The following is a 57,671-nucleotide window of genomic DNA, read 5'->3' on the forward strand; positions in this document are numbered from 1 at the left end:
GCTGATCTCCGCGAGTCCGGGCCACATCGTCGTCTCCGCGGTCGCCGGAGCGGCCGGGATCGGCAAGTCGGCGTTCGCCGTACACGTCGCCCACCAGATCGCGGACCGGTTTCCCGACGGGCAGCTCTACGTGAACCTGCACGGCTCCACCCCCAACGTCAAGCCGCTGAACCCCGCCGAGGTTCTCGCCCGTCTCCTACGCTCCCTCGGCGGCGACGACGCGGTCGTGCCGACCGAGGTGGACGAGGCGGCCGCGCGGTTTCGTTCGCTGACCGACGGCAAACACCTGCTCTTCCTGTTCGACAACGCCCGGGACGCCGCGCAGGTACGGCCGTTGCTGCCCGCCAGCCCCACCTGCTGCGTGCTGATCACCGCCCGGAGGATGCTGACCTCCCTGGACGCCGTCGCGCATCTCCGCCTCGACGTCATGGCCGAGGACGAGATGATCACCCTGCTGAGCCGCCTGATCGGCGACGAGCGCGTCGCCGCCGATCCTTGGGCGGCGCGCGCGATCGTACGGCTCTGCGGCGGCCTGCCGCTCGCGATCAGGATCGCCGCCGCCCGGCTGATCGCCCGGCCGGGCCTGTCGCTGCGGGTCCTCGCCGACCGTCTCGCGGTCGAGGATCACCGCCTGTCCGAGTTGCAGGCCGACGACCGGGCGGTCCGGGCCTGCTTCATGGTGAGTTACCGCAGCCTGGACGCCGAGCACTCCCGCATGTTCCGGCTGCTGGGCCTGCTCGGCGGATCCGACATCAGTGTCGCGGTCGCCGCGGCGCTGGCCAACCGCTCGGAGGAGCAGACCGCGAACCTCCTGGATCATCTCGCGGACGTCCAGCTCCTCGAGGTCCGCGACACCGACCGGTATCGCATGCACGACCTGCTCTGCCTGTTCGCCCGCGAACGAACCCGGCAGGAGGAGACCGAGGAGGAGCAGGTGCAGGCCGTACGGCGGGCGCTGCACAGCTCTCTCGTCATCGCCTGCGCCCTCGGCGACGTGCGCAACCGGCGGACCAAGCGGAACGCCAAGTTCGGGCACATGGCGCTCGGCCGCTTCAACATGGCGGCCGACGGCTTCACGACCGACCCCCGATGGCTCAACGCCAAGATGGCCGACCTGATCTCCACCGCGCGCCAGGTGCCCGGCGCGGCGGGGGACGGCACCGGTCTCTCGATCGTCCACGGCGCCGTCCCGCACCAACCGTCGTACGGGTGGGGCGGCCGGGGGCAGCGGGGCTCCTTCGGAGAGTCGCCGGTCCTGGCGGCGGGGCGTCCGGGTGATCGCGGAGGTGAGGTGGCCGCACCGGCCGACCCTGACATCACCGCTCGCCGCGTGGGGCCGCTCGACGAGCCGGCCCGCTCCTCCGCCGAGACGGCCGCCTTCTCGCGGGAGGCCGGGGATCCGGTGAGCACCGCCCTGAGCCTGGGACACCTGGCGGAGACGCACCGTCTCGCCGGTCGGCCGGACATGGCGACCCTCTGCTATCACGAGGCACTGGAGGCCGATCTCGCGGGCGGCACCGTCGGGACCTACCACATGGCGGAGCACTGGTGGGGGTTGGGCCGGGCGTATCAGGATCTGGGAGACAACGCGCAGGCCCGCGAGTGCTGGCGGACGAGCGCGGCCATCCTCCACGCTCTCCATCTGATCAACAGCGACGAGAAAAAGCGTGACCGAAACCAGCGACAGATCTGACGTGCTGGAAACAATCCTCGCGTCCCCTGTCGCGATCACGGGATTTGACGCGCTGGAAATAACCTTCTCCGGCATCCGCCGTAATCGGATTTAACGCGCCGGAAATAATCCTCATGCACACCCGCCGTAATCGCTGAATCCGGCACGCCCGAAATCATCGTCACATACAACCGCGATGGCCGCGGGATCTCCGAAAGACGAACCCTCAAGGTCGCGCGTCGCACCATACCGTATTCCGCTCATGGTTCGCCGAGTGATGGGCCAACCTATACAGACTTGTATGGTGCGAGGTATAGCCACATTTAACACTATTAGCGACATGTCTCTTGTCTTCTCACACCTCTAGAGAGAAGGCCGGCACCTTGCGCAGGAAGACCCAAGGGTTGACCGGTGACAGCGGCGGTAGTGCCGCAGGAGCCCAACGGGCACCCACCTCGCGACGATTGCCATCCTCGGACCGAACTCATCTGTGACGCCAGAAGCTGCAAAATCGCGGGAAAACGCCAGGAAAGGGCGGACGTGTCTGAGTTAATCGGCATCGATGAGTGTGAAAACCTTACCGTAAAGCAGGTCCAAAACCTGTACGGGAAGTACGTCAGCCGCAGTCAGGTCAACCTCATGACCTCTTTCGGTTTCGGTCGTGAACTTGCCGAACGAGCCGAGGGAGCCTGGATCTGGACCCGTGACGGCCGCCGGATCCTCGACGTCACCGGAGGGGTCGGCGTCCTCAACCACGGCCACAACCATCCGCGCATCCTGGCGGCCCGGCGCCGCTTCGCCGACCAGCAGCGCATGGAGGTCCACAAGGCGTTCTTCTCGCCCTACGTGGCCGCGCTGAGCCACAACGTGGCCTCACTGCTGCCGGGCGACCTGAACATCTCCTACTTCCCGAACTCGGGCGCCGAGGCCAACGAGGGCGCCATCAAGATGGCGTACAAGTATCACGGCGGGCGGCGCAACACCATCCTGCGGTCCGACATCAGCTTCCACGGCAAGACCCTCGGGGCCGGGAGCCTGACCGGATCGTCGGAGAACTCGTTCCGATTCCCCGGGCTTCCGGGAATCGTCGTCCACCCGTACGGCGACCTCGAGGCCGTGCGGGCGGCGGTCGACGCCGCGCGCACCCCCGAGGGGAAGTGCGACGTCTACGCGATCATGGTCGAGCCGTTCAGCGCCTCGAGCATGCGCAGCTGGTCGGAGGCGGACCTGCACGAGCTGCGACGGCTCTGCGACGAGCACGACATCATCATGATCTTCGACGAGGTGTACACCGGCTGGGGCAAGACCGGCAGCCTCTTCTACTTCATGCGGTATCCGGACCTGCTGCCCGACATCCTCGTCTACTCGAAGTCGCTGGGCGGCGGGAAGGCGTCGATCGCCGGGTACACGGCTCGAGAGCGAATCTTCCGCAAGGCGTACGACCGGCTCTCCGACGTCATCCTGCACAGCACGACCTACTACGGGTTCGGCGAGGAGACCGTCACCGCGATCGAGGCGATCAACGTGATCGTCGAGGAGGACTACCCCGCGCGGGCGCGGCAGATCGAGCGCATCCTGAAGCCCGGCCTGGAGAACATCCAGAAGCGCCATCCGGACGTGGTCGGCCAGGTGACCGGTACCGGGGCGCTGTGGGGGGTGTTCCTGACCGGCGGTCCCAAGGTGCTCGATCTGGCCGGCAAGCTGGTGCCCGGCTTCTCCAGCGACCCGCACTTCCGCACCAAGCTGATCACCCTCTCGGTGATCGCCGACCTCTACAGCGAGCACGACATCGTGTCGTACTACAGCCCGAACGTCGAGAACCCCCTCGTCGTCGCGCCGACCCTCGCCATCGAGCCCGACGACGTCGAGTACTTCCTGCGGAGCCTCGACAAGACCCTGGCCAAGGGCCTGCCGCGGCTGCTCGCCCGGTTCGTGCGGGAGAAGGTGGGGTCACGGTGGCCTATCGGGTCGTAGTGACCGGCAGCGCCGGAATGCTCGGCGGCAACCTGGTCCGGCGGCTCGTGCTCGCGGGCCACGAGGTGATCGGCGTGGACCTGCGCCCGCCGTCCGACCCGGACCCGGGATGGAGCCACCGGGTCGGCGACGTACGGGACGTCTCGCTGATGACCGAGGCGATGGCCGGCGCGGACGCGGTCGTGCACTGCGCCGGCGCGCTGCCGAGCTATCCGGCCGAACAGATCCACAGCCTCATCGTCGGAGGCACCCACAGCGTGCTGGAGGCCGCGCGCCAGGCCGGGGTGGAAAGGACGGTCCACATCTCCTCCACCGCCGTGTACGGGCTCCCGAAGCTGGTGCCCACCCCGGAGGAGCATCCGCGCGAGCCGGTCGACCCCTACACCAGGGCCAAGACCGAGGCGGAGGAGCTGGCCGACAAGTACCGGGCCGGCGGGATGTGCGTGCCGATCCTGCGCCCCAAGACCTTCCTCGGTCCCGGCCGGATGGGCCTGTTCGCGATGCTCTTCGAGTGGGCCGAGGAGGGCCGGAACTTCCCGGTCCTCGGCCGCGGGGACGTGCGCATCCAGATGCTCGCCATAGAGGACCTGGTGGACGCCGTGGCCGGCGTCCTGACGGCACCGGCGGAGGTCGCGAACGACACCTACAACCTCGCGGCCGAGGAGTTCGGCACCCTGCGGGAGGACTTCCAGGCGGTACTCGACACGGCCGGTCACGGCAAACGCGTCGTGTCACTGCCCGTCCGGCCGGCCCTGACCGGACTCCGGCTGCTGGAGCGGACCCGGCTGTCCCCGGTGTACGGGCGGCTGGTGCACAAACTGCTCGCCGACTCCTACGTCAGCATCGACAAGGCCAGGGACCGGCTCGGCTTCCACCCCCGGCTGTCCAACCGGGACGCGATTCTCCGCACGTACGCGTGGTGGCGGGAGAACCGCACCACCGGCTCACCGCGGGGGGCCGGCCAGACCAGCCGTGACGCGTGGCGGCAGGGCGCGCTGTCACTGGCGAAAGTCTTCTTCTGAAGTGACGGGGAAAGCATGTACGTCGTCGAATCGGCAGACATTCCAGAACTCCCGCGGCCCCGTGGACCGGCCCCGGATCAGACGACGGAGGCCCGGCCCCGCCTGGTCACGGACCTCTTCAGGCTGATACGGCCGTCGCACGCGGCCAAGGCGATTCTCCTTGTGCCGATCGCGCTCATCGACACCTCCCTGTGGAACCTCGCCACGGTGGGCCAGGTCCTCCTGGCCACGGTCGCGTTCATCCTGGCCTCCTCCGCCGTCTACGTCGGCAACGACATCGCCGACCGGCACCGTGACGTGCACCATCCCGTCAAGCGCCATCGCCCCGTCGCCGCCGGTCGCGTGGGGATCAGGGTCGCGTACGCCTACTGTGCCGCCCTGCTCGGACTGCTCAGTGCCGTCATCCTCCTCACCCCGGGACCGTACTGGCCCATAGTGGTGTACCTCTTGATCAACATCGCGTACAGCCGCTATCTCAAACACATCCCGCTGGTCGACGTGGGCACGGTGGCGGTCTGTTTCGTCCTCCGGGTCGTCCAGGGGTACGAGGTGGCCGGAGGGCAGGCGTCCGCCTGGTTGCTGGTCACGGTGTTCTCGATGTCCCTGCTGCTCCTCATCGGCAAGCGACGCCAGGAACTGAAGAACGGTGCAGCGCACCGGCCGGCACTCCACGGCTACTCGATGGAGCTGACCAACTGGCTGCTGCAGATCGCCTCCGTGCTCGCCCTCGTCTCCGGCCTCATCTACCTGCGCGAGGAGGGCCCGTTCGGCCCCCAGTACGGTCAGACGGCGATGCTGCTGTCCACGCCCTTCGCGCTCTTCGCCCTCTTCCGCTACCTGCAGATCCAACTGATGGATGAAGAGGGTGGTGACCCGGTCCGAATCCTGTTGCGGGACCGTGTCATGGTCGCCAACTCGATGTTGTGGGCCGCCACCCTGGGTGTGACGCTCGTGCTCGCCCACCATCCCGTCCCGTTGTGAGAGCGACACGGAAGGAAAGAATGGAAGTCCGCATACTGGGTCCGGTTGAGGTGACCGTCGACGGCCGGCGTGTTCCTCTGGGTCCACCGCAACGACGTGCGGTGCTGGCCGCCCTGGCGGTCGACGTCAATCATCCCGTGTCGCTTCCGACGTTGATCGACCGGGTCTGGAATCTTCCACCGGACCGGGCGACGGATTCCCTGTACGCCCACATCGCACGCCTGCGGCAGGCGCTGACGGGAACCGCGGCCTCCATCGAGCGCCGCGGGGGCGGTTACGTGCTGGAGGCCGACCCCGACCGGGTGGACGCCCACCGCTTCCACCGGCTGGCGAAACAGGCGCAGACCCATCCCGGCGACGACTCCACCCGGGCCGCGCTGCTGGCCGAGGCGCTGGAGCTGTGGCGCGGCTCGCCGCTGACCGACATCACGGGAGACTGGGCCTCCCGGATGCGCTACAGCATCGAGCAGCAGTTCGTCAGTGCCGTCGTCACCTGGGCGCAGGCACACCTGCGGCTGGGGCGGCCCGACGCGGTGGTCACCGAACTCACCCCCCTCGTTCCCCGTTACCCGCTCGTGGAGCCGCTCGCGAGCATGCTGATGCGCGCGCTCTGCGCCCTGGGACGCACCGCGGAGGCGGTGGCCCAGTACGCGCGCCTGCGCGGGTATCTGGCCGATCACCTGGGCATCGAGCCGGGACCTGAGCTGCGCGCGCTGCACCAGGAGATCCTGCGCGGCGATCACGACATGCCGACCTGGGCGGCCGAGGGAGTGGTCCTGGCCGGCGCCGACCACGCCGGTTCCGGCTGGGCGCCACTCGGGCAGCCGCCGAGCTGGACCCGCCCCACGGCCCACCTGCCCGACCGGGTGCTGTCCCGCAGGCCCTGACCCTTTCTCCGGATCATCCGCTCGTCGAGACGACCAGGCGTTGCCCGCTGTGGTCGGAGAGACCGTTCGACCGCACCAGTCCGTACCGGTGCACGGTGACGTCCGGCGTGGTGAACGCCCAGTCGATCCGCCACAGCGGCCATCGGTCGTCCCAGGAGGTGGGGTAGAGCGATTCGAGCACCGGGGTGGCGTCGACCAGCCGGTCCGGCAGCAGGCGCATGATGCCCATCGCCGGTGAGGCGTTGAAGTCCCCGGCCAGCACGGCCGGGTGCGGATTCCTCTCGACGTCGGCCGCGAGCGCGCGGAGGTTGGCCTGCCGCCGCTCGTGCTGGGTCCGGTTGAGACGGCGGGGATCCAAGCCCTGCGGGAACGCGTGGACAGGTGAGTTGATGTGCGTGTTGTAGAACGAGATCGTGTTTTCGCCGTTCCCGCCGTTCCCGCCGACGCGTATGTCCGTACGCAGCGTCTTCACCGCGGAGAAACCGGGCAGGCCCGGGTCGGGGGGTATGACTCGGTCGCGTTCCTCCGACAGCCACGGGCGCAGATCGATCCCCCGCTCCAGGACGATCGGGAACCGGGAGACCGTCACCAGCTCGCTCGCCACGGCGATGTGGTAGCCGGGAAACTCCCGGCGCAGTCTGGCCGTGTCGTCCACCCGGATCACCTTCGAGTCCCGGCCGAAGTAGATGTACTCCTGCAGGAGATACACGTCCGCCTTCTGGTCGTGCAGATACCGGTAGAAGTCGTCGATGTCGCGCGACGGCGTGCCGGTGGGCGGGGGCATCGTCTCCCCGCCCGTCCGCATGTCCCAGTACAACGTGTTCCAGGAGAACACCGTGATCGCGCCCGGCGGGGCGGGCGGGGGACGGTGCCACAGGGAGGCGGGGTTGAGCCCGCTCGCGCCTCCGCCGAGCACCAGGGAGGCGAGCGTCACCGCCGCGATCCACCCCCTGGCCGTGCGCGCCGGCAGGGCCACCGCGAGCAGCAGGACCGGGACGACCGCGAAGGCGGACGGCGGGACGAGCTCCGGAACCTGCCACCACCACACCCGGCCGGACAGCACGCGATGGACCGCCACGAACACCAGCCAGGCGACCGGCGCGGACAGCAGCGGCCAGGTCCACCAGCGTGACCGCCGGGCGGGCCCGGGCCCGGCGGTCGCGGTCACGACCCGCGTGTCGGTCATCGAGGGCGGCCGGATCCGGGACGTACGCGTGGGGCGGGCGGGCACGGACGAGCCGTCACGTCGCCGCCTCTCCGGCGGCCGAGGGCCGCACGAGCAGGTCAGAGTCGTAGAGCCGACGGAACCTGGCGGAGCAGAACCACTGCACGACCCCGGCCGCCACCCCCGCCGCGATGGTCACGTTCACCACGAAATGCACCGTACCGTAGTAGAGCAGGAAGAGCGGGCCGCGCCGCCGCAGCACGAACCGGTACATGCCGAGGTCGGCCAGGATCGACACAGCCAGGGCGAGGCCCGGCAGAACAGCGCCGACCGGGCCGAACACCGCCACCGCCGGGAGCGTGGCCACCGCCGCCAGCGCGGCGAGGCTGCCACCGGCCCGGTTCGAGGTCTCGAACCCGCGGGCGAAGCGCTTGCGCCGCGCGTACAGCGGCACCCGGGCGCGCCCCCGCTTGAACAGCTTGCGCAGCAGCTTGAACAGCTCGTCGTCGTGGTCGTGCCGGGAGCGCACCGCGGAGGTGAGCACCATGCCGTACCGCTGGGTGAGACGGTGACCGTAGTCGACCTCCTCGGTCTCGCGCAGCCGGGTGTTGAACTGCCCGACCTCGTCGAACACGTGGCGGGGTATCGCGACCATCGCCGGGAAGAGGAACGAGATGGGCCCCTCGGAGCTCGCCGTCCAGTAGTAGTACTGCAGCGCTCGGTACTCCTCGACGAGACTGTCGCGGATCAGCGGCTCCGGGTCGTGGATGCTGCACACCGCCCCGAGCCGCGCGTCGGCCGCGAGCATGCCCACCGCCACCTCGACGGCGTCGGGGTAGGCGGCCACGTCGGAGTCGACGAACACCAGGATCTCGCCACGGGCGTGGGTGACGCCGAGGTTGCGCGCGCCGGCCACCCCCATGTTGTGCTCGGTGTGGACGACCCGGACACCGAGCCGCTCCGCGACCGCGACGGAGTCGTCGGTGCTGCCGTCGTCCACCATGATCAGCTCGATCGGCTGGTAGGTCTGCTCCTGCAGGGCGCGCAGGCAGAGCTCCAGCGAGCCGGCGTAGTTGTAGTTGGGCACGATCACCGACACCAGGGGGCCGCTCATCGCTCACGCCCCCATCGCCGGCGCGGACGGCTCCGGCATGTCGTAGGTGTGCCGGAACCGGCTGGACAGCAGGCACTGCGCGGCACCGACGAAGACCGCCACCGCGACGGTGACGTTCACCAGGAAGTGGATCGCGGTGAAGTAGACGGTGAACGCCGCACCGGCATAACCCCAGACGAAGCGGTACATCCCCAGGTCGGACGCGATGGAGCCGGCCAGCAGCACGAACGGCACGAGCAGCCAGAGCGGGCCGAACAGAACCGGCAGCGCCAGGGTGACCACCGCGAACAGGGCGGCGAGCGAACCCCAGCCGCGGCTGCTGTTGGTCGGGCCGCCGTTGAAGTCCGGCCGGCGCAGGTACAGCGGAATGTGCAGGCGCGCGCGGTGGAAGAACTTCGACAGCACCACGCTCAGCTTGTCGTCGTGGTCGTGCGCGCCCCTGATCGCGGTGTCCAGCACGATCCGGTAGCGCTGGGTGATCCGGTGACCGTAGTCGGCGTTCTCGCTGTGGCGCAGCGCCGGGTTGAGCGGGCCGATCTCGTGGAAGACCCTGGTCCACATCGCGAAGATCGCCGAATAGATCGTGGTGATGTCGCCCGCGTCACCGGAGATCCAGTAGTGCAGCTGAAGGCTGCGGTACCGCTCCACGCGGCTGTCGGGGATCAACGGCTCCGGCTCGTACGTGCCGCACACCACCCCCAGCGTGGGATCGGACGTGAGCAGCGCCACCGCGTTCCCGACCGTGTCCGGGGTGAGCGCCACATCCGAGTCGAGGAAGAACAGCACCTCCCCGCGCGCGTGCTCGACGCCGAGGTTACGCGCCGCCGGCGCCCCGATGTTGGTGTCGGTGACCAGCACCCGCACCCCGTGCCGACGGGCTATCTCCACCGAGTCGTCGGTGCTCCGGTCGTCGACGACGATCACTTCGATGTGCGGGTAGTCCTGCCGCTCCAGCGCGCTCAGGCAGAGGTCCAGCGTACGGGCGTAGTTGTAGTTGGGAATGATGACCGAGACCAGTGGCCGCTGCTCATCCATGGTCGATGACCCCTTCGGGTTGGCGGGCGTCCGCCGGCCGGGAGGGGGCCTGCCCGGCGGACGCTCGCACGCATTCGTCTGTTCCGATGCTTGACATGGCTACTTGTCTCCCGCCTGCGCCGATTCCGCCACCGCCGCGGGCTCCGGCACCGTTGTGGACTCCGGCACCGACACCGGCTCCGAGGCCGGGGTACGCCGGATGACGACCTCGGCCACCGCCAGCGCCGCCGCTCCCAGCGCCACCTCGCTGACCGTGGAGACCAGCCGGCTCGCCACCGCCACCACCGCGGCCGCCGGCGCGGGCAGCACCACCGTCAGGGCGGCGGTCAGCACCGCCTCGCGAACGCCGATCCCGTCCGGTATCACGACCGTCAGCATCCCGACCGTCGTGGCCAGGGTGAACGCGCCCACGCACAATCCCAGGGACCCCAGCGGGTCGGCCCCCATCGCGACCGCGAGCAGCCACAGGTGCAGGCCGGTGACCAGCCATGACACCGCCTGCGCGACGACCGCCAGCCGTATCCCCCTGGCCGAGGCCGACCTGTCCGGGTCCGGCCGGCGCAGCACCCGCAGCAGCAGGTGCGCGCCGTGGTTGACCAGCTGCGGCCGTACCAGCACGACCACGATCAGCACCGCCGCCACCGCCACCAGCCATGCCACCTGGGTGCCGAGCATGTGCACACCCGCGAGCAGCCCGATCGTGAGCCCGGTCAGCAGCACCAGGCTCATGCTCAGCGCCGCCGTACCCATCAACCGCCCGAAGCTGACGCCGTTGGCCGTGGCCACCTTGGTCGCGGCGATCAGGCCGGGCACTTTCCCCGGCACGTACTTGCTCAGGAACGTCACGAAGAAGACGCGTGCCACCCGTGGTTCGCCGACCGGCGGCCCGAGCTCGAACAGCACCGCCCGCCACGCCAGATAGCCGAACCCCAGCCCGGCCATGCTGGTCAGCAGCGCACCGGCCAGCAGGAGGCCGATCCGCCCGCCGTCGCTCCGGGCGAGCATGACGGAGACCACGCTCCAGTCCTGCCCGGCCAGTGCCATGACCACCGCGCCCACCAGGACCAGCGCGAACGCCGCGATCAGGGCGCGCACGAGCGCGCGGGGCAGGCGCCACGGCGGGCGCCACGGCCGGCTCGCGGTCACTCCGGCGCGCCGGCCGAGGAGACCGGGGTCAGGCCGGTCTTGGCCGGGTGCCCCTGACGGCGAAGCAGCTCGAAGACGAGCCGCGGCAGCCCCGCGCCGGCCCCCAGGAAGAACGCCGTGTGGTAGCAGAACTGCATCGAGCCCATGAGCAGCGCGAAGCCCACACCCCGGTAACGGTGGGAGTATCGAAGGAAGTCACGGTTCACCGTCACGAACGCCGCCAGCAGCAGCGCGAGCACCACGAGCAGCCACGGCACGAAGAAGACGAACGGCAGCGTGAACAGGCTCAGCGCCGCCGAGACGGAGGAGATCCGCGGCGGCAGGCGGCGGGTGCGGGGATCCGGCCCGATCATGTCCAGCCGGAACCCGATCGTGTCGTCGTCGTACAGCCGCCGCGCCCTCAACATGATCACCGGCAGGGTGCTGGCCCTGACGAACCGCTCCCACATGCACTCCCAGAACCGGTCGACGTCGTCCGCCTTGGTGACCACGGTCGCGGTCACCACCAGCCGGTACTTGGACGGCACCCGGTTGCCGAACTCGAAGTCCTCGCCGTCGCGCAGCCGCTCGTCCAGCCCGCCCGCCTCGCGGAAGACCGTACGCGGGATCAGCGAGTTGGACAGGAACGTGGACACCGCCCGCTGGCGGTCGAAGTGCTCGGAGAAGACGCGGTATCTCTCCACCGGACCGTCGTCGTACAGCGGCTCCTTGTCGTAGATCCCCTGAACCATGCCGCAGTCGGGTGTTTCCCGGTAGGCCCGCACCGCGTTCTGCACGGCGTCCGGGGCCAGCGCCGTGTCGGAGTCCACGAAGAACAGCAGGGGCGAGCCGCTGGAGTCCACCCCGGTGTTGCGGGCCGCCGACGGCCCCTGGTTGGTCGGCAGCTCGACGATCGTGCACGGGAACTCCCGCGCGATGTCCAGCGAGCCATCCGTGCTGCGGTCGTCGACCACGATCACCTCGGCCGGGGGGTACGTCTGCGCGTACACCGCCTCCAGGCAGGCTCGGAGAGTCTTCTTCTTGTTGTAGTTCGGCACGATGACCGCGACATCCTCGGGTCGCGCGGTCGCCGGTTCCGTCATGTCAATTCCTTCCACGGCTCAGTGGCCAACCGATAGAACCGTTTGTTGAGGACGGTGGTCGGACAGTCCGGCGGCTCCGGGCATCTCGTAGCGGTGCACGACGACGTCCGGCGTGGTGAGCACCCAGTCGATCCGCCAGAGCTCGCCGACTCCGGAGAGGTAGCTGACCGGATAGAGGGACGGCAGCGCCTGGGTGTGATCGACCAGCTTCTCCGGCAGCAGCCGGAGCATCCCCATCGCCGGGGTGGTGTTCAGGTCACCGCCGAGCACCACCGAATGGTCGTTGGCCTCGACGTCCGCGCGAAGCGCCCGATAGCTCGCCTCCCGCCGGCTGTGGGCGTACTGGTTGGAACCGCGAGCCTCGCCGTCGTACAGCCGCCAGTCGAGCGGGGGCTGGTTGATCTGCGTGTTGTAGAAGGAGACGACCGCGCCGTTCACCTGGATGTCGGTGCGCAGTGTCTCGACCGTGTAGGAGGTCGGCCAGCTCCGCATCACCTCCGGCACCGCCTTCTGCTCCTCGGGCAGCCACCGGGTCATGTCGAGGCCGCGCTGCGCGACGATGGGCAGCCGGGAGAGCGTGATCAGCTCCCCGGACGTCGCGACCTCGTATCCCGGGAACTCGCGTCGCAGCTCCGCCGCCTTGTCGATGCGGAGTGCCATGTCGGCGGTCCACTTCGACGCCATCATGTCCCCCGCCGAGGTGTCGACGTACAGGTACTCGGAGAGCAGGTAGACGTCTGCGTCCATCTTGCGTAGATAGTCATAGAAGTTAGGCGAATAGCGGTTTCCGTCGGAGGTGCGCCAGTCCTGATCCCAGAACTCGGTGTTCCAGGTGGTCACCTTGATCGCCCCGGGCGGCGCGGGCGGCGGGGTGTGCCAGAGGGTCGCCACGTTGATCCCGCTCTGTCCCGCGCCGAGCACCAGGGTGAACACCAGCGTCGCGATGATCCGCCACCGGGCCGGGCGCGCGAGCGGCGCCACCACCAGCAGCAGCGCCGGCACCACCACGAACATGAACGGCGGGATGAGGTCGAGCGGGGCCCACAGCGAGGTGCGGCCGCTCACCAGCAGGTGCGCGACCACGAACAGCAGCCACCCCGTGGTGGCGGTCACCACCAGCTTGGTGCCCAGGCACCACCGCCGCCGTGGCCGGATGAACCGGCCAAGGCGAGCTCGCCAGCCGACCGGCTGCTCGGGTGGGACCTCCGTGGGCTGATCCTCGGTCATGATGTCCCGGTCGCCCATCAGCACACCACCTCGGCACGTAGGTCAGGCCGGCGACAGCCATTGACGATCCGCGATCACTTCCAGCGGTACCTCAACGTACTGACCGGTTCTTGTCGCTTCCTTGTCGTCCGCGCCCTGGATCGCGTAGATCACATAAGCCGCATAGAAACGGAACCGTATGACATGGCAGACGGCTCGACAAGAATGAGACAAGCCATCGCGACTAGCGTGGTCCGGAAGCAAGGGGTCGGAGGTCGGGTGACGAGCCACGGCCGGTTGACCGAAGACCCACCGGGGCAGCCCGCCCTCATCATCGGCCAACACCCGGCGGTTCGGAAAGAGCGGCCTTCAGCCAATGGAGCGACCCATGAGTCGAGAACGCCCGCTAGTCTCGGTCATCATCCCCAGCTTCAACCGGTCCCACGTGTTACGCCTGTGCCTGCGCGCGCTGGAGAAGCAGACCTACTCGCCCATCGAGGTCATCGTGGTGGACGACTGCGGCACCGAGGACGCGGCGGAGGTGGCGAGGTCGATGGGCGTCACCGTGCTGCGCACCGAGGTCAACAGCGGGGCGTCGACCGCGCGCAACCTCGGCGCCGAGCACGCCCACGGCGAGATCCTGCTCTTCCAGGACGGCGACATCGCACTCGACCCGGACGCCGTGGAGAACGCGGTGAACATCCTCCAGGCCGAGCCCAAACTGGGTGCCCTTGGCGGCATCCTGCACCCCGAGCCGCTGGCGGCCCGGACCCTCCCCGCGCAGTATCGAGCGCTGCAGATGTATCACTGGTGGATGCCGACCGACCGTCCGACCCTTGAGCTGCACGCGGCCGTGCTCGCCGTGACGACCGAGGTGTTCAAGGAGATCGGCCCCTTCAACCCGCATCTGAGCGACACGGTGTCCGCGGACTACCGCTCCCGGCTGATGCGGAAAGACTACGAGGTGCGCATCACCGACGCCGTCTGTGGCCGGGCCGACCACGACTCCACGCTGCGGATGATCCTGAACAAGGTGTTCCGGCGCGCACGGGTGAGCGCTCGGGAGTGGACCCGGGGCGAGACGCCGGGCGACTCCGTACCGCGCGCGTTCGGCGGTGTCCTGCTGGTCGCCGCCGTGCCGGCGGCCCTGCTGCCGCTGCTGGTCGGCCCCGTCGGCGCCCTCGCGTCGCCGCTGCTCGTCGCCGCCGCCGTGGCCCTTGACAACAGCACGTATCGCCGGGTGTTCGCCCGCCGGGGCCTCCTCTTCGGCCTCTACTTCAGTGCCGTCCACCTTCTGGTCACCTTCGTGGGAGCGACGGGAGCGGGAGTCGGCGTGCTCCAGCGCGTCCTGCAGGGAGGACGGCCGACCGCTACCTGGGTCCCCCAGACCGGTGGCCTGAAGAATCAGTGAATCGGTGACCTGAAGGACCGGTGAACCGATGGCCTGAAGGACCGGTGACATGCCACCGGCTCGACCTCCCTTCGCACCGGCCTCGGAGGGCCCGCGACGATCGTCGGAGGCGCACGGAGAGTTGAGCCGGGAGACCGGGCCCCTGATGACCGGAACCCGAGAACTCCGGCCACCCGTCGTCACCGGAACCCGGCAGCCTGTCGTCACCGGAACCGGGGAGATCCCGTCATCCGGTGACGCGGGAACGCGAAGGACCGGCCGCCGCCTCGCGGCCGGGGCCGGGGCCGCCGGGATCCTCCAGCAGCGCGGCCATCGGGAGCAGCCAGGCCATCCGGGGACTGCCCATCTCCCGATCGAGCTCCTCGGGGCTGGGCATCCTGTCGTTGAGCACGTGGGGCGGGACCAGATGGTGGATCGCGTGCGCGAGCAGGTTGGCCATCGAGTATCCGGGGTCGGCCTCGTGCGCCCGGGTGAGAGCGACGCCCGCCAGCGCGGAGTCTCCCCGCCGCCAGGCGACCAGGCCGAGCAGCGAGGCCACCGGAGGCACGAACCTCGGCTCCAGCCTCCGGGTGAGGTCGTGCCAGAGTTTGAGATGCGTGTCCTGGCTCTCGTCGGTGACCAGTGCCCACGCCTCGTCACGGATCCTGATCACCGCCAGGCCGAGCCCCAGCCTGACCGCCTGGTCCTCGCCGAGCCGCCCTCCCGAGGCGTAGGTGACGATCGCCTCGCGAACCCTGGCCATGCCGTCCGCGACGAACTCCGCCGCGAACCCGTCGGCGTCGCGGCATCCGGCTAGCCTGCCGCGCAACTCCCCCGCGAGTCGGCCCGTCGCCTCGCGCATGGCCTCCCGCGCGGGCCCGGTGACCGGGTCGAGCGAACGCTCCAGGGCCTGCCTGTCCGGCAGGGCGACCAGCCCGTGCAGGACCGCCTCGGCCGCGACCGCGCCGGCCCGCCGCTCGTACGGCACGCCGTCGGCCGGGCAGCAGTCGCTCCGCGAGCACCCGTACGACCAGTAGCGGCCGTCTTCCACCCGGAGCGCGTCGACGACGGTGAGCTCGCTCCGGCGGAACAGCGCCAGGGCCTCGTCGACGGCCGGGGTCACCAGCGGGCCGGAACCGTAACCGACCACGACGACCTGGGTGACGCCCTCCTTCCCGAAGAGCGGGGCGATCTGGCCAAGACCGCCGGGGCCCAGGGGCAGATCCCATCGGACGGTGAGGTGCAGCCTGCTCCTGGACGGGCTGCCCGTGAGTCCGATGACGACGAGACTGTCGGCGGGGTGGAACCCCAGCAGATAGGGAACAGCTCCCAGGACGTCTTCGGTGGAACCGAGCAGGAGCCGGGGCGGCGAAGCGGGCGGAGAAAACGGGGCGGGTGGAGAAGGTGGGTACGGCGGCTCGAGCGAGACCGGGGAGGGTGGAGACGGCGCTTCGGGCGAGACCGGGGAACGGGGAAACGGCACTTCGGGCGAGACCCTGGGCGGAGGGGACGATGCTTCAGGCGAGACCCGGGGGGTGAGGGACGGTGCTTCGGGTGAGGCCGGGGGCAGAGAGAACGGGGGCTCGGGCGAAGCCGAGGACGAAGAGGACGGGGGCTCGGATGAGACCCGGGGCGGAGAGGACGATGCTTCGGGCGAAGCCGGGCACGGGAGGGACGGGGGCGGGGACTCGGACTCGGGTGAGGCGAAGGCCTGAGGGGACAGGGGCTCGGGCGAGGCCGGGATGTCTGGCGTCATGCCCCGAAGCCTCGCCGAAACCGGACCACCTCCTCCGCACCGAACCCCTTTCTGTGGACAGAGCCCGCGACTGTCCACAGCTGAACGGCCAAAGGGTCGCGCCCCTCTCTCCGCAGGGGTCCGCCGAAGTCGGCCGGAACCGCTCAGACGCCCCTGTCGACGCGCGGGCTCTCGCCCGTCCTGCCCGCCGGGAGGACGGGCGGCGCCAGGCGGGTGCGGACCATGATGGCCGCACCGGCCACGGCGGCGGGCATCGCGATCACCGCGACGAACGGGATGAGGAAGAGCAGGAAGAGCAGGATCCCGAAGCCGAGCGCGGGGGCCTTGTTCCCCTTGAGCAGGCCGAAGCGGCTCCTGCGCGCCAGGCCCCTGCGCTCAAGGGCCAGCGTGGTCAGCTCGATCGTGAGGAAGAAACCCGAGACCAGGGCGCCCAGGACCGGCACCACCGTCTGCCCGATCACCGGCACGAAACCGAGGAAGAACAGCGGGATCGTGAACAGCAGCAGCCATCCGAGGGTGATCAGGCTGTCCCTGATGGATCGGGGGATCGACTTCCACAGCGGAAGGTCGTGGCCGGTCGGCACCTCTCCGTAGGTCTCCTCCACCTTCTCGGAGAGCTTCTCGTAGAAGGGGTCGCCCAGGATGAGGGTGATCGCCGTGAAGGTCACCACCGACAGGATCAGCCCGGCGACAAAGAGCGCCAGCCCGACCAGCGCCCGCAGCGCGGTCCGCGTCGCCTCGCTCCACCCGTCGGCGAACGGCGTGCCCCACGCGGCGATGTCCAGCGCGTTCGTGCCGAGGAAGTAGAGGCCGGCCGCGTAGAGGGTGAACGCGATCAGAGCCGGGATCACCCCGAACAGCCACCAGCGCGGATATCGCGCGACCCAGCGCAGTCCCTGGAAGAAGAACCCGATGCCGTCCAGAAAGGAGCGGAAATGACCCATGGCGGAAGATTATCGGGATAGGACGTCACCCGGGAGGGTGCGCCCACGACGGCGCCGGACACACCCCCGGACGTACGGGAGACGGCAGGACCCGCTTCCCGAAGACCGGCGACGTATGAGACGGCAGGCATCAGAGCAACGCCTCCCAAAAGCCGACGACCTACGAGACGGCAGACACCGGGGGCTCGCTTCCCAAAAGACCGACGGCGTACAGAGACGGCAGACGTCAGGGGAACGCCTCAAGAAGGCCGGCGACGTACAGAGACGGCAGGCATCAGAGGAACGCCTCCCAAAAGCCGACGGCCTATGAGACGGCCGACCTACGAGACGGCAGACGTCAGGACCGCTGCCAGAGGCCGGGGACGGAGACCCCGAGGGCGCCGAGGAGGCGGCGGAGCAGTGGCAGGGAGATGCCCAGGACATTGCCGTGGTCGCCGTCGATGCCGTCGACGAACCAGCCGCCGCGGCCGTCCAGCGTGAAGGCTCCGGCGACGTGGAGGGGCTCGCCGGTGGCGACATAGGCGGCGATCTCGTCGTCTCCGGGGGTGCCGAAGCGCACGACCGTCGCGCCCACCTCCGCCACCTCGCGCCCGTCCGCGGCGTCGATGACGCAGTGGCCGGTGAGCAGGCGTCCCTCACGTCCGCGCATGTCGCGCCAGCGGGCGACGGCCTCCTCGGGCGAGGACGGCTTGCCGTGGGCACGTCCGTCGAGTTCGAGCACCGAGTCGCAGCCGATGACCAGCCCACCGGTCAGGCCACCGGCGACCACGGTCGCCTTCGCGCGGGCCAGCGCGAGGCAGAGCTCACTCGGGCTGTCGGCGGTGATGGCGTCCTCGTCCACACCGCTGACGATCACCTTGGGATCGAGTCCGGCACTGCGGAGCAGGGCGAGGCGGGCGGGAGAGGCGGAGGCTAGGACGATCTGGGTCACGGCGACCGAGCCTAGCGCGGCTCCACCCGTCCCCTCGCCACGGGCGAGCACCGGCGAGAACGTCCGGTCACCGGGAACGAGGAGGTCCGATCGAAGGAGAGCGGGGGCGGCCGACCGAAAGGGGCGCGCCGGAGATCAGGGGTGGGGCGGTGGCGGGAGTTGCGGAGGCGGGTCCGAGGAGGGAAGCCCCGGGGCGGTGTTCCGCGGTAGCCCCGCGGCGGCGTAGGCCTCGGCCTCCCCCAGGGTCTCGTTCTCCAGCAGGGCCTCGGCGATACCGTCCAGACGACTCCGGTTCTCCGCCAGAACGGTCTGGGCGATCTCGTAGCACTCGTCCACGATGCGCCGTACCTCTTGGTCCACCGCGGCGAGGGTGTCCGGGGCGGCGGCGGGCTGGCCGTCACCGGCGGCGGGCAGGACGGTGAGCGGGCCGATCCTGGCGGACATGCCCCAGCGGCCGACCATGCCCCGGGCGATCACGGTGATCTGTTCCAGGTCGTTCTCCGAGCCGGTGGTGACCACGCCGTAGACGACCTGCTCCGCCGCCATCCCGCCGAGGGCCCCGATGATCCGGTCACGCAGGTATTTCTCGTCGTAGGCGTACCGGTCGGTGTCGGGGGTGGAGAGCGTGACGCCGAGCGCCCGCCCGCGCGGGATGATCGAGACCTTCCTGACCGGGTCGGCGCCCGGCCGGAGCATGCCGAGCAGCGCGTGGCCCGCCTCGTGGTACGCGGTGCGCCTGCGCTCGTCCTGCGGGATCACGACGGCGCGGGCCGCGCCGAGCAGGATCTTCTCCAGCGCGTCGGCGAAGTCGGAGGCCTGGACCCTGTCGTTGCCCCGCTTGGCGGCGAGCAGCGCGGCCTCGTTGACCAGGTTGGCCAGGTCGGCTCCCGTCATGCCGGGGGTGGTCCTGGCGAGCCGCTCCAGGTCCACGTCGTCGGAGAGCGGCACGCCCCGGCTGTGGACCCGCAGGATCGCCAGCCGCCCCTCGACGTCCGGCACGGACACCACGACGGTACGGTCGAAGCGGCCGGGACGCAGCAGCGCCGGGTCGAGAACCTCCGCCCGGTTGGAGGCGGCGATCACGATGACGCCCTCGGAGCCGGTGAAGCCGTCCATCTCGGTGAGGATCTGGTTCAGGGTCTGCTCGCGCTCGTCGTGGCCGCCGATGGTGCTGCCGCCCCTGACCCTGCCGATCGCGTCGATCTCGTCGATGAAGATGATCGACGGCGCGACCTTGCGGGCCTCCTCGAACAGCTCGCGCACCCGCGAGGCACCGACCCCCACGATCATCTCGATGAACTCCGAGGCGCTCGCCGAGAAGAAGGGCACGTCGGCCTCCCCCGCCACGGCACGGGCGAGGAGGGTCTTGCCGGTGCCGGGCGGCCCGGCGAGCAGCACGCCCTTGGGCAGCTTCGCCCCCAGCCTCCGGTACTTCTCGGGATCCTTGAGGTAGTCGACCACCTCGGCGACCTCGTTCTCGACCTCGTCGATGCCCGCCACGTCGTCGAAGTCGACCCGGACCTTGGCCGGTCCCACCGGCGTGGCCGCCTTGGACCTGCCGAGGCCGCCGAGACCTCCGAGACCGCCCATCCCGCCGCCCATCGCGCTGGACGCCGCGCGCCGTACGAACCAGATCCACAGCCCGGCCAGCAGCAGGACCGGGAGCAGGGACAGCAGGAGGTTCGACGTGAGATCCCCGCCGACGGGCTCGGCCCTGATGTTCACGCTCGTCGAGAGAAGCTGCTGGTAGAGCCCGGCCCTGTCGGCGAAGACCGGCATCTCCGTGGAGAACTTCTCGTACGTGACGTTGCCGCTGTCGGGGTCGTGGGCGGGCTTCCTGAGGATGCCCTCGATCGACGTGCCCGTGGCGTAGACCTCCTTGACGTTCCCCGTCCGGACCTGCTGGGTGAACTGGGTGTAGGAGATCGGCTCGGTGGTCTGGTTGAAGAACGAGGAGACGATGAAGAAACCCGCGTAGACGATGACCATGGTCATCAGGAAGCGCACCCAGTTGAACTTCGGGCGCTGCGGAGGGGACGTCCCGCCCTCGGGCAGGCCCTCGGACCGCCAGGGCTTGGACCCGCTCTCCTTGTCGGACGCGTCGGGGCCGGACCCCTTGCGTTCCTGAGACGCCGGTCGGCTCACGACTCCCCCCTCGAGGCTCGGGGGAACCTGCCTGGACGGGCGTCCCGGAGGCGCGTCCGGGACGCCCGGCTCAGTCCGGGCCCTCGAACCGGGTCCGCCTCCGCGAAAGAGCCGAACCCCGCGCCCGGCGAGCGGGCGGGAGGTCGTCACGCGTGCGGCGGCGGAGCGGCCGGCCGTGAAATTCCCCCGAGTTTCACCAGGTCACACGGACAAGGCGATTCCTGCCCAGGTGGGGCTTACTTCAATCGGAGGGAGGAGACCGCCGTGTTGATGGCCCGCCAGTACTTGCTCTGGACGTCGGGGATCGTCGCGAAGAGCATCGCGGGCTTGGCTCCGGACACATCGGTCACGGCGACGGCGGCCATGGAGGAGCGTGCCTTGCCCTTCAGCTTGTACTTCACCCGGTAGGCGAGCAGCCAGCCGTCCTTGATCGGCTGCGAGGCGGTCCAGCTGATCTTGCTGCCCTTGGGGTGGTGGTTGAGCGTCCACCGGGCGGCCAGCAGCGCGGTGTCCTTGGCCTTCTTCTGCACCAGGATCGGCACCGGGCAGCTCACGAGCATCGCCCGGTGAGCGGCTCCCTTCGCCTTGGGCAGCACCTGCTTGGTGGAGAACGGCGCCGCGCCGAAGACCTTCCAGGGCTTGCCCAGGCGGATCAGCGACACGCCCGACTTGCCGTCCTGGACGCGGCGCTTGCTCTTGTCCGCCTTGCCGGGAAGGCGGCCGAGCCGCTTGTCGCGCGGCAGGTCGGGCACCCGGGGGTCGGTGAGGGCCGCGATGACAGCGCTGCGGTCGGGCGCCGGCTCGGAACCGTCGGGCGCGGAGGAGGGGGCGGCCGTCTCGGAAGGGCTCCCCGAGGGGGAGGCCGACACGGAGGGGGTCTCCGGTGCGGAGGAGGTCTCCGAGGGCGACACCAGGGGGGACGCCTGCTCCGACGCCGAGATGGACGGCCCCGAGGCGGACGGCTCCGAGGCGGACGGCTCCGTCACCGGGGTGGACGGCTCCGCCGAGCCTGAACCGGGCGAGGGTGGCGCGGCAGATGGCGCGGCGATCTGCCCCGTCTTTCCCTCGCCCGGTTGATCTGGGGAGCCCGAGGAGACGAAGCCGACCACCGTCGCGACCGCGGCCAGGATCAGCGCGACGCCCACGGCCAGGATGCGGTAGATCACGCGCATCGGCAGGTCGCCGATGCGGGATCGCTTCACGGGGGAATCCGGCAGCTTCGGGGGGCTCTCCGCCACGATTTTCGGCATCTCCGACGTGGCCGCCTCGGCAGTCACGTATGTCGGCGCGGGACCCGTCTCCCGGGTCCCCTGAGTCCCACCCAACCCATCGAGCACGATCGGGAGCGTACGACAAATCCGGTTTTCCCGTGCGGGATCCCCATCACACTTCGGGAACGAGTACCTTCCTCACCATGGTGTGAAACACCCTGCGATGATTCCAGGATGTTCGTGGAACGCCAGGTGGAGCTCAGGTTCGACGTCTCCTCACGCGAGGCGAGAACGCACACCAATCTGTCAGCCGTACGCACCGACGCCCTGGGACTCTGGCTGGCCGGTGACGAGACCGCCACCGTCGAACATCTGGCGTTCCGCGCCGGGCGCTACGACGACCAGCGCACCTTCTACCTCGCCGATTTCGTGGACCTGCCCGCCGGACGCGACGAGGAGGCCGACATCGAGGGCCTGGGCCGGGCGGACGGCTGGCTCTGGGTGATCGGGTCGCACAGCCTCAAGCGCAGGCGAGCCAAGAAAGGACATCCGCCGCACAAGGCCCGCCGCCGCCTCGGCAGCGTGGTGCGCGAGGAGAACCGCTACATCCTCGTACGGCTACCGCTCGTGGGTGCCACCCCGGTCCGCGAGGACGGGCCCCGCAGGGCGGAGATCCTGGCGGGTCCCGGCCGGAACCTGGCCGACCTGCTGGCGGACGACCCGCACCTCGCCCCCTTCGTCGCGATTCCCAGCAAGGACAACGGACTGGACATCGAGGGCGTCGCCATGCTCGACGGCCGCCTGTTCGTCGGCCTGCGCGGCCCGGTGCTGCGCGGCTGGGCCGTACTGCTGGAGATCCGGCCGGAGAGCGACCCCCGGCGTCCCGGCAGCCTGAGGCTCGCCCCCATCGACGGCAGGCCGTACCGGACGCACTTCCTGAACCTCGGCGGGCTCGGCATCCGCGACATGTGCCCGGACCGGGACGGGCTGCTGATCCTCGCCGGGCCGACCATGAGCCTGGACGGCCCGGTCCGGGTGCTGCGCTGGCAGCCGGAGGACGAGCCCTCGGTACGGCACGAGCTGGATCTCGTCGGCGACCTGCCGCACGGGAACGGCAACGACCACCCGGAGGGGATCACCCTGCTCGACGGCGAGCGCCTCCTGGTGGTCCACGACAGCCCGTCGGAGGCGCGGCTCACCCCCGAGGGCGGCGTGCTCGCCGACGTCGTCAGGATGCCCCACTGACCGCCCGAACCACTCGAACCACTCAAAACACCCAAAGGTCGACACCCCCGCCGATCACACTCGAACGCCGGCGCCCCCGCCGATCACACGCTGATCACCCGGTGATCACCGGCCGCCTCCGCGCAGCCACGGGGCGTCCGCGACGACCGTGCGGGAGCCGGGCTCGATCTCGGTGAACCCGGCGTCCCTGACCACCGGCAGGCCCGAGGTGACCAGCCCGGCCCACGCGGCGGGATCGGCGGTGCGTACGGAGACCGCCAGGCCCTTGTCCCGCCAGGCCCTCCTGGCGTCGTCCCCGCTCGCCTGCCAGGCGAGCTGGGCGGCGTGCCCGGCCTGGGCCATGGCCTTGCCCGCCGACATCGTCAGCCCCGGGTTGAGCCGGAGCACCACGTCTCCCGGCGGTCCAGGATCGGAGGAGTCGGCGAGTTCGGTACCGGAGACCTGGAGCCTGGAGAGGTCCTTGGGCCAGCCGTCCAGCGGGACCGGCGGGTGGACGCGGACCTCGGCGGTGCCCGAGGTGACGGTGAGACCGGGCAGGTCGAGCACCCTGCGCCACTCCGCCCCGCGCGCCCGCCGGACGACCTTCCTGAACCGGCCGCCGTCCCAGATCCGTACCGCCCCTGCCCACTCGCCGTCGTCGAGGGCGCGCGGGTCGTCGAGCAGCGCCAGCACGGCCAGGGCCGCCGCCTCCAGGGCGTCGGTCCGCTCGGGCGGCGCGGAGCGCTCGATCCGCACCACGAGCGGGAGGACCCTCCTGTCCCGGTCGGCGTTCCCGCCTGTCGCCTCCGTCCCGACCCCGGCCGTCGTCCCGCGCGCCGCGTCCGGTCCCTCGCCGATGATGCCCGCCGTCCCGTACCCCGCCCCTGTCGCCTCGTCCCCGGCGCCGGTCATGCGGTCTCCCCCGCCTGCCGCGCGTCCGATCCGGTCCCGTGTCCCGCGGCTCGCCCGCCTCGTTCTCTCACGCCTTCAAGGATGCCTGCTCCTCCGTGGTGGACTCCCCGGTAGTGGACTTCCCCGTGATGGACTTCCTGGTGATGACGATCGACATGACGGCGGCGGCGAGGCAGAGGAAGCCCGCGACGTACCAGGCGAGGTCGTAGGCGCCGAAGTGGTCGCGGGTGACTCCCGCGGCGACCGCGGCGATCGCGGCGCCGACCTGGTGGGAGGCGAAGACCCAGCCGAACACCACGGCTCCGTCGGGGCCGTAGATCTGGCGGCACAGGGCGACGGTCGGCGGGACCGTGGCCACCCAGTCGAGGCCGTAGAAGATGATGAAGACGAGCATGCTGGGCTCGGCGGTGGCGCCGAACAGGCTGGGCAGGGCCATCAGCGACAGCCCGCGCAGCCCGTAGTAGGCACCGAGGAGGATGCGCGAGTCGACCCTGTCACTCAGCCAGCCGGACGCGACGGTACCGACCACGTCGAAGATCCCGACCAGGGCGAGCAGCCCCGCGGCGGTCGGCGCGGCCATGCCGTGGTCGTGGGCCGCGGGGATGAAGTGGGTGCCCACCAGGCCGTTGGTGCTCATCCCGCAGATCGCGAACCCCCCGGCGAGCAGCCAGAAGGGACGCGTGCGCGCCGCGCTCCACAGCACGCCGAGGGCGTGTGCGGCGGCGCCCCCCGCCCGTGCCGGCCGGACGACCCGGGGCGCGGCGGGATCGGCGCCCAGGGCGGTGGTGCCCACCTCCTCCGGCCGGTCACGCAGCAGGAACCAGACCAGGGGAACCACGGCGAGGGCGGCGACGGTGACCGTGACGGCGGCCGACCGCCAGCCCCTGTCCGCCGCCAGGTGGGCGAGGACGGGTAGGAAGACGAGTTGCCCGGTGGCGCCGCCCGCCGTCAGCACGCCGGTGACGAGGCCGCGGTGGCGGACGAACCAGCGTTCGGTGAGGGTGGCGGCGAAGACCAGGGCCATCGAGCCGGTACCGAGACCGACCAGGACGCCCCAGCAGAGGATGAGCTGCCAGGGGGCGTTCATCAGGATGGTGAACCCGCTGCCCGCGGCGACCAGCAGCAGGGCGTACGTCACCACCCTGCGCATGCCGAAGCGGTCCATGAGGGCGGCGGCGAAGGGCGCGGTCAGCCCGTAGAGCATGAGGTTGACCGAGACGGCCAGCGAGATCGTGCCCCGGGACCAGCCGAACTCCTCCTGCAGCGGCGTGATCAGCACGCCGGGCGTCGCCCGGAAACCGGCCGCGCCGAGGATGGCCACGAACGCGACTCCCGCCACGATCCAGGCGCGGTGCAGCTTGCGTTCGGGCGCCCGAGGAGTCGTTGTCATGCGCTCCATAATCGTGGGGCGGCGCGTCGCCCCACGAGTGGCCCGAGCGCCAATAACCGCAAGAATCAGGCCAGTGCCCTGATGCGCCCATGTCGCGAGCCCGTGAGATCGCCATCTCACATATTGGGTGAATTCGCTCAAAGGTTATGTTTTTTCTATTCTCCTGATCTGAGGGTCTCGCGTCCGGCATGGTCACGGAGAGGCGCGATGCCCGTCCCGGGCCCCTCCCGGCCGCGAGAAGTGACGATGCCCGACCGGTACGGGGGCCGACCGGAGACCGGGCGATCGAAGGGGTGGTGCCGTGTTCCACGCACGAAGGCCGGGAAGGTTCCTGGCGCTGCTCGCGGGTGGCGCGCTTCTGCTGGGCGCCTGCGCGGACACCGGCCCGGTGGACGATCCCGCCGCCTCCGGCTCGGAGTCGGCGCCGCCGAGCGAGACCATCACCTACGCGTACGAGCAGGAGTTCCACTCCTACAACAACAACACCACCGCGGAGAACGCCACGCGCAACACCGCCCCGCTGCAGCGGGTGCTGACGGGCTTCTGGTACTACGGCGACAAGGGCGCGATCACCCCCGACAAGGACTTCGGGACGTACGAGAAGGTCTCCGACGACCCGCTGAGCGTCAGATACACCATCAACGACAAGGCGGTCTGGTCGGACGGCGTCCCGATCGACTGCGACGACGTCATGCTGTGGTGGGCCTTCCGGTCCGGCAAGGTCAGGGGCTTCGCCTCCGCCGACACCACCGGTCTGCGGGACACCCGGGTCCCCGACTGCGAGAAGGGCGGCAGGGAGTTCACCCTGGTCTACGACAAGCCGTTCGCGGACTGGGTGGCCGGGGGCCCCGGCGCGACCGAGATGATGCCCGCCCATGTGATCGCCAGGCAGGACGGCCTGTCCGAGGAGGACTTCATCGCGGCGGTCAGGAGGGCCGACTCGAGGCGGATCGAGAAGGGCATCAAGTTCTTCAACGACGGCTGGGTCTCCGAGGGCAGGCTGCCCGACGCCGAGCTGATCCCGTCCTCGGGGCCGTACAAGCTCTCCAGGCTGGACGCCGGGCAGCGGCTGACCCTGGTCGCCAACGACAGGTGGTGGGGCACCCCCGCCGCGACCCCGACGATCGTCGAGCGCTTCATCACCCTCGACGAGCAGGCCCAGGCGCTGCAGAACCGCGAGGTCCAGATCGTCGAGCCGCAGCCGGGGCCCGACGTGCTCAGGCAGCTGCAGTCGCTGCGGGGCGTGAAGGTCGGCGTCTTCGAGAAGTACACCTACGAGCACCTGGACTTCAACTTCGACTCCAGCCCGTTCAGGGACAGGAGACTGCGCGAGGCGTTCGCCAAGTGCGTGCCCAGGCAGCTCATCGTCGACACCCTGATCGGGCCCGTCTCACCCGCCGCCAAGCCCCTGGAGGTCCGTACCGTGGCCCCCTTCCAGGCCAACAGCGCCGCGGTCGTCGCGGCCAGCGGCAGCGCGGGCCTGTACGCGCGGCAGGACATCGAGGGCGCCAGGGCGCTGCTACGGAAGGCGGGCAAGACGGGCCTGGAGGTCAGCATCGGCTACCAGACCCCGAACCCGCGCCGTACCGCGGCGGTGCAGCTCATCATCGACGCCTGCAACAAGGCGGGCTTCAAGGTCGTCGACAAGGGCTCCGAGGACTTCCTCGGCACCGTGATGCCGAGCAACGGCTACGACGTGGCCCTGTTCGCCTGGTCGGGCTCCGCTCTGGTCAGCGGCTGGTCCTCCAACTTCACCTCGCCGGGAAAGTGCGACGCCCAGAACAAGGGCAACAACAACGGCTGCTACTCCAGCGAACAGGTCGACCACCTCATCGCGAAGCTGAACTCGACGGTGGACCTGACGGCCCAGAACCCGATCATCGGCGCGATCGAGAAGAGACTCTGGAGCGACCTGGCCACCATCCCGCTGTTCCAGCACCCGGGTCTCAGCGCGTGGGACGAGACGCTCCAGAACGTCATCCCCAACCCCGCCCAGTCGACCATCACCTGGAACATGGACAAATGGAGTCTGTCGTAGCGGCTCCGAGGCGAGTCCGTATCTGACATCAGGTGACAGGTACGGCCGCCAGGATGGGCGCGAAACCCGAAATTCCACCAGGGAGCTCTATATGCCTCGCGCCGCAGGAACCTTCACCATCGACAGCTGGGAGCCGCAGCCCTACGACGAGGCCGAGGGGGCCACGCTCTCCCGCGTCCACATCACCAAGACCTTCGACGGCGACCTGACCGGTACCAGCACCGCCGACATCATCACCGCGATCCCCCTGGTCGAGGCGTCGGCGGCCTACGTGGGCTTCGAGCGCTTCACCGGCACCGCGCACGGCCGCAAGGGCACCTTCGTGCTCCACCACTCGGCCGGGGGCCACGCCGGGGAGTCGGCGCTGAGCTGGACGATCCTTCCCGACTCCGGAACCAGCGAGCTGCTGGGCATCCGGGGTAGCGGCCAGATCGTCAACGACGACGGCGCCCACTCCTTCCACCTCGACTACGAACTGAACTAAGGGCGACCGCCCCCGCGCGCCGACGGACGGCAGGCGACGCGCGCGGGGGTGCCCACCCATCACCGGCCACCGGGCCGGTGCGCGACCCCCGGCGTCCACAGACCGGTGCCCATGACCCGGCTGTCACCGACCGCCGCCTGCACAACCCGGCATCCACAGCCCGCCGCCCGCTCGCCCGGCATCCACGGCCCGACGTCGACACGATCCGGCATCCACGACCCGCCGCCCGCGCGGCCCGGTGTTCACGGCCGTTTTGACCTCTTGTCACATCTCGCGTCGAGCCAGTTGAGAAAGCTGCTTCCCAGCCGTTGACGTGCCCGTAGCACGTATGTAACATTTGGCCAACGCCATGCAAGAATATTGCAAACTACTGTTCATTTTCTTGCTATTCCTCGCAACTCTCCAGGGATGCACTGCGTCGTGCACCTGCCCCCCATTACGTGTGCGGTGAAGGCTCGCGTGCCTTCACGCCTCGGCCCTGCCGTGCCTGACGAGAGAAGAAGAGCGCGAATGAGAATGCTGTACAGACCGTTACGGCTGGTGGCGACCATGGTCGCCACCGGCCTACTGCTCGTCGTGGGGTCGGTCGTCCCGGCCTCCGCCGCAGCCGGACCCAATCTGTCGCCGGGAAAGGCGACCCTGGCCAGCAGTTCCACGGGCGGCCAACCGGTGTCCGCCATCAACGACGGAAACCAGGCGACCTACTGGGAAAGCGCCAACAACAGCTTCCCGCAGTGGGCGCGGATCGACCTCGGGACCGCCACGAGCGTCGAGCAGATCGTCCTGAAACTGCCCCCGCCGGCCGTCTGGCAGACCCGCACCCAGACGCTCTCCGTCCAGGGCGGCGCTGACGGCAACACCTTCAGCACGGTGGTGGCCTCGGCGAACTACACGTTCAACCCGGCGACCGGCAACACGGTCACGATCGACTTCGGCGCCACGACCCACCGCTACTGGCGCGTCAACATCACCGCCAACACCGGCTGGCCCGCCGCGCAGATCTCCGAGTTCGAGATCTACGGCGCCGCCGGCACCGGCGGCGACACCCAGAACCCGTCGGCCCCCGGCAACCTCGCCTTCACCCAGCCCGCCACCGGCCAGATCAGGCTGGCCTGGACCGCCTCCACGGACAACGTGGGCGTCACCGGGTACGACATCTACGCCAACAACCAACTGCGGGGCAGCGTCGGCAACGTGCTGACCTACACCGACACCCAGCCGGCGTCGGCGACCGTGACGTACTTCGTGCGGGCCAAGGACGCGGCGGGCAACCAGTCGGCCAACAGCAACTCCGTGACCCGCACCGGCACCGGCGGCGAGCCCGGCTCGAACCTGGCGATCGGCAAGGAGATGGTCGAGTCCGGCCACGTGCACTCGTTCGTCGCCGCGAACGCGAACGACAACAACCTGGCCACCTACTGGGAGGCCAACTCCGGCGCGTTCCCGAACACGCTGACCGCCAAGCTCGGCGCCAACGCCAGCGTCAGCTCGGTCGTGGTGAAGCTCAACCCCGACTCCGCGTGGGGCACCCGTACGCAGAACATCCAGGTCCTGGGCCGTGAGCAGAACGCCACGGGCTACACCAACCTGGTGTCGGCGCAGAACTACACGTTCAACCCGGCCTCCGGCGGCAACTCGGTGACGATCAGCCTCTCCGCCACCGTCGCCGACGTCCAGCTGAGGTTCACCAGCAACAGCGGCGCGCCCGGCGGGCAGGTCGCCGAGTTCCAGGTCTTCGGCGTCCCCGCGCCGAACCCCGACCTCACGGTCACCGACCTCTCGTGGACCCCGGCGTCCCCGAGCGAGGCGAACGCGATCACCCTGTCGGCCACGGTCAGGAACGCGGGCACCGCCGCCGCCCCCGCGGACAGCGTCAACCTCAACCTCGACGGCACGGTCGCCGGAACCGTCGCCATCCCCGCCCTGCCCGTCAACGGCACCGCCACGGTGACCCACAACATCGGCACCCGCGGCGAGGGCAGCTACACGGTCAGCGCCAGGGTGGACGCGGACAACTCGGTCTTCGAGCAGAACGAGGGCAACAACGTCCTCACCGCGTCGTCGCCGCTGGTCGTCGCGCAGGCCCCCGGCCCCGACCTGCAGGTCCTCGGCGTCACCTCCAACCCGCCGAACCCGGCCGTCGGAGCACCGGTCTCGTTCACCGTGGCGGTGAAGAACCGGGGCACCACCGCGACGGGCGCGACCACGGTCACCCGCGTGGCGGTGGGCGGCACCACTCTCAACGGCAACACCGCGTCGATCGCCGCGGGCGCGACGGTCAACGTGGCCGTCAGCGGAAGCTGGACCGCCACCAGCGGCGGCGCCACCATCACCGCGACCGCCGACGCGACCAACGTCGTCACCGAGACGAACGAGAACAACAACACGTTCTCGCAGTCGATCGTGGTCGGGCGCGGCGCGGCCGTCCCGTACGTCGAGTACGAGGCCGAGTCCGCCAGCTACCAGGGCACCCTGCTGGAGACCGACCCGCTGCGCACCTTCGGGCACACCAACTTCGCCACCGAGTCCTCGGGCCGCAAGTCGGTGCGGCTGAACAGCACGGGCCAGTTCGTCGAGTTCACCTCGACCAACCCCTCCAACTCGATCGTGGTCCGCAACTCCATCCCCGACGCGGCCGGTGGTGGCGGCATCGAGGCGAGCATCAGCCTCTACATCAACGGCACCTTCTCCAGGAAGCTGACCCTCTCCTCACGCCACAGCTGGCTGTACGGGAACACCGACGGCCCCGAGGCGCTGACGAACACCCCCCAGGGCGACGCCCGGAGGTTGTTCGACGAGTCGCACGCACTGCTCTCGCAGACCTATCCGGTGGGCACCAAGTTCAAGCTGCAGCGTGACGCGACCGACACGGCCTCGTTCTACGTCATCGACCTGATCGACCTGGAGCAGGTGGCACCGGCGGCCGGCCAGCCGGCCGGTTGCACCTCGATCACGAACTACGGCGCGGTGCCCAACGACGGCCTCGACGACACCTCCGCCATCCAGCGGGCGGTGACGGACGACCAGAACGGCGTCATCAGCTGCGTGTGGATCCCGGCGGGCCAGTGGCGCCAGGAGCAGAAGATCCTCACCGACGACCCGCTGAACCGGGGTCAGTGGAACCAGGTGGGCATCAGCAATGTCAACATCCGCGGCGCGGGCATGTGGCACTCCCAGCTGTACACCCTGACCGAGCCGCAGGACGTGGTGGGCGGCATCAACCACCCGCACGAGGGCAACTTCGGCTTCGACATCGACAGCAACACCCAGATCTCCGACATCGCCATCTTCGGCTCGGGCCGCATCCGCGGCGGAGACGGCAACGACGAGGGCGGGGTGGGCCTGAACGGCCGGTTCGGCGAGAACACCAAGATCACCAACGTGTGGATCGAGCACGCCAACGTGGGTGCCTGGGTCGGCCGCGACTACGACAACATCCCGGCTCTGTGGGGTCCCGGCGACAACCTGCTGTTCAGCGGGATGCGCATCCGCAACACCTACGCCGACGGCATCAACTTCACCAACGGCACGCGGAACTCGCGGGTGTTCAACTCCTCGTTCCGCAACACCGGCGACGACGCCCTGGCGATCTGGGCCAACCAGGCGGTGAAGGACCGGGTCGTCGACAACACGCACGACAACCACTTCGTCAACAACACGATCCAGCTGCCCTGGCGGGCGAACGGCATCGCGATCTACGGCGGTTACGACAACTCCGCCGAGAACAACCTGATCTACGACACCATGAACTACCCGGGCATCATGCTGGCGACCGACCACAGCCCCCTGCCCTTCTCGGGGACCACGTTGCTCGCCAACAACGGGCTGTACCGCACGGGTGGCGCCTTCTGGAACGAGGACCAGGAGTTCGGGGCGATCACGTTGTTCCCGCAGGGCAGTGACATCACCGGTGTCACCATCCGCGACACCGACATCTCCGACTCGACCTACGACGGCATCCAGTTCAAGACGGGCGGCGGCAACATGCCGAACGTCGCGATCACCAATGTGAAGATCGACAAGTCCAACAACGGGGCCGGGATCCTGGCCATGAGCGGCGCCCGCGGCAACGCGGTCCTGTCGAACGTGACCATCACGAACTCGGCCGACGGCAACATCGTGAGACAGCCGGGGACGAGCTTCGTGATCACCGGCAACTGACCCTTCCGACGACCGCTCCGGCCTGACCTCTCACCTGGGGTCAGGCACCTGAAGAACGACCGGCCATGTGGCGTGCTCCCCGCGAAAACACCAGGGGGTCCCGCCCATGGCTGGTCGCGTTTCCGGTGGACCCCACCAACAGCGGCGTCGAGCGCCGCGATCCCCCGTATAAACGACGAAGGGGCCCGCCGAAGCAGGCCATGCCCGCGAACAGCGGATCCCAGTCACCGAAGTGGGGTGTTCACGAATGGGGCCGGCCTGGCGCGGCAGAGAGGTTGGCAAGATCACTTCCCGAGTGACAATTGATCGTTTCCCAAACCGGGGTGAGGCCGCAGCGCCAAGCTGTCTCATCAGCCGCGCGCTTGCCTCGCGCAACCATCTCGGCGCTGCGGCCTCACGTCTCGGCCCCGCGCAGATGCGCGGGGCCGAGAGCGGACCGGTGTACGCTCGATGAAATACTTCGCCGACTATGGCGTCTTCGGTAGGTCCATGTGGCGGACAATTTGATCAAGTCCCCACAGGGCCGTCTTGTCATCATCGTGGCGCAGCGATTTATATGCGGCTTCGTATGTCAGCCGCCGCACCTCGCGATGCTCCTGAGAGAGCACTGTTTCCACTCGTTCTTGAGTGACGTCCATGGCGAAGAAGTGCTTGGGCACGATGTAGATGTTCTCGGGCCAGAACTCGCTGGCCGCAAAGCGGCCTTTCTCTACGCCGCTCACCATGTCGAGTTTGAACAGCGGGCCCGTTGCAGGCAGGCCGGTCTCCTCAGCGATCTCGCGGCAGGCTGCTGTCCACAGATTCTCGTCCTTCCTCGATACCGCCGCTTAGTTCGTAGGTGTGGGGGGTATCCTCGATCCCACCGGTGGTCGACACGCCGCAGAGTTCTTTCCAGCGGAAAAGCCGTCAGCAGCCCCTCGGATCACAGAGCTTCACCTTGTCGGTTCGATTGTTGAACCTGTCATTGAGAGCGCCAAGATCCGGGTAGGCGTAGCCAGTTCCCATCGTTTTGGTGTCGTCCGGCTGCAACGTCCTGACGTCGATCAGTTGAGCAGGTCCGTCATACCGGTTCCAGACGCTGTTGGCCCTATTCTGGTATGGGGCGATGTCGTGAGTTCCCTCGTATCTGACCGCCACCAGCCAATGACCCCTGTAGTTCGCATCGTCCCACAGGCACAGCCAACCGCTTGAGCAGTCATTCTTGTCGAGGATCTCGACGTCACGAGCCGGCAGGCCCACTGACGCGCGATATTCCGTCGCGCTGTCATAGCAGCGCAACAATGTACTGAGCTCTCCCGTGCATACCTTCGCTTCGCGCCAGTCCTTCGACAGGTCGATCACTTTGTTGTTGAGAAGGCCGAAGGGGCCGGTTGACGAGCCGGTCCCGGATGTCGGCTGGTGTGCGTCGCGACCTACTATGGCCGTGTCGGCGTCCGACGTCGTGAGGACGGTGGCGGACTCGGCGTAGGCGCCGCTGTGGGCCGTCGCCGGGCTCCCCGAAGCGGCCAGGAGGGCGAGGGCCATGGAGAGGGCGACGGCACTGCGTGCGAGGTGAGCTGAAGCGCGCGGCATGAGCATCCTTTCGGGTTCTGGCGGCCGGATCCTGATCGGACCCGGGACACGAACGAGACACGTGTGATCAGCCGGATGTGACATCGGGGCTGAGGGCACTCCAGGGTGGGGCACGTGCACCTCCATAACCGGTGCCAGTGCTCGGGTCCATGCGACCGCGACGCGTGCCCCGACCGCCGAGTCGGCCGAGACTTGCCCGGGGCGATCCATTGGGCCTCCCCTCGCGTCTCGCCCAGCGTCCTCGGTCCCGGGCCGGGCCTCGGGACCGGCGCTGGTGTCGAGAGTGCCCCGTTGCCGCCGACAAAAGACGGCGGCGGAATAAGGCGGAGTGTTACGGGCAGCCTGGGCGGACGTTGATCAGCCGGCCAGTCACCCCGTAGCTGACTTTTTCGTTGCCCTTCCCGAGGCCGAGTGCCACCACGCACCTCCATTGATTACCGTCAGCGTTCGCATGGTAGACGGTCACACCTTTCGGCATGGCGCAATGATTGTCGTAGGAGATGGTGGTCGAGAATGGGCCTGGGTTCCAGCCGAAATTCGCGGTCGCAGCGGGCGGAAGACCGCATGGGATGGCGAGCGCGGCCAATAGCGTCGGATCCGATACTGCGGCGGCCGGCCCCGCCGAGGACAGACCGATGGCGGTCAGTGCGCCAATGGATACGCAGACGGCAAATACTCAGCTAACTTTCATGTGAATCCTCTCCATAAACTGCCACTTGATCGACCGTGCGACGTGACGATTCTCGGGAAGATAACCTTCGGAGAAGGTCGCACGCCGCTCCTCCTATAGTGCTACTCCGTTACCGACCTGTCTTTAACCGTGGATGCACAATCACTTGCCGCTGCGTCTACACGACTCGCCATCCCGTTGCCGGGGAGGGGGCCCGGCCCCCAGCCGACTGGCATGGTTGCTGTTACTCCCACCGGCTTGACGAGCGCATATATCTGCAGAGCGGGACCTCGTCGGCGGTGCATGGTTCCCCTACCACGCGTAGATGGCAGACCACAGGTGCCCGGTGAAGTAGTTCAGCTCGATCGATGCCGGTCCCCTTGTCCGGTGCCAGACTTCGTGTGATTGTTACGGCGATAATCCAGGCCGTCCGCCCGTCGTGCGGTGCATGAGTTCGCTGCCTGCGCACATGACCCACGCCGTGTTCGCCGGTACGGAGAGACGACGACAGGGGAAGCGGGGAGAAGTGTGATCGATTGCTTAATCGGCCGGGGTCCATCGCCGCCGCACATCACATCTCCATCGGCTACCTGCACCGTCTCTTCCAAGGACAGGGCCCTACAGTCTCCTCGTGGATTCGTCTCCGACAGCTGGAGCCCGCGCCGCGAACTCTCCGACCCGGGCCTGTCCACGACCACGATCCACCACATCGCCGCTCGCTGTGGGTTCACGAACGCGGCCACCACGCGAGCCGAAATTAGCCCGCCCAGCGGGCACAGAACCTCGGAAACGATGAAATCCCGCCCGATCAAGTGATCAGACGGGATCTCGTCAACCGTCCTTGAGCTAACTCAAGAACGGCCCGAAGTGGAGCTATGGGGATTCGAACCCCAGACCTCCTCCATGCCATGGAGGCGCGCTACCAGCTGCGCCATAGCCCCTCGGGTGTTAACCGATGTCCCCGGGCTCGGCCCGGCGACCACGCCAGTGTATAGGAAATCACCCCGCACCCTGTAACCGCGGCGGCCCCGCTCAAGATCCGGTCGCCGGGCCGGGACCGCCGGCGCGGACCGCCCACGGGGCCGGTTCGCGGGGGAACCGGCCCACTCGATCATGGTGTGCGCGTACGGGCGGCGCGGGCGCCTACCGGAGCGCCGCGGCCTTCTCGATCAGCCCGGCGAGCTCGGCCACCGCGGGGTCCTCGGTGGACGCGGCCAGGCGGGTGGCGTGGGCGGCGAGATCGCCGGGCGCGGCTCCGGCGACCCTCTCCCCGGTGCGGAGATACTCGGCGAAGCCCGCGGCCACCACGTCGACCTGGAACCTCGGCGTGGACCCCTCCCACGGTGAGTCCGCCAGGTCGCCCGCCACGAGGGAACGGGCGGCCTCCGCGGGGTCGCGGGTGTCGGGGTCCTGCCAGCGCACGGTGGCGGTGGCCAGCTGGCCCGACGCCCCGCCGCGCAGCCGGACCTCGTACAGGGCCGTCACCGAGTGGCCGGGGCCGATCTCGCCGCCGTCCTTGGTGTCGTCGCGGAAGTCCTCGGTCGCGATCTGCCGGTTCTCGTAGCCGATCAGGCGGTAGGACTCCACGACCGAGGGGTTGAACACGACCTGCGCCTTGGCGTCGCGGGCACGCAGGTCGATGTTGGTGGCGAGCTGCTCGACGAAGACCTTGCGCGCGTCGTCGACGGAGCTGACGTAGACCGCGGCGCCGTCGCCGTTGTCGGCGAGCTGCTCCATCAGCTCGTCGCCGTAGTCGCGGCCGACGCCGACGCACAGCAGAGTGATCTTCTTGGCCGCCGCCTCCTCGACCCGGTCGAGGATGCCCTGCCAGGTGGTGTCGCCGACGTTGGCCAGGCCGTCGGAGAGCAGGATGACGCGGTTGACGGCCACCGGCCTGAAACTCGCCGCGGCCTCGGCGTATCCGCTGGTCAGCCCCGCCTCCAGGTTCGTCGACTGCTGTGTGGCGAGGCGTTCGACGGCGGCGTGGAGCTTTTCCCTGTCGGTCGCCGGGGTCATGGAGAGGACGACGTCCGCCTCGTCGCTGAAGGACACGAGGGAGACCCGGTCGCCGGGCCCGAGCTGGTCGACGAGTTTGTGCAGGGCCTCCCTGACCAGGTCGAGCCTGCCGGGTTCGCCCATCGAGCCGGACACGTCCACCACGAAGGTGAGGTTCGCCGGTCGCCGGGCCTCCGCGCTCGCCCTCCGGGTCTGCAGGCCGACGCGGAGCAGCGCGGTGCCGTTCCCCGGCGTGCGGGAACCGTCCATGTGCACGGTGAAGCCGTCGTCCTCGGGCTCCGCGTAGTCCTGCGCGAAGGAGTTGACGAACTCCTCCGGCCTGACCTGGCCCGCCTCCGGCAGCCTGCCCTCGGTGATGGTCCGTTTGCTGTAGCCGTACGAGGCGGTGTCCACGTCGAGGGCGAAGGTGGAGATCTGTTCGGCGGAGGTGTCGCGTCGCCGGGTGGCCTCGGCCTGGGGGTCCTCGGCCCCGGCGGTGGCGCGGGTTTCGGGCTCGGTCTCGCCGGTGGCCCGCTCCCCGGCCTTGGCGGGAGCGTCCGGGGGCATGGCCGGGACCGCGTTCCCGGACTCGGGCATCGGCCGGCTGTCGGGGGCGTTGTAGCCCGAACCTCCGCAGGCGGCGGCGAACATCAGGACGAACAGGGCGAGCACGGCGAGAACGATGGCGAGCGGACGTGACTTCATGTCGCCTCCTAGGGATGCGTGTCATCCCCTACGACGACTCCTCCCCCCGGTCCGCCGGGAGCTTGACCCAAGCGAGCGCAAACCGTGTTCGGCACGTGATCAGGGTTTCCAGGCCGGGTCCCGCCCGCTGAGCCCGAGCGCCCGCTCGAACGGCGAGGCGTCCTCCGGCACGGGCACCTCCTCCCCGAAGGCCCCCATCCGCCGTCCCTGCGGCGCCATCCCCTCCATGAACGCGGCCACGGCCTCGCCGGTCGCGGCGTCCACCTCGTAGTCCTGGCCGGTGGCCCTGGCCAGGTCCCAGCCGTGGATCGCCAGGTCGCCCAGCAGCATCTGGAGCACCACGACCATGGGCATCCCCATCGTGGGGCTGGTCCCCTCGGTCACCCCGGGTGCGGACCAGGCGGCGAGCAGCGCGGTGGCCCGGTCCTCGAAAGGGGCGTGGTCGGCGTCCTGCGGCGGCGGCTCCTCTCGGCGGGCCAGCGCCTCGAACATCGCGGCCACTCCGGCCAGGTGGCCGAGCAGCTCCCGTATGTCGAAGCCGTCGCAGGGGGTGGGCAGGTCAAGCTGGTCGTCGCGGACGCCGCGGGCGACGGTCGCCGTGCCGGTGACGGTGCGTGACAGCATCTCGTTCATGGCGGCCATGCTGCCGAACCGGACTCCCAGCTGTCTTGAAAAAACGCGACATAGGATCCTGCATCATGCGCGTGTACCTCGGCCTCGCGGCCAAACACCAGGGAGCCGGTATACCGGAGGCGATGCTGCACACCGTGAGGGGCGCGATCGACAGCGCGTTTCCCGTACCGCCCGAGGTCATCAGATCCCGGGAGTGGCACCGTCCCGGCATCGCCGTGTTCGCCTGGACCAACGAGCCGGACGACTCGCGGCGGCCTCCCCTGCTGGAGACCGGGCACGACCGGGTGACCGGGGTGAACGGTTACCTGGCCGCGCCGGACGACGTGAACCGGCTGGCGGCCATGCCGAGCCTGGACACCGAGGCGGTCGGCGGGTGCTTCTCCGCGTTCCGGGCGACCGAGGACGAGCTGTCGGCCGCCACCGCGATCCACCGGGTCTGCCCGGTCTACTACGCCGAGACCCCCGACGTGCACGTGATCGGCAGCCGGGCGCTGCTGGTCCACCTCGCGGGCGGCGGCGAGCGGGTCGAGTGGGACGTGCTCGCGCTGCAGTCGGTGGTCAGGCAGGGATACTTCCTGTCGGACGAGACGCCCTACCGCGGGGTGAGCGCGCTGCCGCCGTCCTCGTCGGTGACCGTGAGGGGCGGCCACCGTACGATCACCACGACCCCGCTCCCCTCGGCCGTGCCCGCGCCCACGTCGCGCAGGGGGAAGAAGAAGCTGGTCGGCGAGCTGGCGAGCGCGCTGCTGGCCACGGTGGAGCCGCTGCGCGCGGCCGGGGAGCCGGTGAACCTCGCCCTCACCGGCGGCAGGGACAGCCGCCTGATCGCCGCGACACTGCACGCGGCCGGTATCCCGCTGCGCGCGACCACCAACGGCCTGGACACCCACCCCGACGTGATCATCGCCGGTCGGGTCGCCCGCGCGCTCCGCGTCGAGCACACCGTCATCCCCCCGGCCCGCGCCGAGAAGAAGGACGCGATCGTCGTCGAGCACCCCCTCGCGCGGGCCTACGAGACGCTGCGGGCCTGCGAGGGCATGACGTCGGCGTACGAGTCGATCGTCGGCTACCTTCCCTACAGCGCCAAGCCCACCATGTCGGGGCAGAGCGGGGAGATCCTGCGGGCCGGGGGCCTGTTGCTGCTCCAGACCGACCTGACGGAGAAGGCGCTGCGCCGCCGGGTGGACGTGACCTTCCTGCGGGACCCGGCGCTGTTCACCGAGGAGGCCAACGAGCACGCCCGCGAGCTGGCCGGGCCCTGGCTGGAGCGGGCTCCGCTGGAGGCGCTCGACCACATGTACATCTCCTACAAGGTCGGCCGCTGGCACGCGGGGGCGCGGGCGGGCTCGCTGCGCAGGGGCGACCAGATCTGGCCGTTCCTCGACAACCGGGTGGTCCGCGCCGCGCTGGGCCTCGACCAGACCTGGCGGCTGTCGGAGGAGGTCATCTACGAGCTACTCGGTGTCCTGGCCCCCTCACTCAGGGACATCCCGGTCGAGGGCAAGCCGTGGCGGTTCACCGTGGGGAGGCGCTACCACCCCTGGCAGCGCAGGCCGCAGGCGCCGCTGACCGCGCCGAAGACCGGCGGGGGTGGCTGGAACTGGCGGACCAGCCCCGGCGTGGAGCTGACCGGCCTGATGCGCGACCACGTCCTCGGCCGCCTGGACCTGCTGGCGCCCATCGTCAGGCCCGACGAGGTCCGCGGGCTGTTCGCCGAACCCGTCCTGAAGAAGCCCAACCAGGCCTGGCACCTCTACACCGTGGCCACCATGCTGGGTGGCGAGTATCCGGGCAAGGAACCGGAGAGCCTGCCGAGGGTCCACATCCCCATCCCGTCATGACGGGTACGCCCAGTCCCGGGGCCGGCCCCCGCCCCGAGGCCTCCCGCGCCGGTACGACGGGCACCGTCGGCGAGGCGGACGCGCCCGCCGACGACACCCGGGGCATCCTGAACTTCGGGGCGGCCCGGTTCCGCTACGGGCGCCACGCGTGCCACCCGGCCCTGGCCCCCTTCGTCGAGCACCACTGGATCGTCCGCTGGGAGCTGGACGAACCGTACGAGCAGCGGATCGTGTCCCACCCTTCGGTGAACCTGGTCTTCCATGAGCACGGTTCCCGCGTGGCCGGGGTCATCACCGGTGACTACCTGGAGGTCCTGACAGGCACCGGGGTGGTGGTCGGCAGCCGCTTCCGGCCCGCCGGTTTCCGTCCCTTCCTGGGCGCCCCGCTCTCCACGATCACCGATCGTTTCACTCCGGCCTCCCGGATCCTCGGTCCGGACGCCGACGCGGCGGCCCCGGCCGTACTGGCCGCCTCCTCGGCCTCCGACGAGGAGGCCCTGCGGGCGCTGGAGGGGTTCCTGCTCGCGCGGCTCCCCGCCCGCGACCCCGTCGCCGAGCGGGCGGCGGACCTCGTCGCGAGTGTGCTCGCCGACCCGTCCATCATCCGCGTCGGCGATCTGGCCGCCCTGCACGGGCTGAGCGTCCGGCACCTGCAGCGGCTGTTCAGCGACTATGTCGGGGTCTCCCCCAAGTGGGTGATCCGCCGCTACCGCATCCACGAGGCCGCCGAGCGGGCCGGGCCCGCCACCGACTGGTCGCGGCTGGCCGCCGATCTCGGCTACAGCGACCAGTCCCACTTCACCCGCGACTTCACCGCCGTCATCGGCATGCCTCCCACCGCGTACGCCCGCCGCCTGGCGGGGTGACGTCAGCAGGCGCAGGCGATGCCGGAGACCGGCGCGGTCAAGGCGTCGACGGGGCGGCGGGACACGCCCTCGGCGGTCTCGACGGGGAAGCCCTCCCTGGCCCAGTACTCGAAGCCGCCGAGCATCTCCTTGACCGGGTAGCCGAGTCCGGCGAACTCCAGCGCGGCCCGGGTGGCGCCGTTGCACCCCGGCCCCCAGCAGTAGGTCACCACGGTCACCCCCGCGGGGACGACCGAACGGGCGCGAGTGGCGATCAGTGCGGTGGGCAGGTGTACGGCCCCCTGGACGTGGCCCTGATCCCAGCTCTCCCGGCTCCGGGAGTCGACCACGACGATGTCCGTGACCCCGGCGGCCAGGCCGGCGGCGACGTCGGACACGTCGGTCTCGAACGCCAGCCTGGCGGCGAAGTGCGCCAGCGCGTCGGCGTTCCCCGCGGCCGGTACCGCGGTGACGGCGGAGGAGGAAGGAGCGGTGACAGACATGAGTGGCCTTTCAGACGACGGTGACAGTGACGGTGGGGCGATGGTGCCGGTCGCGGCGCCCGGCCCGTAGGTGGTGCCGGTCGTGATACCCGGCCCGTGTGATGGCGCCGGCCACGATGTCCGGCTCGGGCGACGGTGCCGCACACGGTGCCCGGCACGAGCAATGGTGCCGGTCGGCATATCGGGCCCAACAGTGGCACGAATGCCGCTTATCGTTAATATCTCGCCATGTTCCTCCCACCGCCGATGCCCCGCGCCACGCGCCCTACCGTCTCCGTGCTCGCCTTCGACGGCATGTCCCCCTTCGAGCTGGGCTGCGTGGTCGAGATCTTCGGCATCGCCCGCCCCGAGTTGGAGGTGCCCTGGTACGAGCTGTCGGTCTGCGCCGAGAGCCCCGCCGACCTGCGGATCACGGGCGGGTTCACGATGCGGGCGGAACACGGGCTCGACATGCTGGTGGCCGCGGACACGGTGATCGTGCCCGGAGTGGCGGACGTCCACGGTGAGGTGTCCCACGAGGTGGTCGCGGCACTGCGGCGGGCCCGCGACCGGGGGGCGCGGGTCGTGTCGATCTGCTCGGGGGCGTTCGCGCTGGCCGCCGCCGGACTGCTGGACGGTAGGGAGGCGACGACCCACTGGAGGTACGCCGGACTGCTTCAGCGGAGGTTTCCGCAGGTCAAGGTCGATCCGGATGTGCTCTACGTGGACGGTGAGGACGTGCTGACCAGCGCGGGCAGCGCGGCGGGGCTGGACCTGCTGATCCATCTGGTGCGCAAGGACTACGGACCGGGCGTGGCCAACGAGGTCGCGCGAAGGCTCGTCATCCCCCCGCACCGGGAGGGCGGGCAGGCGCAGTTCATCCAGGCCGCGGTCACCCCGGTGGAGGACGGCGCCGCCGTGGCGACCGCGATGGCCTGGGCGCTGGAACACCTCGCGGAACCCATCACGATCGCCGCCCTGGCGGAGGCCGCGCACATGTCCCGGCGTACGTTCATCAGGCACTTCGGGCGGCAGACCGGGACGAGCCCGCTGCGCTGGGTGATCTCCCAGCGGGTCACGGCCAGCCTGGCCATGCTGGAGTCCACCTCCGCTCCGGTGGAGGAGATCGCGTCCGCGGTGGGCTTCGACAGCGCGGCGACCTTCCGCCACCACTTCACCCGGGCGATGCGCACCTCCCCCTCGGCCTACCGGCGGGCCTTCCGCGCCCCGGCACCATCCGACCAGGCGAACTCGCACGGGGCTGAGCATCGGCCCTGGGAGCTGGACCCGGCCACGGAACCTTAGTGCGAAACAATCCCATAGCCTAATTTACGTTTTATCGCACATGGTTCACTTATACGACTAATCACAATAACAGCGGCATTAAGATTTTATATAGAGACCCAAATGCGCAGAGTGCAAAGAAACGCGCGCCTCCCATCAAGCTTCCATTCCAGGTTCTGGCCATACCTCTCCTGCCTATCTCCCAGGCGCCCCAAGAATGGCCGTACGGCGTTTTCTCTCAATAGGAAGGGAGAGACAACGCACGTGTCTACTTTCATGAAACGGACCCTTGCGGGCGGCGCGCTCGCCGGGGCCGTCCTTCTTTTGCACTCCCCTGTCCCAGTTTCGGCCGATTCTCAACTTCAGATATCGGCTCAGGCTCGCCACGACGAAATCCGATCCGTCGGAAGCACGCAGGGCGACCCCTGCCCTGTACTGCTTTCCAGCATTTGCACGAACTTCATAGCCCTGCCCGCTGTGATCCGCAGCAGGGACTCCGTACCCACCGGAACGATCATTCACAAGGGGCTGCCCACCTCGAGTGATGCGGTTTATATCCCGCTGTGCAGGTGGCTCGGTCTGCCGAGCTTCCTCTGCCGGATCCCTGACGGGATCCAGGGCCCGCCGGGCCCCGCAGGCCCCAGGGGCCCGGCGGGCCCCCGAGGCCCAGCAGGCGCTGACGGAACCGATGGCGCACCGGGACCGGAGGGACCATCCGGACCCGAGGGACCCGCAGGACCGGAAGGCCCAGCCGGACCTGAAGGACCGGCAGGACCCGCAGGCGCCGACGGCGCACCCGGACCCGAAGGCCCAGCCGGACCCGCAGGCGCCGACGGCGCACCCGGACCCGAAGGACCAGCCGGACCTGAGGGACCGGCAGGACCGGCAGGCGCTGATGGCGCACCCGGACCCGAAGGACCGGCAGGACCCGCAGGCGCCGACGGCGCACCCGGACCCACAGGACCAGCCGGACCCGCAGGCGCCGACGGCGCACCCGGACCCGAAGGCCCAGCCGGACCCGCAGGCGCCGACGGCGCACCCGGACCCGAAGGCCCAGCAGGACCTGAGGGACCGGCAGGACCGGCAGGCGCTGATGGCGCACCCGGACCAGAAGGACCCGCAGGCGCCGACGGCGCACCCGGACCCGAAGGCCCAGCAGGACCTGAGGGACCGGCAGGACCGGCCGGACCTGAAGGACCTCAGGGACCGGCAGGCGCTGATGGCGCACCCGGACCCGCAGGACCAGCAGGACCAGAGGGACCGGCAGGCGCTGATGGCGCACCCGGACCCGAAGGACCAGCAGGACCCGCAGGCGCCGACGGCGCACCCGGACCCGCAGGACCAGCAGGACCAGAGGGACCGGCAGGCGCTGATGGCGCACCCGGACCCGAAGGACCAGCAGGACCCGCAGGCGCCGACGGCGCACCCGGACCCGAAGGCCCAGCAGGACCAGAGGGACCGGCAGGCGCTGATGGCGCACCCGGACCCGCAGGACCCGCAGGCGCCGACGGCGCACCCGGACCCGAAGGACCAGCAGGACCCGCAGGCGCCGACGGCGCACCCGGACCCGAAGGACCAGCAGGACCAGCCGGACCTGAAGGACCTCAGGGACCCGCAGGCGCTGACGGCGCACCCGGACCCGAAGGACCAGCAGGACCAGAGGGACCGGCAGGCGCTGATGGCGCACCCGGACCCGAAGGACCCGCAGGACCCGCAGGCGCCGACGGCGCACCCGGACCCGAAGGACCGGAGGGACCAGCCGGACCCGAAGGCCCAGCCGGACCCGAGGGGCCTGAGGGACCCGCAGGCGCTGATGGCGCACCCGGACCCGAAGGCCCAGCAGGACCCGCAGGCGCCGACGGCGCACCCGGACCCGAAGGCCCAGCAGGACCCGCAGGCGCCGACGGCGCACCCGGACCGGAAGGCCCAGCAGGACCGGCAGGCGCTGACGGCGCACCCGGACCCGAAGGACCTCAGGGCCCCACAGGACCAGCTGGACCGGAAGGGCCGGCAGGACCCGCGGGACCAACCGGACCGGAAGGACCCCAGGGTCCCCCTGGACCGCCCGGACCGACGACAACCAGCGGCTCGGTCACCGGTCAGCCGGTAACCGGTGGCCACATTGTCAGGACGCCGATTATCAGTGCCCACATTGTCAGGGGACCGATTGTCTGGGCTACTCCTGTGACCACCGTCTGCGTGCCCCTGAGGATCTGCTGAGGTTTCCAGGGGCCTCATGAAAACAGGTCGATTGACACGCCCCGGCCCGGCGGTTCACTCCGAAGGTCCCTAGGACCGGGAAAGTGAGAATCGGGAACGGCCACGCGGGGCCGGTGGCCGTCAACTGAAATACGGAGAGGTGCGGGGCATCACGCCCCGCACCTCTCCGCCTGTTCGAAACCCTGTGCCGCGCGTCTCTCGAAAGCCTCTCTCGAAAAGCCTCTGCCGAAAGCCTCTGTCGAAAGCCTCTGCCGAAACTCTCCGCCGACCGCCTCCATTGGAAGATCTCGCGACCACGCGGGCCGTCTCCCGCGTTCAACCGGCCCGCGCGACGAGAGAACCGATCAGCCGGACGCGTACCTCTCCCCGTCCACACCGTCCAGGCCGGTCACGCAATATCACCCCTGGACAATAGACAGTTTTCCTACAAGATTAGTTGGGTACTGGTTCCGGCTACAAGTACAGGAGTCCACCGTGGCGCTCATCCAGCCCGATCCCACCTTCTACCCGTCAGCCCGCGAGGCCATGATGGCCCCGAAGGAGGAGCTCGCCTACGTCGCGCTGCTCGCCGCGACCGGTGACGACCGGCCCGACGGGCTCGCCACGATCGACCTGTCGAACGGGTCGATCGCCGACGTGCACGACATGTCCGTCCCCGGCGACGAGCTCCATCACTTCGGCTGGAACGTGTGCAGCGCGGCGCTGTGCCCGTACGCGCCGCACCCGCACGTGGAGCGGCGTTATCTGGTCCTTCCCGGTCTGAGGTCCAGCAGGATCTACATTTTCGACGTCAAGGACGATCCCCGCCGCCCCAAGCTCGTCAAGACGATCGAGCCAGAGACGATCTTCGAGAAGACCGGCTACAGCCGCCCGCACACCGTCCACTGCGGCACCGACGCCATCTATGTCAGCGCGCTCGGCAACGTGGACGGCGACGCGCCCGGCGGAGTGTTCACCCTCGACCACGACACCTTCGAACCCAAGGGCCGCTGGGAGGTCGACCGGGGGCCGCAGCGGCTGCACTACGACTTCTGGTGGCACCTCGGGCACGACACGATGATCTCCAGTGAGTGGGGGACGCCCAACCAGATCGAGCCGGGGCCCTCGCTGGAGCTTCTGGTCGGCCGGCAGTACGGTCACAGGCTGCACGTCTGGGACCTGGCCAAGCGCAGACACCTCCAGGAGATCGACCTGGGCGACCAGCACCAGATGGCCCTGGAGCTCCGGCCCGCCCACGACCCGACCAAGACCTACGGCTTCGTCAACACCGTGATCAACGTCGAGGACCTGTCGGCCAACATCTTCACCTGGTACCTGGAGAAGGGCGTCTGGAAGGCCCGCAAGACGATCACGATCCCGGCCGAACCCGCCGACCCCGACCTGCTGCCCGAGCCGCTCAAGCAGTTCGGCGCGGTACCACCGCTGGTCAGCGACATCTCGCTCACCCTCGACGACCGGATCCTGCTCGTCTCCGCCTGGGGCACCGGCGAGCTCAAGGCGTACGACGTCTCCGACCCGTTCGCGCCACGCGAGACCGGCTCAATCCGGCTCGGCGGGATCGCCAGGCGCGACGGCCACCCGGCGGCTCCGGGCCGGGCGCTGAACGGGGGGCCGCAGATGGTCGAGGCCAGCAGGGACGGACGGCGGGTCTATTTCACCAACTCGCTCTACCGCTCCTGGGACGACGTCTTCTATCCCGACGGCGTCTCCAGCTGGATGGCGAAGGTGGACGTCGCCGACGACGGTTCGATCGCCCTCGACCCGAGCTTCTTCGTCGACTTCGCCTCCGACGGCCGCCGCGCGCACCAGATCCGCCTGCAGGGCGGCGACTCCTCCTCCGACTCCTACTGCTTCCCGTGATCCCGGCCCACCGCCCACCGGGCGCCGCCGCCTTCCCGCTCTCCGCGAGGCACGCCCGATGGATCTGACGTCCCTGCTCGTCCTGGCCGGGCTCGGCGCCTTCCACGGCCTGAACCCGGCCATGGGCTGGCTCTTCGCGGTCGCGCTCGGACTGCAGGAGCGCTCGCGCGACGGGGTGCTGCGCGCGCTGCCACCCATCGTGCTCGGCCACGCGGGCTCGGTGCTGATCACGCTCGGGCTGGTGTCGGCGGCCCGGCTGGCCGCCCCGCCGAAAGCGGTCTCGTACGGCGTGGCGGCCGTGGTGTGCGGGTTCGGCCTCTGGCGGCTGCTGAGGCGGCGCCATCCCCGTTGGGTCGGGATGAAGGTGACGAAGTGGCAGCTGGCCGGGTGGTCGTTCCTGATGGCCACCGCCCACGGGGCCGGGCTGATGGTGCTCCCGGTCACCCTGAACGGCGGGCGCGGAGGCCACGAAGGGCACGACGCCGCCGCGCTGGCCTCGCAGAGCCTGCTGGCGACCGGGGTGCACACGATGTCCATGCTGGTGACGACCACCGTCCTGGCCCTGGTCGTCTACGAGCGGCTGGGTGTGGCGGTGCTCCGCAAGGCGTGGTTCAACCTCGACCTCGCCTGGGCCGTCGCCCTCATCGGGGCGGGCGCCTTCGCCGCGCTCACCTGATGCCGCCCGGCGTGCGAACCGGCCGTCGCACGAACCAGGCGCACGAACCAGGCGCACAAAGCAGGTGCACAAACCAGACGCACGAACCAGACGCACGAACCAGGCGCCGGGCGAACCGGGTGAACCGCCCGGTGGCGGCGTACGTCTCAGGAGCATGCGCCGACTGTTACCCGCCCTGCTGGCCGTCGCCGCCCTCTCGGCGTGTGCCATGACCGAGTCCAGCACAATAACCGCGAAGGGGGTGAAACGGGAGGTCCCCAAGGACCCTCCGGTCGCGGAGACCGTACGCGGCCTGACCTCCTTCGGACACGTCCTGTTCGCCGCGACCGCGAAACCCGGGGCCAACACCGTCCTGTCGCCTCTGAGCATCGGTTACGCCTTCGGCCTGGCGAGGGCGGGAGCCGCCGGAGACACCGCCACCGAGCTCGACGCGCTCTTCGGTTTCCCCTCCGGGGGACCGCACACCTCTTTCAACGCGCTCACCCGGCAGATCGTCACGACCGACGAGCCGCCTCCCCTCCCCGACCCGGACGCCGAGCGGGACGCCCAGGCGGGCGCGCCCGAGCCGCCGATCGTGGGCATCGCCAACGCGTTGTTCACCCAGGAGGGGCTGAGCGTCAGGCCCGGATTCCTGCGTACGCTCGCGGCGCAGTACGGCACGGGCGTGCGCCAGGTGGACTTCGCCGGGGACGCCGCGGGGGTCATCAACGCCTGGGCCGAGGAGCGGACCGCCGGGCGGATCAGGAAGGTGTTCGACAACCTGCCCGCGCGGACCAAGCTGGTCATCGCCAACGCCGTCTACCTCAAGGCCGACTGGACGACGCCGTTCACCGACGCGCCGGAGAAGGGGGCCACCTTCACCCGCGCGGACGGTACGACGACACGCACGACCCTGATGCGCCGCGACGGCTTCCTCCCGTACGCGGCGGGGTCCGGCTGGCAGGCCGTGGAGCTGCGCTACGCCGGGGACGAGCTGGCCATGTGGGTCCTCGTGCCACGAGCGGGCGGCTCCCCCGGTGACCTGCTCTCCCCCGCCGTGATGGCGGAGGTGGCCGCCGGGCTCCGGGAGCGGCCGGTGCGGCTCGCCCTGCCCCGGTGGGACTTCTCCACGAGCCTGGCCCTGGCGGGACCGCTCGCGAAGCTGGGGCTGCGGGGGACCGACTACTCGGGGATCACCGACGGGGCCCTCCTCGACCAGGCGATCCACCGCGCCAACATCGCCGTGGACGAGTGGGGTACCGAGGCCGCCGCCGTCACCGGCCTCGCCTTCGCCGTGTCCGCGCCGGCCCCGCCGGAGGCCGAGGTCCGCGCCGACCACCCGTTCGCCTTCGCGATCGTCCACCGGCCGACGCTGACCCCGCTGTTCATCGGCCAGGTCGGCGACCCGTCCGCGGGGAACTGAGCCGCCCGCGGGCTCAGCCGGAGAGGGTGAGCAGGCCGTTGTCCACCACGGCCCGGCCGAAGACGCGGGCCAGCTCGGCCAGGCGGGCCAGCTCGTCGTCGGAGAGCGCGGCGTACGCGGGCAGCGCCAGCTCGTCGGTGCGGTCCTCGATCCGCTGCCTGAGCGCCGCGCCCTCCTCGGTGAGCTCGTCCCCGGCCAGCAGGCCGCGCCCGCGCAGCCCCTCCTCGGCCGCGGTCCACTCCTCCTCGGGCCAGTCGCGGCTGAACTTGAGGAACACCGTGGGGATGTGCCCGGTCGCGGCGTGCAGGACCAGCGCGTCCAGCGGGCCGACGCCCTCGGTCAGCAGGGCCGCGACGTGCCCGTCACCCCGGAACTCGCGAAGCAGCGTCTGGGCGTGCCAGAGCCGCAGGAGCGGCTCGGAGGGCCAGGGCAGCGCGGCGTGCGCGGCGAACAGCGGGCGCCCCTGGAGGTAATCGCACGCCCTCTCCGCGGCGCGGGTGGCGAGCTCGGCCGTCTCGGCGAGGGTGTCGATCTCGTGGATCCCGGCCCGGCGCAGGGCCGCTCCGGCGGCTTCGAGCCGGGCCGCGAGCAGCTTCTCCGGGGTCGTGACCCGCCACGCGGCGGGGAGCGCGCGCCGTACGAGGGCGGGGTGGAAGTTGTAGAAGGTCGCGATGACCAGCTCGGCGGAGGCGGTGCCGAAGGCCGCGGAGCGGGAGGCGAAGTAGCCCGCGCGGCTGTCGAGGCCGAGCGCGGCGTAGCGCTCGGTGGCCTCGGGCACGAAATAGATCATCCCGTGGACGGGCTCCAGGCGGCGCCAGGATTGACGGGCAAGCCGGACGTCGGTCATCACGCCTCCACGAAGTCAACGGAACGGCCGGGGTTCTCGACCTCGCGCCGGGCGAAGCCGACGTCCCTCTGAACCGACCAGCCGGTATCCGGAAACCTATTCCTACTCGCCAGTAGCCGTCAACGGCGGCGCACCACGAAGAACCCCCAGCCGAGGCATCGCCTGCCGTACTCGACGTGCGAGCGCGGAAACCTTGAGGACACGCGGTGACCCGGCACAGGGAGATCCCGGGGGTTGCGGCTGACACGGTGTCAGCCCCTATACCTGGAAGCACCATGTTCAGTATCGGAGAGTTCTCCCAGCTCGGTCAGATGTGGGTGCGCATACTGCGCCACTACGACACGATCGGCCTGCTCCGGCCCGCCCATGTCGACCCGGACAAGGGCGGCTGCGACAACTGGGTGACCGAACCGCAGATGACGGTCACGCGGACTGCGACACGGGCGGCCACGCGAACGCGGTCACCGCGATAACCGTGGAGGGCGGTCACGCGTGGGGCGACGTCACGCGTCCGTGGTGACCAGGTCGCCGAGGCGTCGGACGTTCTGCTGGAGCCTGCGCCTGAGCATGCGTTCGAGAAGGGGCGCGCGCAGGCGCAGCAGGCCGGGGAGCCTGACCCGGAACCACATGGCCACCAGGCATCGGTCGTCATCCAGGGGCACGACCGACCTGCCGCCCTCGACGTCGATCCCCGACGTCCCCCGCCAGACGAACTCCCTCCCGGGCACCACCGAGGTCACCAGGCCGCTGATGTAGTAGAGGCGTCCGGCGAAACGCATCATCTCGTCGGTGGTGGTGCCCGGGACGACGAGTCCCGGCGGGTCGGGCGCCATCGTGGTCACGCCCGCACGCCACCGTGGGTCCTGGCCGAAGTCGGCGACGATCCGCCATATCTCGGCCGCGGGATGGGCTATCTCCATCGCCACCCTCAGCTCGATCACAGCTCGTACACGGTTCCCGTCGGCCGCTCGGACCCCGCCCGCGGGCGGGCCTGGGCGGCGGCGTGCGAGGCGGAACCGGAACGGACGGGCTCGGGGGCGTCGGCCTCCGTCCAGCGACTACCGGTCATCGACCCGCTCTTTCCCACTAAGCGAAATTAATCGACAACCATACCGAATCTGCATTTGTCATGAATGCTGGCCGAAAGGGGGATTTTCGGGGCCGCCCCGCCGACCGTACCCCGAACACCGCGCACCGGCACCGGCCGCGCGGCGACCGGCGATCGCCGCCGACCGGAGCCGGCGCCTCGCGATCACGACCGGCCGGGGTCGGTGGACTCGGGGACACGGACGGTGATGCCGCCGGGCACGACCTTGGCCTTGAGCTCGGTGACGGTGCCCTTGGCGCCGCCGTCCAGCTCGTAGGTCATGGGAGTACCGAACGTGGCGGTCACCTTGCGCGCCCGGGTCATCCGGACGAACGGCGACTCGTCGGACCGCCCCACGCTCATCCGGCCGAGCACGCGGGCCCACTGGATCGGCCCCTCCGCGGTGGTCACGCCGATCTCCAGCCATCCGTCGTCGGGACGCGCGTCGTCGAACGCCTCGATGCCGCCGGTGATGGTGCCGACGTTGCCCAGCAGCAGGCAGCTCGCCTCACCCTCGAACCACGTCACACCGTCGATCTTGACCTCCATCGGCACGAGCTCCCCCCGGACGTGGCGCAGCCCCGTCCAGACGTACGCCGCGCGCCCCAGGCGGTCCTTCAGCCCACGGTCGGCGTCCTCGATCATCGCCGCGTCGAAGCCGACCCCGGCCATGACGGCGAAGTGCTCCCCGTTGACCTTCCCGAGGTCCAGCTTCCTGCTCTCGCCGTGGAAGGCGATGTGCACGGCCTTGGGCAGGTCCTCGGGGATGCCCAGGTTCTGCGCGAAGAGGTTGGCCGTCCCCGCGGGGAGGATGCCGACCGTGACGCCGGAGCCCGCGAGCGCGTCCACGCAGCGCTGCACCATGCCGTCGCCACCCCACACCAGGACCAGGTCGGCCCCTTCCTTCAGCGCCTTCTTCGCCTTCTTCGGCGCCTTCTTGCTCTTGGGCACCTCATACCAGAGCAGCTCGCCGACACCCTCGTCGGCGAGGAGCCTGCGCAGCTCGTCCAGCCCTCCGCCGAACGTCTTCCTCTGGTGGGCGATCACCGCGACCGTGCCGACCTTCTGCTTCCGGGGCAGCATCTGACCTCCTGTAGCACCACGTCGGATACCCCGACGGCTGCCCTCACCCCGGAGCGGCAAACGTCGCCGCTCTCCAGGAGAACGGGTACCCGCCACCGCCCGCCCCCAGCTCGTACCCCGTTTTTCCCGTTTCCCCAGCGCTCGTCCGGTTCGACCAATCGGTGATCAGCAGATGCCGGAAGTCACTATCGTCACCCTCATGGAGCAACTGGCGTTCGCCTCGACCACCCTGGTCACCTTCAAGGACAGGACCTACCGCTGGGTGGACGTGAAGCACTTCCGCGTCACCACCCGGCAGGACGACGAACCGCTGCTCACCGCGCTGCTCACCCACCAGCTGTACCGGGACGACTACCTGGGCTCCGACCCGCGGAAGGAGAACGGGCCGGTGCACGGCCCCTACCGCCTCGACGCGCTCTCCGCGGCCTCGTTCGAGGAGGTCGACCAGGAGACCGCCTGCGCCACGATCCGCACCTGGGCCGGCAGGTACGCCGACCTGCCTGAGACGGTCGCCCACGACCTGGAGGCCGAGGTCTACCCGCTGATCCGCGCGGCCACCTCCCGCTACCGCCTCCGCGACCTCGACGAGGCGGCCCGCGACGACGACCTGGGATGGATCCTCGGCGAGTTCCACGAACTCGTCCTGATCGACCGGAACGAGGACTCCCTGACCGTCGTCGTCGCCTCCGACGACTGACCCGGCCCCACCCACCGTACCTGCCATCCTTTCTCCACGCCGTTCCTGTTCACCGCTCCGCCTCGCACCGGCAAGACCACCGTCGTCCGCCGTCTGATCGTATTACTCCAGGCGTCGGAGGTGCCGGTCGGTGGCTTTGTCACCCACAAGACACAAGAAAGCGACTGAAAGGTTAGATACACGGACAGAGGGCCCGTAAGGTTCCGAAACCGCCCAGCCCCGCGAGGCGAGCCCCCGAGCGAAGCGAGGAAAGGGGGGCGTGGGGGCACAGCCCCCACACCGGGGGGCTCGGGGGGTCGCCCCCCGCGCAAACGACGAAGGGGCCCGCCGGGAGCAGGCTTTCACCTGCGAACAGCGGACCCCAGTCACCGAAGTGGAGCTATGGGGATTCGAACCCCAGACCTCCTCCATGCCATGGAGGCGCGCTACCAGCTGCGCCATAGCCCCTTGCGATGCAGATGAAATCCTAACCGATTCGGGACAGTCCTCGCGCCCTCATTCCGGTCGCCAGCGCGACGGCCGCGGAGCCCACGGCGCTCGCGGTGATGATCCCGAAGGAGATCACGTACGCGTCGCGGGAGGGTACGGAGGTTCCGGCGATGGTGATCGAGGTGAGGAGGGCGGAGGTCGCGGCGCCGGAGACGCTGCCGCCGATCGAGCGGACCAGGGAGTTGATGCCGCTGGCGATGCCGCTCTGGTCCACCGGCACGTGCTGCACGGCGAGCGCCCCCAGCGCGGCGAAGCCGATGCCGAACCCCAGACCCTGTACGGCGTTGGAACCGACCAGATGGAGCACCGAGTCGTTGAAGAAGGTGAACCAGCCGAATCCCGCCGCGCACAGGCCCGCGCCAAGGGCGAGGGAGTAGGCGGGGCCGAGCCGACTGGAGAGGCGGCCCGCCATGAAGGAGGAGAGCAGCATGGTCACGGCGCTGGGCAGGGCGTAGACGCCGACGTCGAGGACCGATCCGCCGAAGCCGTACCCGGCGGACGAGGGCGTCTGGATGAAGCTGGAGATCAGGGTGAAGGAGCCGAACATGGCGAAGCCCAGGAGCATCGAGGCCAGGTTGGCCGGCAGGGACCGGCGGCCGACGAGCAGGTGCAGCCGTATCATCGGCGCCCGGAGCCTCATCTGGCTGAAGACCCACGCGGCGCAGAACACGGCCGCGCCCGCGAACAGTCCGACGACGATTCCCGAGCCCCAGCCCCAGTCGTTGCCCTTGGAGATCGCCAGCAGCAGGCAGACGAGCCAGACGGACAGCAGCGCCGCACCGACGAGGTCGGGGCGGCCCCCGGCGCCGACCCCGCTGTCGTGGACGCTGAGCGCGATGAGGACGACCGCGGCCACACCGAGTCCCGCGGTGATCCAGAAGACCGGGTGGTGGCTGGGGGTGCGGTCGGCGATCAGGCCGGTGACGATCATGCCGAGGCTGCCGCCGACGCCCATGGTGGCGCTGACCACCCCGATGGCCGTCATGACCCTGGCGGGCGGGAAGCTGTCCTTGATCATGCCGATGGCCAGCGGGATGAGCGCGGACGACGCGCCCTGCAGGGCCCGTCCGGCGATCAGCACGGGGAGGGTGTCGGACAGGGCGCAGACCACCGAGCCCAGGACGAGCAGGCCGACGGTGAACAGGATCATCCGCTTCTTGCCGTACATGTCGCCGAGGCGCGACAGCAGCGGCGTGGCCACCGCGGCGGCGAGCAGCGAGGCGGTGAAGACCCAGGTGACCTCGGCCACCGACACACCGAAGGTGACCATCAGCCGGGGCAGCAGCGGGATGACCACGGTCTGCTGGACGGACGCGACCATCCCGGCCATGGAGAGCGCCACCAGGGTCAGCCAGAGATGTCTGCCCTGCCGCGTGGCGCCCGGTTCGGCGAGGATCGTTCCCGTCACTGCCCGCTCCCTCACTGTCGACTTCCGCCCTCGCATGGTAGAGGATCACTGTAAACAGTCGTTTACCAGGTCATGTCACATCTGGGCCCCGTGATATGTCTAATCCCTATGGCCGTTGAGCGTTTCGAGGAGCATCGCGACCTGCTGACCGGGGTCGCCTACCGGATCCTGGGCAGCGTGACCGACGCCGAGGACGTCGTCCAGGAGGCGTGGCTGCGCTGGTCGGGTGTCGACCTCTCCCGGGTGGAGGACGACCGGGCATACCTGGTCAAGGTGGTGACGCGGCTCTCCGTCGACCGGCTGCGGCGGGTGAAGGCCCAGCGTGAGGCCTACGTCGGGTCGTGGCTGCCGGAGCTGATCGTCACCCCGGACGTGGCCGAGCGGGCCGAGCTGGCCGACTCGGTGGAGCTGGCGCTGCTCGTGGTGCTGGAGACCCTGTCCCCGCTGGAGCGCGCGGTGTTCGTGCTGCGGGAGGCGTTCGGCATGCCGTACGCGGAGATCGGCGAGATGATCGAGCGCAGCGAGGCGGCGACCCGGCAGCTCGCCCGGCGCGGCAGGGAGCACGTCCAGGAGGGCAGGCCGAGGTTCGAGGTGGACCGGGGGCTGCGGCGCAGGCTCACCGAGCGGTTCGCCGAGGCGGCCGTGGGCGGCGACCTGGGAGCGCTGACCGCGATGCTCGCCGAGGACGCGTCGCTGGTCAGCGACGGTGGCGGCAAGACCAAGGCCCCGCTTCGGGTCATCACGGGCGCGGGCAAGGTGGCGCGCTTCCTGTCCTCGATCGCGTCCGGGGAGCGCGTGCGGACCTTCATGGAGAGCATCGGCGCCGAACCGGTCTCCGGCCTCGACATGGAGATCGCGGAGGTGAACGGCGGGCCGGCCATGGTGGTGACGGTGGAGGGACGGCCGGTCACGGTGTTCTCCCTGGTCATCGAGGACGGCCTGATCAGGACCGTCTTCCTGGTGGCGAATCCGGAGAAGCTCTCCCGGCTCTGACCTCCCCGCCCGGAGAAACCTGGCGGGGATGTCACAAAAGGCGTCCTTCGATCCGTCGTACGGGCATGACACGAGAGACGCGAGACATCAGCGGCAACGACATCACCATCGTCGGCGGCGGGCTCGCCGGCCTCACCGCGGCCATCGCGTGCGCCGAGGGCGGCGCGCGGGTCACCCTCCACGAGGCCCACCGGGAGCCGGGCGGCCGGGCCCGCAGCACCGCCGCGCCGTACGTCGCCAACGACGGCACCCACGTCTTCTACTCCGACGGCGAGCCGTGGCGCTGGCTGGCGGCCAGGGGGCTGGTCCGGCCGTACACCAGGCTCACGCCGGGCATGCTCGCCAGGAGCAGGTTCCGCCACGGCGGCCGGCTGTCGGGCATGCCGCCCCTGTCGCTGCTGAAGGCACTCGCCAGGCGGCGCCTGCGGGCACCGGTGGACGAGACCTTCGGGACCTGGGCCACCCGCCGCTTCGGTGAGAAGGGCATGCGGGCCGCCGCCGGGCTGGTCGGCGTGATCACCTATGACGCGGACCCCGGGCGGCTGTCGGCGGCGTTCGTCTGGGAGCGGGTGCTGCGGGCGACCGCGCCGCAGTATCCGGCGCCGCGCTACGTCATCGGCGGCTGGGGACGGGTGATCGACCGGATGGCCGCCCACGCGCGCGGCCTGGGCGTGCGGATCGAGACCGGCTCGCGGGTGGACCGCCTGCCCGAGGACACCCCGGTGATCGTGGCGACCTCGCTGGACGCCGCCAGGGGACTGCTCGGCGACGAGTCGCTGCGCTGGGAGAGCGGGAAGGCCGTCCTGCTCGACCTCGGCCTCCGCAAGAGCGCCGACGACCTCTTCGTCGTCTCCGACCTGGAGGAGGGGGGCTTCATGGAGCGGTACAGCCTGCCGGACCCCTCGCTCGCCCCGGACGGGCACAGCCTCTGCCAGCTGCAGATGCCGGTCAGGCCGGGCGAGACGAAGGCGGAGGCGATCTCCAGGGCGGAACGGGTGGCCGATCTCGGGCTCCCCGGCTGGCGGGAGCGGACGACCTGGCGGCGGGAGGCCACGTGCAACGGCCGCACCGGCGCTCTGGACCTGCCGGGGACCACCTGGCGGGATCGGCCCGCGGTCGACCGGGGGGACGGCGTCTGGCTGATCGGCGACGCGGTGGCGGCTCCCGGCCTGCTCAGCGAGGTCTCCTCGCACAGCGCCCTGATCGCGGCGGAGGCCGCCCTGCGGGCCGTCTCCGGGGCGAGCCGCCGCTCGGCGTCTCGCCTGACCGCGTGACCGTTCACCTTGCTCGCACCAGGACCTTCGCGGGAGAGGACGTACGGGTGTGCCCGCCGCCGGAGACGACGCCGGTCCGGTGTTCGCCGGCCCCGGGAGGCCCGCGAACACCGGGAGCCGCGAGGAGGACCGTCCGAGGTCCTACGAACCTTCGGCGTACGGGCCGGTGGTGGTGCGCATGACCAGCTCGGAACCGTCGGCGGACAGGTTCAGGGTGACGGCGACCGTGCCGAGCTGGGAGGTGCTCGACAGGTGCGTGCCCCCGCAGGGAATGGAAACCTCGGCCTCGGGCAGGGCGCAGTGCCAGGTGCGCCGGGCGGTCAGCTCGGGGCCGGGGCTGTCGATCCCGACGGTGGCATCGGCCGCGATCCACGCCTTGAGCCGGTCGCCGACCCGGTGGGCGATCTCCGGAAGCTCCTCGGCCAGTCCTTCGGTGACGAAACCCTTGCGGCGCAACGACTTGCCCAGCCGGTAGACGTCGCGGCTGCCGCCGGGCAGGATCCGCGAGGAGGCGATGGCGGTCTGGTCGAAGTCGGGGTGGCCGAGCCCGTCGGCGGACACCTCCTTGCGCCACCGTCCGGCCAACGCCGCGTTGAGCGCGAGGGCGGTGAGGTGGCAGGCGGTGTGCCCCGCCGAGAGCGCGCGGCGGCCCGCGTCGTCGACCACCAGCTCGACCTCACCGCCGGGCCCGGAACCACCGGATTCGATGCCGCCGTTCCCGCCACCCGCGAACCCGGCACCGCCACCCGCGACGGGCTCGGCGGTGACGTGGACGACCAGCCAGTGCCAGCCGGGGGTTCCCCGGCGCACCGGGATGTCCGCGCCAAGATGGACACTCTCCCCGCCCTCGGCCACGGCCCCGGTCACGCAGTCGGTCACCGCGATCCCGCCGATCGTCCCCGTGTCGGCGGGCTGGTCGGGCCAGGTGTGGTCCAGCGGGTGGAAAGGAGTCTCGGCCACGACGGTCCCGTATCCGTCTCCGACCGGCACGGTGGCGACGACGGCCGAACGCCCCCTGACCTCCCCGCCCGGGTAGGTGACGCGCGTTGAGTCCTTGATTGGCATCGGCCCATTATGCCGGTACGGCTCGCGCCGCCCCCGACGGGACGCGAGCCCGTACCGGCACGGCGGATCAGCGCGCGAGGGCCCGCTCGTCCTCCAGATAGCCCGGACGGCCGGCGTACCAGCCGGTCACGAGCTGGACGGCGACCACCGCGAACAGCAGCAGGAACGGCAGCGTCCAGCCACCGGTCGACTCGTGCATGACGCCGACGACCAGGGGCCCGGCGCCCGCGATGAGGTATCCGGTGCTCTGCCCGAAGGCCGACAGCGCGGCCGTCGCCTCGGGGGTGCGGGTACGCATGGCGAGCATGGTCAGCGCGAGCGGGAACGACCCCATGCCGACGCCGACCAGGCTCGCGAAGACCCAGGCCAGGCCGGAGGGCCCGAGCCAGAGACCGAGGAAACCGGCGGTGTAGAAGACGACGAAGGCGGCCACCACCGGCCTCTGGTCGGAGAACCGCGACGCGATCGAGGGCACGACGAGCGAGACCGGGATGCCGATCGCGGTGAAGACGCCCAGCACCAGGCCCGCCTGCGCGGTGGTGTAGCCGCCGTCGGTGAGGATCTTCGGCAGGAAGCCGAACATGATGTAGGCGACCATGCTCTGGGTGCCGAAGTAGGCGGCGACCGCCCAGGCCAGCCTGCTGCGGAGCAGGGCGCGGGCGCCCGCTCCCCC

Annotated in this window: 47 protein-coding genes and 2 tRNA genes (2 of these 49 only partly in view); 22 read left to right on the forward strand and 27 right to left on the reverse strand. The window is 70.0% G+C overall.

The features are described 5' to 3' along the window. The 5 genes from OG587_RS41550 to OG587_RS41570 form a co-directional block, all read left to right on the forward strand. Positions 1-1,693, forward strand: the 3' portion of a protein-coding gene (locus tag OG587_RS41550) for an AfsR/SARP family transcriptional regulator (protein ID WP_329084338.1). Its footprint begins 857 nt before the window's first position; the window shows 1,693 of its 2,550 coding nt (coding positions 858-2,550); its start codon lies off the left edge, out of view; it ends in the stop codon at positions 1,691-1,693. Between the two features lie 618 nt (positions 1,694-2,311). Beyond that, positions 2,312-3,646, forward strand: coding sequence for an aspartate aminotransferase family protein (locus tag OG587_RS41555; protein ID WP_329084339.1), 1,335 nt, complete (start codon positions 2,312-2,314; stop codon positions 3,644-3,646). Continuing rightward, positions 3,628-4,668 carry an NAD-dependent epimerase/dehydratase family protein gene (locus OG587_RS41560; protein ID WP_329084340.1) on the forward strand — a complete coding sequence of 347 codons (1,041 nt, stop codon included), beginning with the start codon at positions 3,628-3,630 and terminating at the stop codon, positions 4,666-4,668. Before OG587_RS41555 ends, OG587_RS41560 begins: the two co-directional genes overlap by 19 nt. A 162-nt stretch (positions 4,669-4,830) precedes the next feature. Continuing rightward, complete coding sequence (locus OG587_RS41565; protein WP_329084341.1) at positions 4,831-5,649, forward strand: UbiA prenyltransferase family protein; 819 nt, start codon at positions 4,831-4,833, stop codon at positions 5,647-5,649. A gap of 20 nt (positions 5,650-5,669) precedes the next feature. After that, positions 5,670-6,536 carry an AfsR/SARP family transcriptional regulator gene (locus tag OG587_RS41570; RefSeq protein ID WP_329084342.1) on the forward strand — a complete coding sequence of 289 codons (867 nt, stop codon included), beginning with the start codon at positions 5,670-5,672 and terminating at the stop codon, positions 6,534-6,536. Between the two features lie 13 nt (positions 6,537-6,549). On the opposite strand, the gene OG587_RS41575 is transcribed toward OG587_RS41570, so the two are convergent. The 6 genes from OG587_RS41575 to OG587_RS41600 form a co-directional block, all read right to left on the reverse strand. Beyond that, a complete protein-coding gene (locus tag OG587_RS41575; RefSeq protein ID WP_329084343.1) occupies positions 6,550-7,722 on the reverse strand; it encodes an endonuclease/exonuclease/phosphatase family protein in 1,173 nt (390 codons plus the stop codon). Between the two features lie 55 nt (positions 7,723-7,777). Next, positions 7,778-8,815: a glycosyltransferase family 2 protein gene (locus OG587_RS41580; RefSeq protein ID WP_329084344.1), complete on the reverse strand. Its 1,038-nt coding sequence runs from the start codon at positions 8,813-8,815 to the stop codon at positions 7,778-7,780. Between the two features lie 3 nt (positions 8,816-8,818). Further along, positions 8,819-9,850, reverse strand: a complete 1,032-nt coding sequence (locus OG587_RS41585; RefSeq protein WP_329084345.1) for a glycosyltransferase — start codon at positions 9,848-9,850, stop codon at positions 8,819-8,821. A 99-nt stretch (positions 9,851-9,949) separates the two neighbouring features. Then, a complete protein-coding gene (locus tag OG587_RS41590; protein ID WP_329084346.1) occupies positions 9,950-10,996 on the reverse strand; it encodes a lysylphosphatidylglycerol synthase domain-containing protein in 1,047 nt (348 codons plus the stop codon). Continuing rightward, a complete protein-coding gene (locus tag OG587_RS41595) occupies positions 10,993-12,078 on the reverse strand; it encodes a glycosyltransferase family 2 protein (RefSeq protein WP_329084347.1) in 1,086 nt (361 codons plus the stop codon). Before OG587_RS41595 ends, OG587_RS41590 begins: the two co-directional genes overlap by 4 nt. A gap of 18 nt (positions 12,079-12,096) precedes the next feature. Then, positions 12,097-13,323 carry an endonuclease/exonuclease/phosphatase family protein gene (locus OG587_RS41600; protein WP_329084348.1) on the reverse strand — a complete coding sequence of 409 codons (1,227 nt, stop codon included), beginning with the start codon at positions 13,321-13,323 and terminating at the stop codon, positions 12,097-12,099. Between the two features lie 349 nt (positions 13,324-13,672). Here OG587_RS41600 and OG587_RS41605 point away from each other — a divergent pair, with 349 nt between their 5' ends. Continuing rightward, positions 13,673-14,695: a glycosyltransferase gene (locus OG587_RS41605; protein ID WP_329084349.1), complete on the forward strand. Its 1,023-nt coding sequence runs from the start codon at positions 13,673-13,675 to the stop codon at positions 14,693-14,695. A 226-nt stretch (positions 14,696-14,921) separates the two neighbouring features. Here OG587_RS41605 and OG587_RS41610 read toward each other — a convergent pair whose 3' ends face one another. From OG587_RS41610 to OG587_RS41630, 5 genes are all read right to left on the reverse strand, one after another. After that, positions 14,922-16,157: a DUF4192 domain-containing protein gene (locus OG587_RS41610; protein WP_329084351.1), complete on the reverse strand. Its 1,236-nt coding sequence runs from the start codon at positions 16,155-16,157 to the stop codon at positions 14,922-14,924. 416 nt (positions 16,158-16,573) lie between these two features. After that, on the reverse strand, positions 16,574-17,374 hold the full coding sequence (locus tag OG587_RS41615; RefSeq protein ID WP_329084352.1) for an EI24 domain-containing protein: 801 nt from the start codon (positions 17,372-17,374) through the stop codon (positions 16,574-16,576). Positions 17,375-17,711: 337 nt separating this feature from the next. Beyond that, a complete protein-coding gene (locus tag OG587_RS41620; RefSeq protein ID WP_329084353.1) occupies positions 17,712-18,305 on the reverse strand; it encodes a Maf family protein in 594 nt (197 codons plus the stop codon). Between the two features lie 135 nt (positions 18,306-18,440). Further along, complete coding sequence (gene ftsH, locus OG587_RS41625; RefSeq protein ID WP_329084354.1) at positions 18,441-20,450, reverse strand: ATP-dependent zinc metalloprotease FtsH; 2,010 nt, start codon at positions 20,448-20,450, stop codon at positions 18,441-18,443. Positions 20,451-20,686: 236 nt separating this feature from the next. Continuing rightward, positions 20,687-21,652 (reverse strand): hypothetical protein, encoded by a 966-nt coding sequence (locus OG587_RS41630; RefSeq protein WP_329084355.1) that lies wholly within the window; start codon positions 21,650-21,652, stop codon positions 20,687-20,689. Positions 21,653-21,895: 243 nt separating this feature from the next. Here OG587_RS41630 and OG587_RS41635 point away from each other — a divergent pair, with 243 nt between their 5' ends. Beyond that, positions 21,896-22,906 carry a DUF3616 domain-containing protein gene (locus tag OG587_RS41635; protein ID WP_329084356.1) on the forward strand — a complete coding sequence of 337 codons (1,011 nt, stop codon included), beginning with the start codon at positions 21,896-21,898 and terminating at the stop codon, positions 22,904-22,906. Between the two features lie 105 nt (positions 22,907-23,011). Here the strand turns inward: OG587_RS41635 and OG587_RS41640 are convergent, their stop codons facing one another. Together OG587_RS41640 and OG587_RS41645 are read right to left on the reverse strand one after the other, a co-directional pair. After that, entirely contained in the window at positions 23,012-23,797 is a 786-nt protein-coding gene (locus OG587_RS41640; RefSeq protein ID WP_329084357.1) for a peptidyl-tRNA hydrolase, read from the reverse strand. Between the two features lie 67 nt (positions 23,798-23,864). Further along, positions 23,865-25,187: an MFS transporter gene (locus OG587_RS41645; RefSeq protein ID WP_329084358.1), complete on the reverse strand. Its 1,323-nt coding sequence runs from the start codon at positions 25,185-25,187 to the stop codon at positions 23,865-23,867. Positions 25,188-25,488: 301 nt separating this feature from the next. Between OG587_RS41645 and OG587_RS41650 the strand changes: the two genes are divergently transcribed. The 3 genes from OG587_RS41650 (at position 25,489) to OG587_RS41660 (ending at position 31,870) form a co-directional block, all read left to right on the forward strand. Further along, a complete protein-coding gene (locus OG587_RS41650; protein ID WP_329084359.1) occupies positions 25,489-27,225 on the forward strand; it encodes an ABC transporter family substrate-binding protein in 1,737 nt (578 codons plus the stop codon). Positions 27,226-27,316: 91 nt separating this feature from the next. Continuing rightward, positions 27,317-27,709: a DUF3224 domain-containing protein gene (locus OG587_RS41655; protein WP_329084360.1), complete on the forward strand. Its 393-nt coding sequence runs from the start codon at positions 27,317-27,319 to the stop codon at positions 27,707-27,709. Between the two features lie 510 nt (positions 27,710-28,219). Then, on the forward strand, positions 28,220-31,870 hold the full coding sequence (locus tag OG587_RS41660) for a CARDB domain-containing protein (RefSeq protein WP_329084361.1): 3,651 nt from the start codon (positions 28,220-28,222) through the stop codon (positions 31,868-31,870). A 467-nt stretch (positions 31,871-32,337) separates the two neighbouring features. Here OG587_RS41660 and OG587_RS41665 read toward each other — a convergent pair whose 3' ends face one another. The 5 genes from OG587_RS41665 to OG587_RS41685 all read right to left on the reverse strand — a co-directional run bounded on the left by OG587_RS41665 (position 32,338) and on the right by OG587_RS41685 (position 37,445). Beyond that, positions 32,338-32,670, reverse strand: a complete 333-nt coding sequence (locus OG587_RS41665; RefSeq protein WP_329094170.1) for an NUDIX domain-containing protein — start codon at positions 32,668-32,670, stop codon at positions 32,338-32,340. Between the two features lie 106 nt (positions 32,671-32,776). After that, positions 32,777-33,442 (reverse strand): peptidase inhibitor family I36 protein, encoded by a 666-nt coding sequence (locus tag OG587_RS41670; protein ID WP_329084362.1) that lies wholly within the window; start codon positions 33,440-33,442, stop codon positions 32,777-32,779. Positions 33,443-34,980: 1,538 nt separating this feature from the next. Beyond that, positions 34,981-35,053, reverse strand: a tRNA-Ala gene (locus OG587_RS41675). A gap of 202 nt (positions 35,054-35,255) precedes the next feature. Further along, entirely contained in the window at positions 35,256-36,812 is a 1,557-nt protein-coding gene (locus tag OG587_RS41680) for a vWA domain-containing protein (protein WP_329084363.1), read from the reverse strand. A 99-nt stretch (positions 36,813-36,911) separates the two neighbouring features. Beyond that, positions 36,912-37,445: a TIGR03086 family metal-binding protein gene (locus OG587_RS41685; protein WP_329084364.1), complete on the reverse strand. Its 534-nt coding sequence runs from the start codon at positions 37,443-37,445 to the stop codon at positions 36,912-36,914. A 65-nt stretch (positions 37,446-37,510) separates the two neighbouring features. Between OG587_RS41685 and OG587_RS41690 the strand changes: the two genes are divergently transcribed. Both OG587_RS41690 and OG587_RS41695 read left to right on the forward strand, forming a co-directional pair. Further along, on the forward strand, positions 37,511-39,286 hold the full coding sequence (locus tag OG587_RS41690; protein WP_329084365.1) for an asparagine synthase-related protein: 1,776 nt from the start codon (positions 37,511-37,513) through the stop codon (positions 39,284-39,286). After that, the gene (locus OG587_RS41695) at positions 39,283-40,152 is read left to right on the forward strand and encodes an AraC family transcriptional regulator (RefSeq protein ID WP_329084366.1); all 870 of its coding nucleotides are present in this window, start codon (positions 39,283-39,285) and stop codon (positions 40,150-40,152) included. The genes OG587_RS41690 and OG587_RS41695 overlap by 4 nt, the downstream gene beginning before the upstream one ends. Positions 40,153-40,154: 2 nt before the next feature. Here the strand turns inward: OG587_RS41695 and OG587_RS41700 are convergent, their stop codons facing one another. Continuing rightward, positions 40,155-40,634: a rhodanese-like domain-containing protein gene (locus OG587_RS41700; protein WP_329084367.1), complete on the reverse strand. Its 480-nt coding sequence runs from the start codon at positions 40,632-40,634 to the stop codon at positions 40,155-40,157. A 228-nt stretch (positions 40,635-40,862) separates the two neighbouring features. Here OG587_RS41700 and OG587_RS41705 point away from each other — a divergent pair, with 228 nt between their 5' ends. The 5 genes from OG587_RS41705 (at position 40,863) to OG587_RS41725 (ending at position 48,055) form a co-directional block, all read left to right on the forward strand. Next, a complete protein-coding gene (locus OG587_RS41705; RefSeq protein ID WP_329084368.1) occupies positions 40,863-41,918 on the forward strand; it encodes a helix-turn-helix domain-containing protein in 1,056 nt (351 codons plus the stop codon). A 667-nt stretch (positions 41,919-42,585) separates the two neighbouring features. Beyond that, positions 42,586-44,007, forward strand: a complete 1,422-nt coding sequence (locus OG587_RS41710) for a hypothetical protein (RefSeq protein WP_329084369.1) — start codon at positions 42,586-42,588, stop codon at positions 44,005-44,007. A 584-nt stretch (positions 44,008-44,591) separates the two neighbouring features. Then, positions 44,592-45,977: a selenium-binding protein SBP56-related protein gene (locus tag OG587_RS41715; RefSeq protein WP_329084370.1), complete on the forward strand. Its 1,386-nt coding sequence runs from the start codon at positions 44,592-44,594 to the stop codon at positions 45,975-45,977. A 58-nt stretch (positions 45,978-46,035) separates the two neighbouring features. After that, complete coding sequence (locus tag OG587_RS41720; protein WP_329084371.1) at positions 46,036-46,653, forward strand: hypothetical protein; 618 nt, start codon at positions 46,036-46,038, stop codon at positions 46,651-46,653. 154 nt (positions 46,654-46,807) lie between these two features. Further along, positions 46,808-48,055 (forward strand): serpin family protein, encoded by a 1,248-nt coding sequence (locus tag OG587_RS41725; RefSeq protein ID WP_329084372.1) that lies wholly within the window; start codon positions 46,808-46,810, stop codon positions 48,053-48,055. Between the two features lie 13 nt (positions 48,056-48,068). On the opposite strand, the gene OG587_RS41730 is transcribed toward OG587_RS41725, so the two are convergent. Then, positions 48,069-48,902 (reverse strand): SCO6745 family protein, encoded by an 834-nt coding sequence (locus OG587_RS41730; RefSeq protein ID WP_329084373.1) that lies wholly within the window; start codon positions 48,900-48,902, stop codon positions 48,069-48,071. A gap of 275 nt (positions 48,903-49,177) precedes the next feature. Here OG587_RS41730 and OG587_RS41735 point away from each other — a divergent pair, with 275 nt between their 5' ends. Beyond that, positions 49,178-49,375 (forward strand): hypothetical protein, encoded by a 198-nt coding sequence (locus OG587_RS41735; RefSeq protein WP_329084374.1) that lies wholly within the window; start codon positions 49,178-49,180, stop codon positions 49,373-49,375. A gap of 30 nt (positions 49,376-49,405) precedes the next feature. Here OG587_RS41735 and OG587_RS41740 read toward each other — a convergent pair whose 3' ends face one another. The 3 genes from OG587_RS41740 to OG587_RS41750 form a co-directional block, all read right to left on the reverse strand. Then, complete coding sequence (locus OG587_RS41740; RefSeq protein WP_329084375.1) at positions 49,406-49,843, reverse strand: SRPBCC family protein; 438 nt, start codon at positions 49,841-49,843, stop codon at positions 49,406-49,408. Continuing rightward, entirely contained in the window at positions 49,840-49,971 is a 132-nt protein-coding gene (locus tag OG587_RS41745) for a hypothetical protein (protein ID WP_329084376.1), read from the reverse strand. Before OG587_RS41745 ends, OG587_RS41740 begins: the two co-directional genes overlap by 4 nt. Before the next feature lie 183 nt (positions 49,972-50,154). Beyond that, positions 50,155-51,072, reverse strand: coding sequence for a diacylglycerol/lipid kinase family protein (locus OG587_RS41750; protein WP_329084377.1), 918 nt, complete (start codon positions 51,070-51,072; stop codon positions 50,155-50,157). A gap of 172 nt (positions 51,073-51,244) precedes the next feature. On the opposite strand from OG587_RS41750, the gene OG587_RS41755 reads away from it, so the two are divergent. Beyond that, entirely contained in the window at positions 51,245-51,769 is a 525-nt protein-coding gene (locus OG587_RS41755; RefSeq protein ID WP_329084378.1) for a hypothetical protein, read from the forward strand. A 45-nt stretch (positions 51,770-51,814) separates the two neighbouring features. Next, complete coding sequence (locus OG587_RS47425; RefSeq protein ID WP_443075648.1) at positions 51,815-51,937, forward strand: nucleoside-triphosphatase; 123 nt, start codon at positions 51,815-51,817, stop codon at positions 51,935-51,937. Between the two features lie 206 nt (positions 51,938-52,143). On the opposite strand, the gene OG587_RS41760 is transcribed toward OG587_RS47425, so the two are convergent. After that, positions 52,144-52,216, reverse strand: a tRNA-Ala gene (locus OG587_RS41760). 19 nt (positions 52,217-52,235) lie between these two features. Beyond that, the gene (locus tag OG587_RS41765; protein WP_329084379.1) at positions 52,236-53,666 is read right to left on the reverse strand and encodes an MFS transporter; all 1,431 of its coding nucleotides are present in this window, start codon (positions 53,664-53,666) and stop codon (positions 52,236-52,238) included. 108 nt (positions 53,667-53,774) lie between these two features. On the opposite strand from OG587_RS41765, the gene sigJ reads away from it, so the two are divergent. Together sigJ and OG587_RS41775 are read left to right on the forward strand one after the other, a co-directional pair. Continuing rightward, positions 53,775-54,659 (forward strand): RNA polymerase sigma factor SigJ, encoded by an 885-nt coding sequence (gene sigJ, locus OG587_RS41770; RefSeq protein ID WP_329084380.1) that lies wholly within the window; start codon positions 53,775-53,777, stop codon positions 54,657-54,659. Positions 54,660-54,724: 65 nt separating this feature from the next. Then, positions 54,725-55,933 carry a phytoene desaturase family protein gene (locus OG587_RS41775; protein WP_329084381.1) on the forward strand — a complete coding sequence of 403 codons (1,209 nt, stop codon included), beginning with the start codon at positions 54,725-54,727 and terminating at the stop codon, positions 55,931-55,933. 141 nt (positions 55,934-56,074) lie between these two features. Here the strand turns inward: OG587_RS41775 and OG587_RS41780 are convergent, their stop codons facing one another. Together OG587_RS41780 and OG587_RS41785 are read right to left on the reverse strand one after the other, a co-directional pair. Further along, entirely contained in the window at positions 56,075-56,998 is a 924-nt protein-coding gene (locus tag OG587_RS41780; protein WP_329084382.1) for a metal-dependent hydrolase, read from the reverse strand. Between the two features lie 67 nt (positions 56,999-57,065). Continuing rightward, positions 57,066-57,671: the 3' portion of a CynX/NimT family MFS transporter gene (locus tag OG587_RS41785; protein WP_329084383.1), read on the reverse strand. The gene runs 624 nt beyond the window's last position; the window shows 606 of its 1,230 coding nt (coding positions 625-1,230); its start codon lies beyond the right edge, outside the window — the gene reads right to left on this strand; it ends in the stop codon at positions 57,066-57,068.

Origin of the sequence: Streptosporangium sp. NBC_01469, assembly GCF_036227305.1 — a bacterium.
Classification (GTDB): Bacteria; Actinomycetota; Actinomycetes; order Streptosporangiales; family Streptosporangiaceae; genus Streptosporangium.

Excerpts from the sequence above, each read along its gene's own strand:
- OG587_RS41555 (WP_329084339.1), top strand. The coding sequence starts at position 2,312 with ATGACCTCTTTCGGTTTCGGTCGTGAACTTGCCGAACGAGCCGAGGGA.
- OG587_RS41570 (WP_329084342.1), top strand. The coding sequence starts at position 5,670 with ATGGAAGTCCGCATACTGGGTCCGGTTGAGGTGACCGTCGACGGCCGG.
- OG587_RS41575 (WP_329084343.1), bottom strand. The coding sequence starts at position 7,722 with ATGACCGACACGCGGGTCGTGACCGCGACCGCCGGGCCCGGGCCCGCC.
- OG587_RS41580 (WP_329084344.1), bottom strand. The coding sequence starts at position 8,815 with ATGAGCGGCCCCCTGGTGTCGGTGATCGTGCCCAACTACAACTACGCC.
- OG587_RS41585 (WP_329084345.1), bottom strand. The coding sequence starts at position 9,850 with ATGGATGAGCAGCGGCCACTGGTCTCGGTCATCATTCCCAACTACAAC.
- OG587_RS41595 (WP_329084347.1), bottom strand. The coding sequence starts at position 12,078 with ATGACGGAACCGGCGACCGCGCGACCCGAGGATGTCGCGGTCATCGTG.
- OG587_RS41600 (WP_329084348.1), bottom strand. The coding sequence starts at position 13,323 with ATGGGCGACCGGGACATCATGACCGAGGATCAGCCCACGGAGGTCCCA.
- OG587_RS41605 (WP_329084349.1), top strand. The coding sequence starts at position 13,673 with ATGAGTCGAGAACGCCCGCTAGTCTCGGTCATCATCCCCAGCTTCAAC.
- OG587_RS41615 (WP_329084352.1), bottom strand. The coding sequence starts at position 17,374 with ATGGGTCATTTCCGCTCCTTTCTGGACGGCATCGGGTTCTTCTTCCAG.
- OG587_RS41635 (WP_329084356.1), top strand. The coding sequence starts at position 21,896 with ATGTTCGTGGAACGCCAGGTGGAGCTCAGGTTCGACGTCTCCTCACGC.
- OG587_RS41640 (WP_329084357.1), bottom strand. The coding sequence starts at position 23,797 with ATGACCGGCGCCGGGGACGAGGCGACAGGGGCGGGGTACGGGACGGCG.
- OG587_RS41645 (WP_329084358.1), bottom strand. The coding sequence starts at position 25,187 with ATGACAACGACTCCTCGGGCGCCCGAACGCAAGCTGCACCGCGCCTGG.
- OG587_RS41655 (WP_329084360.1), top strand. The coding sequence starts at position 27,317 with ATGCCTCGCGCCGCAGGAACCTTCACCATCGACAGCTGGGAGCCGCAG.
- OG587_RS41660 (WP_329084361.1), top strand. The coding sequence starts at position 28,220 with ATGAGAATGCTGTACAGACCGTTACGGCTGGTGGCGACCATGGTCGCC.
- OG587_RS41670 (WP_329084362.1), bottom strand. The coding sequence starts at position 33,442 with ATGCCGCGCGCTTCAGCTCACCTCGCACGCAGTGCCGTCGCCCTCTCC.
- OG587_RS41680 (WP_329084363.1), bottom strand. The coding sequence starts at position 36,812 with ATGAAGTCACGTCCGCTCGCCATCGTTCTCGCCGTGCTCGCCCTGTTC.
- OG587_RS41685 (WP_329084364.1), bottom strand. The coding sequence starts at position 37,445 with ATGAACGAGATGCTGTCACGCACCGTCACCGGCACGGCGACCGTCGCC.
- OG587_RS41690 (WP_329084365.1), top strand. The coding sequence starts at position 37,511 with ATGCGCGTGTACCTCGGCCTCGCGGCCAAACACCAGGGAGCCGGTATA.
- OG587_RS41695 (WP_329084366.1), top strand. The coding sequence starts at position 39,283 with ATGACGGGTACGCCCAGTCCCGGGGCCGGCCCCCGCCCCGAGGCCTCC.
- OG587_RS41700 (WP_329084367.1), bottom strand. The coding sequence starts at position 40,634 with ATGTCTGTCACCGCTCCTTCCTCCTCCGCCGTCACCGCGGTACCGGCC.
- OG587_RS41705 (WP_329084368.1), top strand. The coding sequence starts at position 40,863 with ATGTTCCTCCCACCGCCGATGCCCCGCGCCACGCGCCCTACCGTCTCC.
- OG587_RS41710 (WP_329084369.1), top strand. The coding sequence starts at position 42,586 with ATGGCGCACCGGGACCGGAGGGACCATCCGGACCCGAGGGACCCGCAG.
- OG587_RS41720 (WP_329084371.1), top strand. The coding sequence starts at position 46,036 with ATGGATCTGACGTCCCTGCTCGTCCTGGCCGGGCTCGGCGCCTTCCAC.
- OG587_RS41725 (WP_329084372.1), top strand. The coding sequence starts at position 46,808 with ATGCGCCGACTGTTACCCGCCCTGCTGGCCGTCGCCGCCCTCTCGGCG.
- OG587_RS41730 (WP_329084373.1), bottom strand. The coding sequence starts at position 48,902 with ATGACCGACGTCCGGCTTGCCCGTCAATCCTGGCGCCGCCTGGAGCCC.
- OG587_RS41735 (WP_329084374.1), top strand. The coding sequence starts at position 49,178 with ATGTTCAGTATCGGAGAGTTCTCCCAGCTCGGTCAGATGTGGGTGCGC.
- OG587_RS41745 (WP_329084376.1), bottom strand. The coding sequence starts at position 49,971 with ATGACCGGTAGTCGCTGGACGGAGGCCGACGCCCCCGAGCCCGTCCGT.
- OG587_RS41750 (WP_329084377.1), bottom strand. The coding sequence starts at position 51,072 with ATGCTGCCCCGGAAGCAGAAGGTCGGCACGGTCGCGGTGATCGCCCAC.
- OG587_RS41755 (WP_329084378.1), top strand. The coding sequence starts at position 51,245 with ATGCCGGAAGTCACTATCGTCACCCTCATGGAGCAACTGGCGTTCGCC.
- sigJ (WP_329084380.1), top strand. The coding sequence starts at position 53,775 with ATGGCCGTTGAGCGTTTCGAGGAGCATCGCGACCTGCTGACCGGGGTC.
- OG587_RS41775 (WP_329084381.1), top strand. The coding sequence starts at position 54,725 with ATGACACGAGAGACGCGAGACATCAGCGGCAACGACATCACCATCGTC.
- OG587_RS41780 (WP_329084382.1), bottom strand. The coding sequence starts at position 56,998 with ATGCCAATCAAGGACTCAACGCGCGTCACCTACCCGGGCGGGGAGGTC.